The sequence below is a fragment of the Serratia sp. A07 genome (assembly GCF_058725505.1).
In genome coordinates, this window is record NZ_JBZXDO010000001.1 from 1 (window position 1) to 55,393 (window position 55,393).

Sequence of the window (55,393 nt, forward strand, 5' to 3'; positions counted from 1 at the left end):
ATTACCCGCGGGCAGTAAAAAAGAAGCCGCAACGTTATACGTTGCGGCTTCCTCAAAAGCTTAACTGACAAGCATTACGCCAAATGGCGCCCTTTCTTATTTCATGAATACGCGATTAGCGACGCGCTTCGGTCAGATCGCTCGGCATGGTGCCCTGCATGCTCTGCCAAATCGCCCCGCTGTCTTTACCGTAGTTGCGCACGGTATCCATCACCTGGTCGTACAGCTTCTCATGGCACAGCGTGGACAGCTTGCTGTAGAAGGTCAGCGCCAGCTTGCGCGCTTCCGGGTTGGAGAAGTAGTAACGGCCCACGCGGGTGTACAGCCCTTTCAGGCCGTTGAAAATCAGGCCGTAGATCGGGTTGCCGGAAGCGAACGCCAGGCCGCGGAAGATTTCGTAATCGAGCAGATTGAAAGCGTCCGCCTGATCTTCTACCTCGGCGGCCTTCGCCAGCACTTCCTGGGCCTGTTCCGGATGATTGCGCACCGCGGCGCGAATAAAGATCGACGCGATATTGGTGCGCACCGACAGCAGGTTGTCGATCAGCTGCGGGACGCTCTTGTGATCGAGACGGGCCACGGTCTCAAGGATATTGAGGCCGGACGTTTCCCAGAAATTATTCACTTTGGTCGGTTTGCCATGCTGAATGGTCAACCAGCCATCGCGGGCCAGACGTTGCAACACTTCACGTAACGTGGTGCGCGTGACGCCAATCAACTCCGAAAGCTCACGCTCCGCGGGCAAAATAGAGCCAGGGGGGAAGCGATTATTCCAAATACTCTCAATAATGTACTCTTCCGCGAAACCGGCAGGACTCTGCGCCTTTATGACCATGTGTTTGACGTTCCGTTGCGACGATAAAATCAGTAAAAGTAATCAGCTCATCATACCAGATCGTGCTGACATGACATAGCGTGAGCGAAAAACAATAAACGAAAGTGTGCATAAAGTGGCAAAAAACGCGCAAAAACACCGGCCGGCAGAAATTTGCCGCCGTAAAACAAGCTCCGGTTGCGCCCGCCCCCGCCGCATTGTTAGGGTACGTGCTACGACTGATTTAAGGATGCATAAAGGACAATGGAAACAACCCTGCGCAGCGCCCTGCTCAAAAACTTTCTGGGGCAATCTCCCGACTGGTACAAACTGACTATTCTCATTTTCCTGGCGGTCAACCCCTTGGTGTTCTTCTTCGCCAGCCCGTTTGTCGCGGGTTGGCTGCTGGTGGTCGAGTTCATCTTTACCCTGGCAATGGCGTTGAAATGCTACCCGCTGCTGCCGGGCGGCCTGCTGGCGCTGGAGGCGGTGGCCATCGGCATGACCAGCCCGGCGCAGGTCTCGCAGGAAATCGAACATAACCTGGAAGTCTTGCTGCTGCTGGTCTTTATGGTCGCCGGCATCTACTTTATGAAGCAGCTGCTGCTGTTCGTCTTCACCAAGCTGCTGCTCAACATCCAGTCAAAAACGCTGCTGTCGCTGGCGTTCTGCCTGGCCGCCGCCTTCCTTTCCGCCTTCCTCGACGCGCTGACGGTCGTGGCGGTAGTGATTAGCGTGGCCACCGGCTTTTATTCCATCTATCACAACGTGACGTCGAATCGCCCCGATGGCGACATCGGCGATGACAGCGATTTCACCGGTGAAGAGCGCAAGCAAACGCTGGAACAATTCCGCGCCTTTCTGCGCAGCCTGCTGATGCACGCCGGCGTCGGCACCGCGCTCGGCGGGGTCATGACCATGGTAGGCGAGCCGCAAAACCTGATCATCGCCAAAAGCGCGGGCTGGGGCTTTATCGATTTCTTCCTGCGGATGGCGCCGGTCACGCTGCCGGTGTTGGTGTGCGGCCTGCTGGTCTGTTGGCTGGTAGAGCGTTTTCGCCTGTTTGGCTATGGCGCGCAGTTGCCGGCGGCGGTGCGCGACGTACTGAAAGAGTATGATCGCAAAGCCACCGCTGGCCGCAGCAGGCAAGAACGCCTCAAGCTGGTGATGCAGGCGCTGATCGGCGTTTGGCTGGTGCTGGCGCTGGCCTTCCATCTGGCGGAGGTTGGGCTGATCGGCCTGTCGGTGATCATCCTCGCCACTTCCCTATGCGGCGTAAACGACGAACACGCCATCGGCAAAGCGTTCCAGGAAGCGCTGCCGTTCACCGCCCTGCTGACGGTGTTTTTCAGCGTGGTCGCGGTGATCATCGAGCAGCACCTGTTCAGCCCGGTGATCCAGTTTGTGCTGCGCGCCGACCCCGCCTCTCAGCTTTCGCTGTTCTACCTGTTCAACGGCCTGCTGTCGTCGGTTTCCGACAACGTTTTCGTCGGCACGGTTTACATTAACGAGGCGCGCACGGCGCTGGAGACCGGCACCATCGCGCTGAAGCAGTTTGAGCTGCTGGCGGTTGCCATCAATACCGGCACCAACCTGCCTTCGGTCGCCACCCCTAACGGCCAGGCCGCGTTCCTGTTCCTGCTGACGTCGGCATTGGCGCCGCTGGTGCGTCTGTCGTATGGCCGCATGGTGTGGATGGCCCTGCCTTATACGGTGGTGCTGACGGTGGTCGGTCTGCTGTGCGTCCAGTTCACGCTGGAGCCGGCGACCGAGCTGCTGACGCAGTGGCATTGGCTGGCGCTGCCGCCCATCGACGCCGTCGGCCACTAAGGCGGCGCTGGCAGGGTGAACCGACTATTTTTACGCTGAATCCGGCCCAGGTGGCTGGCAGCGAGAAGGAATTGGTTTACACTGCCGGTTCAATTGCTTACTGCATGGAAGAATCTAGATATGTTGCAATTCTTTAACCGCTGTTCACAAGGACGCGGCGCCTGGCTGCTGATGGCCCTGACAGCGTTGGTGTTGGAACTGGTCGCGCTCTATTTCCAGCACGTTATGCTGCTGCAGCCCTGCGTCATGTGCATTTATGAGCGTTGCGCGCTGTTCGGCATCCTCGGCGCCTCGCTGGTGGGCGCCATCGCGCCGAAAACCCCACTGCGCTATGTGGCGATCTTGCTGTGGATTTACAGCGCCTGGGAAGGCGTACAGCTGGCGTGGAAGCACACCATGATCCAGTTGCACCCTTCGCCGTTCAATACCTGCGATTTCTTCGTCAGCTTCCCTTCGTGGCTGCCGCTGGACAAATGGCTGCCGGCGGTGTTCCACGCTTCCGGCGACTGCTCCGTGCGCCAATGGCAGTTCCTGACGCTGGAAATGCCACAGTGGCTGGTCGGCATCTTCGGCGCCTATCTGCTGGTGGCGCTGATTGTGCTGATCGCACAATTTGTTCGCCCCCGTCGCCGCGACCTGTTCGGCCGCTGATCGGCAGACAAACAAAAAACGGCGCCGAAAGGCGCCGTTTTTTTAGGGTATTGCGGTCAAATTCAGAGATAACCCCATTTCAGGTATGTGTGAGGAAATAAACGAGCACAATCAGCACTCCAGCCACGGCAAACAGACGGATCATTTTCATTGTTATACTCTCGAACATGCGGGAGAGCGGCCAAATTACCCAACTTATCGTTTAAAAAGAAGCATTCCGGCTCGGTTAAGCGCGTAATTTACATAACATTAAACTTCTGCGATGTTGGCGGGCAACAACGGGCGGCACCCGCGCTTTCCTTTCCGCCTTAGAGCAGCAATAAATTACCGTTACTTATGAACCACTGCGTCTTTGTCACATTCAGAGCACAATATTTTGGTGAAGTTTGCCCATAAAATCCTTATAGTATCGGCAAAGTGAGTATTACCGATTTCCCTGGTGTTGTTGTGTGTCTTGCCCCTCATCTTTGCAGGGGCTTTTTTCCTTCCTTCCCCTTTATCCCAAGCCCCGCTCACCGTTCGCGCACTAATGATTAAAATCATTCGCGATGCTTTCCTTATGCTAAATGACGTTGTGATTTTCACCCTTTCTTTCGGTGAGCCAGGCCCTGTCTCTGGCTGACTGCATAACGTCAATGACATCAAGGACACGATTCTATGCCGGATACCGCATTGCCCCCTGCATCTCAGCGCCCCCTCCTGCGCCGCCTGCTGCTTAAAGCCGGGAAAAGATTCCTGCGCTGGAACGGCGAGTTTCAGACCCGTCATTCGCTAATCTCGACAACGCCGCAGATCGGTAACCATGAATTTAACTGGGTGGCCACGCTGGAAGCCCATTGGCCGGCAATTCGGGAGGAGTTGGATCGGCTGCTGGAGCATCCGGAAGATATTCCCGCGTTCCACCAAATATCGCCGGATCAGAAACGCATCTCTAAAGGGGATAACTGGAAAACCTTCGGGCTGTTTGTCTACGGGCAGCGGGTTGATGAGAACTGCGCCATTTGCCCGCGCACCGCACAGGCGGTCAGCGAGATCCCCGGCATGCGCACCGCGATGTTTTCGATCCTTAAACCGCACTATCACATCGTGCCCCACAAGGGCCCGACCCGTGCCGTGGTGCGTGCGCACCTGGGGTTGATCGTGCCAAAGGATCGGGAAAAGCTGTGGATCCGCGTTGACGATCAGATCCTGCACTGGGATGAGGGCAAGGTGATTCTGTTTGATGATTCCTACGAGCACGAGGTTCGCAACGACACCGACGAGCTGCGTGCGGTGCTGTTTCTCGATATCGACCGGCCGATGGACAAGGTGGGTACGGCGGTGAATAAACTGCTGTTCAGCCTGATCAAAGCCAGCCCGTATGTGAAGCAGCCGCTGAAAAATCTGGCTAACTGGCATCGCCGCGATAAAAAAGCGTGAAGTGGCGGTTATGCCATAACCCCACGCCCGTTGGTAGCGCGCCAGATAGCGCAGAGAGCGGAATGTCTGAATACGCCACCCTCTTGCTGCCCAAGGGGTGACGTTACCTGGCCCAGTCCGGCTTGTTGAGGATATGATCCTGCCAGTCCACGACTTCGCTCTCGCGCACCGCGATATGCCGCACCGTGATGCGCTCGCCGTGCATCGCCGCCTTGGAGCCACTCAGCAGCGGGTGCCAAGGGAATAGCGGTTTGCCTTCACCGATCAGGCGATAGGCGCAGGTCGGCGGCAACCAATCGAAGGTCGTGAGGTTCTCGCGCGTCAGTTTGATGCAGTCCTCTTCCAGCTCGAAGCGCCGCTCATAGTTACGGCATTGGCAGGATTTGATGTTGAGCTGGTTGCAGGCTACGTTGGTAAAATAAATCTCGTCGGTATCTTCGTCGATCAGCTTATTCAAACAGCATTGCCCGCACCCGTCGCACAGCGATTCCCACTCTTGTTCTGACATTTCCGCCAGCGTTTTCTGTTGCCAAAAAGCGAGTTGTGACATGTTAGCGTCCGGTTTCGGTAAATGGATAAGTCACCTGCGCACAGGTTCGAGGGGGGACTATATAGACATTTTAGCCACAAGATGCAAGCTTTGCCGCCGACGGCGCCGGCGGCAAGAGAGATCAGATCACGCGGGTGCTGAGCGTTTTGCCGTTCAGGCTGATTTTCAGCATGTCGCCGGAGGCCATCGGGCCCACGCCCTGCGGCGTGCCGGTCAGAATGATGTCGCCGGCGCGCAGCGTGAAGAAACGGCTCATGTAGCTGATAAGCGGCAGGATCGGCGTGATCATGTCACGCGTATTACCCTGCTGGCGCAGTTGATCGTTAACGGTCAGCGACAGCTCGGCATTTTGCGGATCGCCGAATTCCGCCACCGGGATAAACCCCGACATCGGGCAGGAACCGTCGAAGGCCTTGGCCTTTTCCCAAGGCTGACCGGCTTTTTTAAAGCCCGCCTGCAGATCGCGCAGCGTCAGATCGAGCGCCACACCGTAGCCAGCGATCGCCCGCGCAACGCGGTCTTCGTTGGCCTGTTTCAACGGCGTGCCGATCAGTACCGCCAGCTCCACCTCATGATGCACCGCACCGAACTCTTTGGGGATGGCCACCGGCTGGCGAATATCGCACAGCGCCGTTTCCGGTTTGATGAACACCACCGGCTCGACGGAAACCGCGCTGCCCAATTCCTTGATGTGATCGGCGTAGTTACTGCCGACGCAGACCACCTTGTTCACCGGGAAATCGAGCAGCGAACCCTGCCAGTCTCTATGTTGATACATACCGCTTCTCCCAAACTGTAGAGGCTTGGCGCGCCAAGCCGATTATTGGTGTGCCGGATCAATGCCCGATCGCGTCCGCCATCATACCCACGGCGAGGGCGAAATAGTAAGAGCGATTCCAGTGCATGAGGGTGCGAAAATTATCATAGACCAGGAACGTCCGCCCCTGCAGATCATCCGGCGCGATGATCCAACCGCGCTGAACAGCGTGCGGCAAGGCACTGCCATCCGCACGACGCACCCCGCGTTGTTGCCAGGCGTTGACGCTGCGCGCCTGCGCGTCTTTCAACCCCAGCTCGGCCCGATTGAAACCGGCGGGCAATTTGACCTCGCGCCCCCAGCCGATGCCGGCCTGCCAGCCTTCTTTGGACAAATAACTGGCCGTAGACGCGAAGACATCATCAATGTTGTTCCAAATATCGATGCGCCCGTCACCGTCGCCGTCCGCCGCGTAGCGCAAGAAAGAGCTCGGCATAAACTGGCATTGCCCCATTGCGCCGGCCCAGGAGCCTTTCAGGGGCGTATCGCCGACGTGCCCCTGCTCGACTATCTGCAACGCCGCCATCAGCTCCTTGCTGAAAAAGGCCTCGCGGCGCCCTTCAAACGCCAGCGTCGCCAGCGCGGACACCACGTCTTCCCGCCCCTGAATCTTACCGTAGGCGCTTTCCATGCCCCACAGCGCGATGATATAGCGCCCCGGCACCCGATAGCGCTCGCTGGCGCGCGTCCATTGCGCCTGGCGCTGCCGGTACAGTTCGCGCCCCTGGCGCACCTTGGCGGGCGACATTACACGCCGCAGGTAGTCATCCAGGGTAATCTTCTGCTCCGGCTGATTGCGATCGGCCTTGATCACCCGATCGACGAAATGTATTTGCGCAAAAGCACGGTCAAGGGTGCTCTGGCTGATACCCTGCTCCCGCGCCTGGCGCTTGAGTTGCTCGACATACGCCGGAAACTGCGCCGGATCCCGGCCGCTCGCCGCCAGCGTCGCCTCCTGTGCCGCCTGCGGTGCGCCCGGTATCAGCACACCGCCCAGCGCCAGCCAGGCGGCCAATACGGTTCTTCTCGCCGAACGTGTCATCGCGCCTCCCCTGGCCGTGGCCGCCGTCTCAGGCCTTGTCGCCCGCCAGATGCTGATTGAGCAGGTTTTCTACCGGCGGCGGGAACTGCAGGTAATAGCCTTCGTCTTTCAACGCCTGCTTCACCTTTTCGATATCCGCCGAGGCCAATTTCTTGCGCTCATCGAGCGAAAGCATCATGGCGAATTGCGGCACGCCGAAACTTTTCATCAGCTCTTCCGGCACACGAGAGAAATCGTCTTTTTTTTCGACATAAAGATAAGTTTGATCGCGTTTCGGGCTTCTATAGATCACACAAAGCATTTTTTTAACTCTATTTAATTGAGGGAGCGTCTTGCCTGGATATAACTCTGACTATAACATGCTTATAGTACATCGGAATATCGCACCCCGAGTGGTATTCCGGGGATTTAAAGTTGCTGAGACTGAGTCAGGATAGATGTCACAATCGCCAATTGAGCTAAAAGGCAGCAGTTTTACCCTATCGGTTGTTCATTTGCATAATTCGCAGCCTGAGGTAATACGTCAGGCGTTACAGGAAAAAGTTGAGCAAGCGCCCGCTTTTCTGAAAAACGCCCCTGTTGTTATCAACGTCGCAACGCTGGATGGCGATGCGAACTGGAAAGAACTTCAACAGGCTGTCGCGGCAGCAGGTCTGCGCGTTGTGGGTATCAGCGGTTGCAGAGATGAGCGTCAAAAGCGCGCGATAGCCCGTGCCGGGCTGCCGCTGCTGAGCGAAGGCAAAGGCCAGAAGATGGCGGCGCCGGAGCCTGCGCCTGCGCCCGTGGCGGCGGATAACGCCCCCGCTAAAACGCGTATCATCAGCACGCCTGTCCGTTCCGGCCAACAGATTTACGCCCGCAACTGCGATCTTATCGTGACCAACAGCGTCAGCGCCGGCGCCGAATTGATTGCCGACGGCAACATTCATGTCTACGGCATGATGCGCGGTCGCGCACTGGCAGGCGCGTCAGGCGACACGCAATGTCAGATTTTTTGCACCCACCTGGCGGCTGAGCTAGTCTCTATCGCAGGGCAGTACTGGTTGAGCGACCAAATCCCGTCCGATTACGTCGGGCAGGCCGTACGACTCAGCCTGTTGGATAACGCTTTAACCATACAACCTTTAAACTAAGCCCTTTTGACAAGGAATCCATTTCATGGCACGCATTATTGTTGTTACATCGGGTAAAGGGGGCGTTGGCAAGACCACTTCGAGCGCGGCCATCGCTACCGGCCTGGCCCAGAAAGGCAAGAAAACCGTCGTGATCGATTTCGATATCGGCCTGCGTAATCTTGACCTGATCATGGGCTGCGAACGTCGGGTAGTGTATGATTTCGTGAACGTGATTCAGGGCGATGCCACGCTGAATCAGGCGTTGATCAAAGACAAACGCACTGAAAACCTCTATATCCTGCCTGCTTCGCAGACGCGCGACAAAGACGCGTTGACCCGCGAAGGCGTTGAAAAAATTCTCAACGATCTCGGCGAGATGGATTTTGACTTCGTGGTGTGCGATTCACCGGCCGGTATCGAAACCGGTGCGCTGATGGCGCTGTACTTCGCCGACGAAGCTATCATCACCACCAACCCGGAAGTGTCTTCGGTACGCGACTCCGACCGTATCCTGGGCATCCTCTCTTCCAAGTCACGCCGCGCCGAGAAAGGCGAATCGCCAATCAAGGAACACCTGCTGCTGACCCGTTACAACCCGGGCCGCGTCAGCCGTGGCGACATGCTGAGCATGGAAGACGTGCTGGAAATCCTGCGCATTCCACTGGTGGGTGTGATTCCGGAAGACCAGTCCGTGCTGCGCGCTTCCAACCAGGGTGAGCCTGTCATTCTGGATGCCGAGTCAGACGCCGGTAAGGCGTACGACGATACTGTTTGCCGCTTGTTGGGGGAAGAACGCCCATTCCGCTTCATTGAAGAAGAGAAGAAGGGTTTCCTGAAACGCCTTTTTGGGGGATAAACCATGGCCTTATTAGACTTCTTTCTGTCCCGCAAAAAACAGACAGCCAATATAGCCAAGGAACGGCTGCAGATTATCGTCGCAGAGCGTCGTCGCGGGGACAGTGAGCCCCCGTATCTGCCTGATCTGAAACGCGATATTCTGGCGGTTATTTGCAAATACATTCAGATCGATCCTGAAATGCTGCACGTGCAATTCGAGCAGAAAGGGGACGATATTTCGGTACTTGAACTTAACGTGACATTACCGGAATCGGAAGAAGCAGCTAAATGATTGCGACGCATTAATTACCCCCTGTATATTTTATGCAGGGGGTAACTGTATGTGCATCCAGTTATTAAGCTTTATCGGCAGCAAAAAAGTGATTTTTCCCTTTGGGACAATTCCCAATTAACTTTGCCGCCGCCTCGTTTAAAGTAAATTCTGGCCAGATTTACCTTCAACGCATTATTTCCTGCCTATATTCACCCGAGCAGAGTTTCCCTACCCTGCCCTGGTGATAATCAGCGATTAATAATCTTTCAGGATGTCCTGCAGCGGTGCCATTAATAGATCGCCGCGCCAGCCGCTGATTAATTCAGGGCGACTTTCGACGTCCTTCAGTTTCCAATGCCAGTTCAGCAATTGGTTAATTTGGCGACGGGATGCCAGCAGTTCGCTGCTCAACCCGCTTTGCTCGCTGACGGCAGCGATCGCCGCCTTGATGTCTTTGAACACCTTCTTGTAGCCCGGCTGATCGATAAGGTTAGCCAACGGCGCCGGCAACTCGGATTCTTCCAGTGCTTCGGCTTCCGCCACCAGCGCCAGCAGCGTTTTACCGTGATAACGGATCTCCGGCCCGCTCAGGCCCAGCGAATCCAGTTCTCCCAGCGAAGACGGCATATAGCGCGCCACCTGCCACAGGTTTTCCTCACGCACCACGAAGTTCACCGCCAGATCGCGCTCGCGCGCCTGGCGCAGCCGCCATTCCGCCAGCTTCTGCAGACAACCGAGCTGACGCGGGCGCAGCTGCCAGGCGTTGCTGATTTCGCGGTAGGCCAATGCTGGTGCCAGCGTCTCGCTACGGCGCTGGCACAGCAGCAGACACTCGTTATTGGCCGCCGCGGTCCAACCGGCCTCTTCCGTCTCCTGCACCAGCTGTTTGGCCATCGGCAGCAGATAGAACACGTCGGCAGCCGCGTACACACACTGCCTTTCAGTCAGCGGACGCGCCAGCCAGTCGGTGCGCGACTCGCTCTTGTCCAGTTCAACCTTCATGTACTCCGCCACCAGCGTCGCGAAGCCACAGGATAGCGGCCGGCCGGTAAAGGCCGCCAGGATCTGGGTATCGACCATCGGCGTCGGCAGCGTTTTAAAGGCGTTGAGAAACACTTCGAGATCTTCACTGCCGGCATGCAGGAATTTCACCACGGCGGTGTCGGCCAGCAGCTCGACAAACGGCTGCCATTGCTTGATCGGCAGAGGATCGATGAGGGAGAGTTGTTCACCGTCGTAGAGCTGGATCAGGCCCAGCTGCGGATAGTAGGTGCGCGTTCTGACAAACTCGGTGTCCAGCGCAATCTGGGCATGCTTTCTCGCCTGCTCGCAGACCTGCTGCAATCCGGCATCGGTAGTGATCAACTGATAATTCAAAACATCATTCTCTTGTAGGATTCAAACACAACAACGCCGGCATTCACCGGCGTTGTTGATAGTCAGGCGCGAGAGCGACACCTAGGCGGCATCGGCCGGCTTCGGTGTTTTTTGCTCATCACGCAGTTCTCGCCGCAAAATCTTGCCGACGTTCGACTTCGGCAGTTCATCGCGGAACTCAACAATTTTAGGCACTTTATACCCGGTCAGGTGGCGACGGCAATGGGTCAACAGCTCTTCCTTGGTCAGCGAAGCGTCTTTCTTCACCACGCAGATCTTCACCGTTTCGCCGGAGACTTCGCTGGGCACGCCGATCGCCGCACATTCCAGCACCTTCGGATGCTGGCTGACCACGTCCTCGATTTCGTTCGGGTAAACGTTGAAACCGGAGACCAGGATCATATCTTTCTTACGATCGACGATGCGCACAAATCCTTGTTCGTCTACGGTCACCACATCACCGGTCGCCAGCCAGCCGTCTTTCAGCACTTCATCGGTGGCTTCCGGGCGCTGCCAATAGCCTAACATAACTTGCGGCCCTTTGACCCACAGTTCGCCGGGTTCACCCGGCGGCACATCGTGACCGTTGTCGTCCACCAGCCGAATGTCCGTCGACGGCACCGGCAAACCGATACTGCCGCTGTAGTGTTTCAGATCGTAAGGGTTACCGGCCACCAGCGGTGCGCACTCCGTCAGGCCATAGCCTTCCAGCAGGTGTTTGCCGGTGGTTTTCTCCCACTTCTCGGCCACCGCTTTTTGCACCGACATGCCGCCGCCGACCGAGAAACGCAGCGTAGAGAAATCGAGCTTGTGGAAATCTTCGTTGTTCAGCAACGCGTTGAACAAGGTATTGACCCCGCTCATGGCGGTGAACGGATATTTGCCGAGTTCTTTCACCAGCCCCGGAATATCGCGCGGGTTGGTGATCAGCAAATTGCGCCCGCCCAGGTCGATAAACAGCAGGCAGTTCACCGTCAGCGCGAAAATATGGTAGAGCGGCAACGCCGTCACCACCAGTTCCTGCCCTTCACGGAACAGCGGCGAATAGGCGGCTTTGGCCTGCTCGAGGTTGGCCTGCATGTTGCGGTGCGTCAGCATCGCGCCCTTTGCCACCCCGGTGGTGCCGCCGGTGTATTGCAGGAAGGCCAGATCGGCATTAATGATGTCCGGTTTCACATATTGCAGACGCCGGCCGCGCTGCAGCGCGCTGCGGAATGAAATGGCGTCCGGCAGGTTGTATTTCGGTACCAGGCGCTTAACGTACTTGACCACGAAGTTGACCAGCGTGCCTTTGGCGGCCGAGAGTTGATCGCCCATGCGCGTCAGGATCACGTGTTTGACCTGGGTGTTGAACACCACTTTTTCCAGCGTATGGGCAAAGTTGGAGACGATGACGATGGCGCTGGCACCGCTGTCCTTCAACTGGTGCTCCAGCTCGCGCGGGGTATACAGCGGGTTGACGTTGACCACCACCATGCCGGCGCGCAGAATGCCGAACAGCGCGATGGGGTATTGCAACAGGTTTGGCATCATCAGCGCGACGCGGTCGCCCTTCTTCAGGCCCAGTTCATTTTGCAGGTAAGCCGCGAAAGCCCGGCTGCGTTCTTCCAGTTTGCGGAAGGTCATCACCTCGCCCATGTTGATAAAGGCGGGCTGATCGGCATAGCGCTGCACGGCATGCTCAAACATTTCGATCAACGACGAATAGCGATCGGCATCAATCTCTGCGGGCACATCTGCCGGATACCGTTTTAACCAGACCTTATCCAAGGTATTACTCCTGAAATCATTACTAATTATCATCGCAGCCCTCAAACTCGCAGCCTAACCATAACAATATTTTAACTCAGCAGACCAGTTCGGGTTTTAAACATTATTCAGGTTGCGATGTACGTCACTAATTGTCGGATATTCCTTATCCCAAAAAACAAAAAGGCGGCCTGAGCCGCCCTGTCAAATTTGTTCACATCAAGCGTATGCTACTCGGTTACGATGGTTTGCACCTGTGCCGGGCCAGGGTTATACCAGCCATAGCCTGCCCCCCAACCGGGTCCCCACGGGCCACCACGCCAGCCCCAGGGGCCCATCGGCGCCGGCGGCATCACCACCTGCTGCACCAGATGCCAGCGTTTGAAACCGGTCACGTTCATCGTCACGAAGCGATACGGCGTCATGCCGATCCGCCCCTCTTTCAGCCCGGTAATAGGGCCGACGACGGTCACCAACTGGCCTTTGAAATCAACCGGTTCGAGGAAGCCGTTTACCGTGGCCAGCAAGCGGCCGCGCGACGGTTCGCCCAGTATCGGCCGTGCACCGCTGTCGAGCGGCACCGCCGCAATCTCCAGCACCGTGCGCCCTTGCTCGTTGGCGACGTTGACCACGGTGCCGCCGAAGCGGGCTTCCGCGCCGGTAAACAGGTTCGGTGCATTTTGTACCGAGGAAAGCTGAGTCACCGGCGAAGGGCTGGAGCCTTTGATCGCATCCGGTACGGTGACGCACCCGGTCAGAACCAGCGCGCCGCAGGCGACGGCCAGCAGCGACAGCTTTTTACTTGCAGTGCGGATTAACATGGTCGCAATCTCCTGAAATGCCTGTAACTTTGACCGCGTTTCATCGTTCAAGTTGCAGGCTTTCGTCGCCCGGCATCAACAACAGCACAATACGCCGCGATTACTCGCGGCCCGGCAGTTTTTTCCAGGTCACTTCATTGCGCAGATAGGTGGGCTCGGCGTTTTCCACCGCCACCGCCAACCCCTGTTGCCAGGCGTATAGCGCCAGCGGCAGCATGTCTTGCGCCTGCGGCAACAGCATTTGGCCGTCGCGTACGCTCAGGGTTGAACCGTTGGCCAGGTCGGGATAGGTTTGCCAGCCGGTGCCGACGTGGGCCCATTCGCCCTGCAGGCGCTGCGCACGCTCCAGCGCCTGCGCCGGCGACAGCACGGCCTCGCCTTCGCTTTCCAACCAGCTGCCGTCCACCTGGCGTTCGAACTGCCCCCAGTAGACTTCCCCCATACGCGCATCGATCGCCGCCAACACGCGCTCCGCGCCGCTGACGCGCCAGGCGCCCTGCGCCATGGTTTGCAGCGTAGAAACGCCAATCATCGGCAGATCGGCACCCAGCGCCAGGCCCTGAGCGATGCCGATGCCGATGCGCACCCCGGTAAAGCTGCCGGGGCCGCGACCGAAGGCCAGCGCATCGAGCTGGTTGAGCGCCAGGCCGGATTCCGCCAGCACCTGCTGCACCATAGGTAAAATTCGTTGCGTATGCTCGCGTGGGCACAGCTCAAACAGGGCGTGGATTTCGCCTTGATTCCAGACGGCGACGGAACAGGCTTCCGTCGCGGTATCGATCGCTAAAATTCGCGTGGACATGCCAACCTCTGGCGGGAATAAAACTGGGTTTTTCATACAGGGCGCGCATTGTAGCACAGCCCCGTAAGCCCTTCATCTTTCACGTGGCCGACGCATCGGCGGCCTGCAGGAAGGCGATGGCCTGCTTCAGATCGCGGGTGCGCGGCGTGGGCGGCAGGCTGTTGAGAAACACCTCGCCATAAGGCCGCATCACCAGACGGTTATCGCAAATCACCAGCACGCCGCGATCGTCGGTGTCGCGGATCAAGCGGCCGACGCCCTGTTTCAGGGTGATGACCGCATCCGGCAACTGCACGTCATTGAACGGGTCACCGCCGCGCAGGCGGCAATCTTCAATGCGCGCCTTCAGCAGCGGATCGTCCGGTGAAGTAAACGGCAGTTTATCGATGATGACGCAGGACAGCGCATCGCCGCGCACGTCCACCCCTTCCCAGAAGCTGCTGGTCGCCACCAACAGCGCGTTACCGGCGGCGACGAACTGCGCCAGCAGCTGCCCTTTGCTGGTTTCCCCTTGCAACAGCACCGGCAGCGTCATGGTGGCGCGGAACTCTTCCGCCAACTCGCGCATCATCTGGTGCGAGGTGCATAAGAAGAAGCAGCGGCCGTTGTTGGCTTCGATTAATGGCCGCAGCATGCGCGCCAGCTGGCGGGCCCCGCCGGGCTGATTCGGCGAAGGCAAAAAGCGCGGCACGCACAGCAACGCCTGTTTGGCATAGTCGAACGGGCTCGGCAACAGCAGCGTTTTGGCCTTGGTCAGCCCCAGCCGTTCGGTGAAATGACCCAGTTGGTCATTGACCGACAGCGTGGCCGAGGTAAAGATCCAGCTGCCCGGCTTGTCGTCCAGCATTTCGCGGAACCGATCGGCCACCGTCAGCGGCGTCAGCGCCAGCACGAAGTGGCGCGAGTTGCATTCATACCAATAGCTGTAGCCCGGCTCCGTCACCGCCTTCAGCCGCTTGAGCCGCGCGCGGTACAGCGTGGCGCGTTCAAAGGCGGCGTCCAGCAGCGCCGAACGCCCCAGCGACAGCTTCATCACGTCATAACACAGCTCCAACGCATCATCGAGCAGCAACAGAGCGCGCTGCACGTTGGGTTCGCCGAGCACGTCGCGCAGATTGCCGCGAAAACCCGGCTCGCCCAGATTCAGGCGAAAATCTTGCGTGCTCAGGCTGAGACGGTCGGCGCTTTTTTGCAGTTGAGCGGCGTCGCGCACCTCGGTGCGGTAGGCGATGGTGATGTCCTTCGCCAGATCCAACAGTTGGCGGCTGGTGAGCTGCTGGCCGAAATACTGGCTGGCGATGTCGGGGATTTGGTGCGCCTCGTCGAAAATCATCACCTCGGCTTCCGGGATCAGCTCGGCGAAACCGCCCTCTTTCACCACCATATCCGCCAGGAACAGGTGATGGTTCACCACCACCACATCCGCATCCATCGCGCGGCGACGCGCCTTGACCACGAAGCAATCCTGATACAGCGGGCAGTCGCTGCCCAGGCAGTTGTCATTGGTGCTGGTCACCAATGGCCAGACGAAGCTGTCTTCCGCCACTTCGCTGCAGGTGCTGATGTCGCCCTCCTTGGTCTGCGACGACCACTTACGCAGCTGCACCAGATCGATCAGCGTCTGCCCCGCCAGTTCGCCGCCGGCCATCGACTGCTGCTCCAGCCGTTCCAGACACAGGTAGTTGGAGCGCCCCTTCAGCAGCGCCAGCTTGCCTTTGTACTTCAACGCCTTGGCGACGGTTGGCAGATCGCGCGCATACAGCTGATCCTGCAACGCTTTCGAACCGGTCGAGATGATCACTTTACGATCGGCGCGCAGCGCCGGCGCCAAATAAGCGAAGGTCTTGCCGGTACCGGTGCCGGCTTCGACCACCAGCTCCTGCTTGAAATTGATCGCCTCGGTAACGGCTTGCGCCATCTGCCGCTGCGGCTCACGCGGTTTGAATCCCTTGATAGCCTGCGCCAAGGCGCCGTCTGTTGCAAAATCGTCTGTCACGCTGTCTCTCTGCCGGTGTCATTCAGCGGTGATTATGCCAAGCCTGCCGCCCGGCTACCACCCACTTTATCGCCGCGCATTTTCATGACCGGCTGTGCTACCCTTAGCACGACTATGATATGGAGATAAGCAAATGAATATCGAAAGAATTGATCCCGATCAGCGCTGGTCCGAGGCCGTGGTGCACAACGAGACCGTTTACTACACCAGCGTGCCGGAAAACCTGGACGACGACGCGACCGCGCAGACCGCCAACGCCCTCGCCGCCATCGATGTGCTGCTGGCGCGCGTCGGTTCGGACAAAAGCCGCATTCTGGATGCCACCATTTTCCTGGCCAACACCGCCGACTTCGCTGCGATGAACGCCGCCTGGGACGCCTGGGTGGTCGCCGGCAGCGCGCCGGTGCGCTGCACGGTGCAGGCGCAGCTGATGAATCCGAAGTACAAGGTGGAAATCAAAATTATCGCCGCGCTGTAAGCCTGAGCGCAGACGAAAAAAAAACCGCAGACGGCTACGCCTGCGGTTTTTTTATTGCCGGCTATCAGGACAGTTTGAGGATCACCATCCCCGTCAGCAACAGCGCCAAGCCAATCCAGCCTTTGGCGTTCAACCGCTGGCCGAACATGATCCAGCCTGCGGCGATGGTGGCGGCGATACCGAAACCGCCCCACAGCGCATAAGCGATCGACAGATCGATGCCCTTCACCGCCTGCGCCAGGGCGCTGAACGCGCCGAGTACCGACAGCAGCGACAACAGCCCCAGCCAAATTTTACGGAAGCCGTCCGACATCTTCAGGAAGATGTTGGCGATGATTTCCAGCACGATCGCCAGTCCCAGGAACCCAATGTGGTACAACTCAAACTGTTGCATGGTTGTCACCTCGCGGGCTGACCTGTTTTCGCTCTTTGCGGGTGCCGGATTTCACCAGCATGATGCCGGCGATCAGCGTAGCCAGGCCCAGCACCTTCAGCGCCGAGATCGGCTCGTCGAACCACAGCACGCTGAACAGGGTAATGAACAGAATGCCGATGCCTTCCCACAGCGCATAGGCCACGCCCAGCGCCACGCGTTTTACCGCCACCGACAGCAACACATAAGACGCGGTGATCATCACGTACATCACGATGTGCCCGATCATGCCGCCATTGACGCTGGCGTATTTCATCGACAAGGTGCCGATGATTTCGGTCATGATGGCCAAACCTAAAAAGATCCAATAAATCATAATTTTTCTCCCAAACGGCGAATAACGCGCGCCAAGGCATATTTATCCCGATTTATCTCGTCGAACGGCCGTATTGCGGCGCGCAAGACGCAGAGATCCCTGGGGATAAACTGACCCAAACGCAAAAAGAATGTTTGCCCGGCTGAACGGTAGCGTGAAGGCCTAAGCCCGCCACCCGCACCGGTTAAGGGAGAAAGACGCTATAGCTCGCTGCACCAGTGATGCTCACTGGCAAGGATCGCAGACAGGAAGAGTTGGCAAGTAGAGGTTCTGAGGGTAGTTCCGTTAATAGTCATCATAATAGTTCTCTATTATCAGCCGCACACCGTGCGATTTGCCCAATATCCTCATAAAAGTAAAATTTTCGACTGAGATATTTTTACCACAGCCAAAATGAGAAAGCAAACTGCCGTTTTCATAAAAAAGCAGAAAAAAACGGGTTAAAAATAAGAAAGTTAATCACGATAAAAATTAAAAAAGGCTCAACGAAGCGTCGAGCCTTGCGATATTCGCGGGTGCGCAAATATGCGCTAATCCCAGGCGCGGTGCGGGTTACAACGCAGCCCCGCTGACGGCGCTGCGCGCCAGTTCAGTGATGCGCGCATAGTCGCCGTTTTCGAGCGCATCCGCCGGCACCAGCCAGGAACCGCCGATGCAAAGCACGCTCTTCAACGCCAAATAATCGCGGTAGTTGTTTGGCGTAATGCCACCGGTCGGGCAAAAACGCACCTGCGGGAACGGGCCGCCGATCGCCTGCAGCGCCTTCACGCCGCCGTTGGCTTCCGCCGGGAAGAATTTGAATTCGCGCAGGCCGTGATCCATACCCTGCATCAGCTCGGAAACGGTGCTGATGCCCGGGATCAGCGGGATAGGCCCCGCCGTCGCCGCCTGCAGCAAGGCTTCGGTCAGCCCCGGGCTGATGGCGAACTGCGCCCCCGCCTCGGTCACCTCCCGCAGCTGCTGCGGATTGATCACCGTACCGGCGCCGATGATGGCCTCCGGCACCTCGTTGGCAATAGCGCGGATAGCCTCCAGCCCGCAGGCGGTGCGCAGCGTCACCTCCAGCACCCGCACGCCGCCGGCAACCAGCGCTTTCGCCAGCGGCACCGCCTGCTCCAGCTTGTTGATCACGATAACAGGCACCACCGGCCCCGCCGTCAGGATCTGCTCGGCGCTGGTTTTCCAGTTTTTCATCGTTATTTCTCCATTACTCGCGGTTAACAATGGCACGCCCCTGCCACAGGGCTCCGCGCAAATGCGCGGACGTCCGGCCGTACCGTAAGTGATGTGGCCCACGCGCAGATCGCAGGCAAAAAAAAGCCGGCAGACAGGCTGCCGGCATTGCGCATTACTCGAACTCGTTCCAGGAACGGCCGTCGCGGGTGATCATCGCCACCGAGGCCACCGGCCCCCAGGTGCCCGCCTGATAAGGCTTAGGCGCCTCGTTGTCGGCTTTCCATGCGTCCATGATGGAGTCGACCCACTTCCAGGCTTCTTCCACTTCATCGCGGCGCACGAACAGCGCCTGAATGCCGCGCATGGTCTCCAGCAGCAGGCGCTCGTAGGCGTCCGCCACGTGCTCCTGGTTGAAGGTTTCCGAGAAGCTCAGGTCCAGCTTGGTGGTCTGCAGACGGTGCTTGTGATCCAGCCCCGGCACCTTGTTCAACACCTGAATTTCGATGCCTTCGTCCGGCTGCAGGCGGATGGTCAGCTTGTTCTGCGGCAGCTGCTGGTAAGAATCGCTGAACAGGTTAAGCGGCGGGTTTTTGAAGTACACCACCACTTCCGAGCATTTGGTCGGCAGACGTTTACCGGTACGCAGGTAGAACGGCACCCCGGCCCACTGCCAGTTGTCGATATCCACGCGGATGGAGACGAAGGTTTCGGTGCTGCTGCTCTTGTTCGCCCCTTCCTCTTCCAGATAACCCGGCACTTTCTTGCCCTGGACAAAACCGGCGGTGTACTGACCGCGCACGGTGGTTTCCCGTACATTGGTCTGATCGATACGGCGCAGCGAGCGCAGTACCTTCACCTTCTCGTCGCGGATACGGTCGGTGGTCAGATCCGCCGGCGGCGACATGGCGATCATGGTCAGGATCTGCAGCAGGTGGTTCTGGATCATGTCGCGCATCTGGCCGGCCTGGTCGAAGTAACCCCAACGCCCTTCGATACCCACCTCTTCCGCCACGGTGATCTGCACCGAATCGATGGTGCGGTTATCCCAGTTGGATGCGAACAGCGAGTTGGCGAAACGCAGCGCCAACAGGTTCAGCACCGTCTCTTTGCCGAGATAGTGGTCGATGCGGTAAACCTGGGATTCGTTGAAGTACTCCGCCACCTGATCGTTGATCACGCGGGAGGACGCCAGATCGGTGCCCAACGGTTTTTCCATCACCACGCGCGCCGGCTCATGGTTCAGCTTGGCTTCGCCCAACCCTTTGCAGATGGCGCCGAAGGTGCTTGGCGGCATGGCGAAGTAGTTGATGGTGGTGCGGTGTTTCTGATCCAGCATTTTACCCAGTTTGGTAAAGTTCTTGCTGTCGTTGACGTCCAGATTACAGAAGTCCAGGCGTGCGCTCAGCGTGGCCCAGAGTTCGTCATCCAGTTTTTCTTTCATGAAGGTGCCAAGCGCTTCCTTGACCACTTCGGTATAGGCTTTTTTATCCCACTCCGCGCGGCCGACGCCGATGATCCGCGTATCCGGGTGGATGTGTCCGGCTTTCTCTAACTGGTACAGGGAAGGCAGCAGCTTACGGCGCGCCAAATCACCTTTCGCGCCGAAAATAACCAGGTCACACGCCTGGGCTGTAGAGGTTACCGCCATGTTCATCTCCTCGTTGCAGGATATTTGTAATTTTCTTACATTACTAATGTACTCTGTTTGACTACGGCCAGCAAACCCGGTGCAGAAGCAGGAAAAAAGACCTCAAGATTCCAGCGGTAGCGCCAATGCGCGCCAGAGCCCGCACAGGCGGGCAAAACTGTAATTTTTCGTCTTTTTTGACGCTCTGTTACCATTATGAAAGTTAGACACAGGTCATATTCTGGTGAAAAAAGCCTGCATACGCCCTGTCGAGACTGCCAACGGTTACCAGCACGTAGTATATTTTCACTAAACCGGCATTGATTTCTCCTTTGTTTGAAATCGACATACCCTATCGATTCCAGGTTACAGCCGCTCGTTTGGCGTCTGCATGCGCGGCGAACACGGGCGAAATTCGGCGCTGTTGCTTGAAAGCCACAGGGATAAAACCATGAGTGACTCTCGTTATATGAATACGCTGGACAAAATCCAGAGCCATCTGGAACTCCTGAGCAAATCTGAAAGGAAAGTCGCCGAGGTGATCCTGGCCTCCCCACAGACCGCCATTCACTCCAGCATTGCCACGCTGGCGCGCATGGCCGACGTCAGCGAACCTACCGTCAACCGTTTTTGCCGCCGCCTTGATACCAAAGGCTTTCCCGATTTCAAACTGCACCTCGCTCAAAGCCTGGCTAACGGCACGCCCTACGTAAACCGTAACGTTGAGGAAGACGACAGCGTCGATTCCTATACCAGCAAGATCTTCGAATCGGTCATGGCCAGCCTGGATACAGTAAAGGCAAATTTGGATATTGCCGCAATCAATCGTGCGGTTGACCTGCTCACCCAGGCAAAAAAGATCTCTTTCTTCGGCCTGGGCGCCTCCGCGGCGGTGGCGCACGACGCGATGAACAAATTTTTCCGCTTCAATATCCCGGTGGTCTACTTCGATGACATCGTCATGCAACGCATGAGCTGCATGAACTCCGGCGAAGGGGACGTGGTGGTGTTGATCTCACACACCGGCCGCACCAAGAATCTGGTGGAGATGGCCCACCTGGCGCGAGAAAACGACGCCACGGTATTGGCTATCACCTCGCGCGACACCCCGCTCGCTCAGGCGGCGACCCTCCCTTTGCTGCTCGATGTGCCCGAAGACACCGACGTTTACATGCCGATGGTGTCGCGGATCGCGCAATTAACGCTCATTGACGTGCTCGCCACCGGATTTACCTTGCGCAGAGGGGCTAAATTCAGAGATAACTTGAAGCGAGTCAAAGAAGCGCTCAAAGAATCGCGCTTTGATAAAGGGGTGGTCATTCCCAACAGTTTTGACTCGTGACCTGACGAAGAAACAATCGCCGTTCAACAGACATTTGAATGACGGCATCAGAGGCTGTACCCTGTTAATATGCTCATGCGGGTAACCCGGGTGAAATATCAGTGTTGTAAAATTACATTTCACGCCTGGTTTCGTTATCCGACGTTTATCGCAACACCAATATTTGCTTCACCAGTCAACGGAGTAATACATGTCCAGACGGCTCAGAAGAACCAAAATCGTTACCACCCTGGGTCCGGCTACAGACCGCGACAATAATCTGGAAAAGATCATTGCCGCCGGCGCCAACGTAGTTCGGCTTAACTTCTCCCACGGCAGCCCGGAAGACCACCAGGCTCGCGCTGACAAAGTGCGTGAAATCGCCGCCAAACTGGGACGTCACGTCGCTATCCTCGGCGATCTGCAAGGGCCGAAAATCCGCGTATCCACCTTCAAGGAAGGCAAAATCTTCCTCAACGTGGGCGATAAATTCCTGCTGGACGCCAACCTGTCAAAAGGCGAAGGCGATAAAGAAAAAGTCGGTATCGACTATAAAGGCCTGCCTGCCGACGTGGTGCCGGGCGATGTCCTGCTGCTCGACGACGGCCGCGTTCAGCTGAAAGTGCTCGAAGTTCAGGGCATGAAAGTGTTTACCGAAGTCACCGTCGGCGGCCCGCTGTCCAACAACAAGGGCATCAACAAACTCGGCGGTGGCCTGTCGGCCGAAGCGCTGACCGAGAAAGACAAGGCAGACATCGTGACCGCCGCCAAGATTGGCGTCGATTACCTGGCGGTCTCCTTCCCGCGTACCGGTGAAGACCTGAACTATGCTCGTCGCCTGGCGCGCGACGCCGGCTGCAACGCCAAGATCGTGTCCAAGGTTGAGCGCGCCGAAGCGGTCTGCAGCGACGAAGCGATGGACGACATTATTCTGGCCTCCGACGTGGTCATGGTTGCCCGTGGCGACCTCGGCGTTGAAATCGGCGATCCGGAACTGGTCGGCATTCAGAAGAAACTGATCCGCCGCGCCCGTACCCTGAACCGCGCGGTGATCACCGCGACCCAGATGATGGAGTCGATGATCACCAACCCGATGCCGACCCGCGCCGAAGTCATGGACGTGGCCAACGCCGTACTGGACGGCACCGACGCCGTTATGCTGTCGGCGGAAACCGCCGCCGGCCAATACCCGGCGGAAACCGTGGCGGCGATGGCGCGCGTTTGTCTGGGCGCCGAGAAGATCCCAAGCATCAACGTCTCCAAACACCGCCTGGACGTGCAGTTCGACAATATCGAAGAAGCGATTGCCATGTCTTCGATGTATGCCGCCAACCACCTGAAAGGCGTTACTGCGCTGATCGCCATGACAGAGTCCGGCCGCACCGCGCTGATGATGTCGCGCATCAGCTCCGGTCTGCCGATTTTCGCCATGTCGCGTCATGAGCACACGCTGAACCTGACCGCGCTGTATCGCGGCGTGACGCCGGTGTATTTCGACAGCCACAAAGACGGCGTGATCGCCGCCAATGAAGCCGTCAATCGCCTGCGCGACAAAGGCTTCCTGGTCTCCGGCGATCTGGTGATCGTCACCCAGGGCGACGTGATGGAAACCGTCGGCACCACCAATACCAGCCGTATCCTGCGCGTCGAGTAATCCACGCCGCAGACGAAATGCCGGCCTGCTCACGTTGGCCGGCATTTTTTTTGCCCTGACACCGCCATAAAAGACGGAGAACGCCATGCTCCACCAACACACTCCCGCAGCGAGCGGTGATGAGCTCGATCTCGACGGCCACGGCCTGACGCAGCTCGACGAGTCGCCGTTAGCCGGCCACGCGCTGCGCAAGATTAGCCTGTACGACAATCAGCTGACGGCCTTCCCCGCCTCGATCTTCCGGCACCGAAATCTGCGGGTGCTGAATATCTCCTGTAATCAGCTCGACCGCCTGCCGCCGGAGATTGGCCAGCTGCAACAGCTCGAGATGTTCGATTTTGGCCACAATCGCGCAAGCGAACTCCCCGAAGAACTGGGGCAGCTGCATCGGTTGAAATACCTCTATCTGAGCGATAACGGCTTTAGCGAGCTGCCGCGCTCGCTGGCGCAGCTGCAGCAGCTGGTTTACCTCAACGCGACCGACAACCATTTACCCGCTTTACCACAGGCAATACCAAGGCTTGCGGCATTGCAGGAGCTGCGTTTATACAACAACCGCATCGGCAGCCTGCCCGCCGAAATCGGGCAACTGCGCGCGCTGCGCGAACTGCATATCATGAAAAATGCCCTGACTTCGCTGCCGGCGGAAATAGCTCAGCTCGGTGAGTTGGAGATACTCGACGCGGCTAACAACGCCATCGCCGAGCTGCCGCTGGCCTTCTGCCGGCTGCCGCGGTTGAGCGAACTGAACCTGCGTTTCAATCAGCTGACGCGTCTGCCGGAAAATATCGGCGAGCTGACGGCGCTGAGAAGTCTGGACCTGCGCGCCAACCGCCTGAGCGACCTGCCGGAAAGCCTCGGCGAACTGAGCCGCCTGCGCAAGCTGGACCTGCGCTGGAATGATTTCACCCGCACGCCTAAAGTCGTCGACATCCTGCGGGCTCGCGGCTGTATGGTGCACATCTGAAGAGACGCCGGCCGGGTTGTGGCCCGGCCGGCGTTAGCGGGAGACAGGATTAACGATACAGATCGTCGCGCGAGTAAGGTTCAATCTCCCCTTCCTTGCGCGTCTTCAGCAGTTTGAGGATCCAGGTGTACTGCTCCGGGTTCGGGCCCACCAGATTTTCCACCTCTTCGTTCATGCGGCGGGCAATGCGCGGATCGTCGGCTTCGGCCAGGTCATCCATCGGCTCGCGGATATAAATGTCCAGCATGCTGGTTTTGCCGTCGTACACCGGGAATAAAGGCACGATCGCCGCACGACACACTTTCATCAACCGGCCTACCGCCGGCAGCGTCGCCTTATAGGTCGCGAAGAAATCGACGAACTCGCTGTGCTCCGCGCCATGATCCTGATCGGGCAAGTAGTAGCCCCAATAACCCTGCCGCACCGAACTGATAAACGGTTTGATGCCGTCGTTGCGCGCGTGCATGCGGCCGCCGAATTTACGCCGCACGGCATTCCACAGGTAGTCGATAAGCTGATTACGCTGATTGTGGAACATCGCGGCCATCGGTTGGCCGCGCGCGGCCATCAGCATCGCCGGCACATCCACCGCCCAGCCGTGAGGCACCAGGAAAATGACGTTACGCCCTTCCGCCCGGATCTTGTCCAGCACCTCTTCACCGTGCCAACGCACGCGCTTGAGCACTTTCTCCGGCTTGGTGCAGGCCAGTTCCGCCATCAGCACCATCGACTGCGGCGCGCAGGCGAACATCTGGTCGATGATGTGCTCACGTTCGCTTTCCGGCAGCTCCGGCAAGCAATAAAGCAAATTGATGCGGGCACGACGGCGTGCGCCCTTCGCCAGCTTGCCGGCCAGTTTGCCGACCGCCCCCAGCACCGGATCGCGCAGGCGCGCAGGCACCAGCGAAATGCCGGCCATCAGGCCGGTTCCCAACCACACGCCCCAGTAGCGCGGATATAAAAAGGCTTTCTGAAACTGCGGGATGAACTCTACGTTCGATTTCTTCTCGTTTTGCATGCACATGCTCTTTGCTTAGCGATTCGGCTAATCATAATTGCCATCACCGATTTTGCAATTAACAACCGCGAACCGCCCAGATAAAACAGCATCGGCCCGCAATCAGGCCGATGAAATTGACGGCGCCGAAGCGCCGGAAAAAGGGGATATTAATCCAGCTGCAGCTGAGGAACCACTTCCTTCACCTGCGCCAGATAATCGCTGCGGTCTTTGCCGCTCAGCCCTTCGGAACGCGGCAACTTGGCCGTCAGCGGGTTCACCGCCTGTTGGCCGGTCCACAGTTCAAAGTGCAGGTGCGGCCCGGTGGAGCGCCCGGTGTTGCCGGAAAGCGCAATGCGATCGCCGCGTTTCACCTTCTGGCCCGGTTTCACCAGCAGTTTTTTCAGGTGCATATAGCGCGTGGTGTACTGGCGACCGTGACGGATCGCCACATAGTTGCCCGCCGCGCCGCTGCGTTTGGCGATCACCACCTCACCGTCGCCGACCGCCAGCACCGGCGTGCCGACCGGCATGGCGAAATCGACGCCCTTGTGCGGCGCCACGCGGCCGGTCACCGGGTTCACGCGACGCGGGTTGAAGTTGGAGGAGATGCGGAACTGTTTCATGGTCGGGAAACGCATGAAGCCGCGCGCCAGGCCAGAGCCCTGGCGATCGTAGAATTTGCCGTCTTCGGCGCGGATCGCATAGTAATCTTTGCCGCCGGTGCGCAGACGCACGCCCAACAGCTGGCTTTGCGATTTCTTACCGTCGAAATGCTCGCGCGACATCAGCACGGAGAACTGGTCGCCTTTGCGCAACTTGCGGAAATCGAGCTGCCACTGCAGCGCCTTGATCACCGCATTTATTTCGTTACGGCTCAGCCCGGCGTCGCCGGCGCTGCTGACGAAGCTGCCGTTGACCCGGCCGCTGATCACGTTGTTGCGCCATTCACCCTGCTGCGCCTCTTTCGACTCTTTGAAGCTATTGCCGACGCGGTCATAGGTGCGGGTTTCGCGGCGGGAAACTTCCCAGGTCAACTGCTGCAGATCGCCCGCATCATTGACGGTCCACGACAGCTGTTGGCCGATCTTCAGATTACGCAGATCGCGGTTTTGCGAAGCCAGCAAGGTGACATCCGACATATCGATGCCGTACTGCGTCAGAATGCTGCCGAGGGTGTCGCCGGTGGAAACCACATATTCATGCACGCCATCGTCGCCGGCATCTTTTTGATCCAGCTCATCCTGCGGGATTTCGTCATCGGGGGTGGGTTGGTCGGCATCAATCGGTTCACTGGCTTCAGGGAGCAATGACCGCATCTGGCTGGATTCTAACTCGACGCTCTTGGCAATGGGGTTGTGTTCTGGGTGGTAAACAAAAGGCCGCCAAACAGCGACGGCCAATGTGACGACTGTCAGCGACCCCAGCATGACGCGGTGGGGCCGTGGCAGGTTGTTATACGCCAGAGCGATAGTTCGGACTATCTGCTGCACTCGATATTATCCTCATAAGCTTTACTTCAGGCAGCTCACGTACTGGTTTGACAGCTGAGTCAGGAATTTCCCGTAGCTGTCCTTCCCCAGCGCGATGCCGATGCCCAGCGGGTCCAGCGTTCCGGAACGCACTTTGGTACCCTTGGCGACGGCATTGATTACGGCCGGCCTGAATTGTGGCTCAGCAAAAACGCATACCGCTTTCTGCTCAACCAACTGTGTTCGAATTTGGTGTAGGCGCTGTGCTCCAGGCTGAATTTCGGGATTGACGGTGAAATGGCCCAGCGGACTCAAACCGTAGTGTTTCTCAAAGTAGCCGTAAGCATCATGAAAAACAAAATAACCCTTACCTTGCACAGGCGTAAGCATGTTACCAACATTTTTGTCAGTTTGCGTCAGCAGATTCTCGAACTGGCGCAGGTTTGCGTCTAATTTGTCCTTATTTTGCGGCATAAGTTCCAACAATCTGTCGTGAATCGCGATCGCGGTCACTTTTGCTATCTCCGGCGACAGCCAAACGTGCATATTGTACTCGCCGTGATGATGCCCATGATCGTCATCGGCATGGTTATGCGCTTCGCCTGCATGATCATGATCGTCGTCATCTTCGCCTTTCATCAGCAACGGCTTCACCGCCGGCAGTTCGCTGATGGCCAGCTTGCGGGTTGCCGAGATAGGCACCAGCGCCTTGTTCAGGAACGCCTCCATGTCCGGCCCAACCCACAGCACCAGGTCCGCAGAGCGCAAACGCTGGATATCGGAAGGGCGCAGCGCAAAATCGTGCGGTGAAGCGCCGTCCGGCAGCAACACCTCGGTCGGCGTCACGCCGTCGGCGATCGCCGATGCGATAAAGCCTAACGGACGAATCGAGGTCACCACCGCAGCGGAAGCGCTGCTCAGAGGGCCGGCCATCAACAGTGCGCTGGCCAGCAGCGTGCGCTGCAGCCATTTATTTTTCTTTGCCATCATCAGTAATCCCATCGTTTTCATCAACAAGGCGTGATATTATAACATTCGCTTCGTTCTGCAACCTGTAATCTCGAGATGTCTACACTGATAACGCTAAAAAATATCTCCGTCGCCTTCGGCAGCCGCAAAGTGCTGTCGAACATTTCCCTCAGCCTGCAACCCGGCCGTATTCTCACGCTGCTGGGCCCGAACGGCGCGGGCAAATCTACGCTGGTGCGCGTGGTGCTGGGATTGGTCAAACCGACCGCCGGCACGCTGGAGCGTGAACCCGATCTGCGCATTGGCTACGTGCCGCAAAAGCTGCACCTCGACGCCACCCTGCCGCTGACCGTCAGCCGCTTTATGCGTCTCAAGCCCGGCGTAAAGAAAGCCGACATTTTGCCGGCGCTCAAGCGCGTGCACGCCGCCCACCTGCTCGACCAGCCGATGCAAAAGCTCTCCGGGGGCGAAAACCAACGTGTGCTGCTGGCGCGAGCGCTGCTGAACAAACCGCAGCTGCTGGTGCTGGACGAACCTACGCAAGGGGTGGACGTCAACGGCCAGCTGGCGCTGTACGATCTCATCGATCAGCTGCGTAAAGAGCTGGGCTGCGCCGTGCTGATGGTCTCGCACGATCTGCATCTGGTGATGGCGAAAACCGACGAGGTCTTGTGCCTCAATCAGCACATCTGCTGCTCCGGGGCACCGGAGGTGGTGTCGATGCATCCCGAATTCATCGCCATGTTCGGCAACCGCGGCGCAGAGCAACTGGCGGTGTATCGCCACCATCACAACCACCGTCACGACCTGCAGGGAAGAATTGTCTTGAAGAAAACCGGGAGCCGCGAAGCATGATTGAACTGTTACTTCCCGGCTGGCTGGCTGGCGTGTTGTTGGCTGGCGCCGCCGGGCCGCTGGGTTCCTTCGTGGTCTGGCGTCGTATGTCCTACTTCGGCGATACCCTGGCGCACGCCTCGCTGCTCGGCGTCGCCTTTGGTCTGCTGCTGGACATCAATCCCTTCTATGCGGTGATCGCCATTACGCTGCTGCTGGCTCTGGCCCTGGTGTGGCTGGAACGCCGCCCGCAGCTTTCAGTGGATACCCTGCTCGGCATTCTGGCCCACAGCGCCCTGTCGCTCGGGCTGGTGGTGGTGGCGTTGATGTCTAACGTGCGGGTCGATCTGATGGCCTACCTGTTCGGCGATCTGCTGTCGGTCACGCTGAGCGATATCCTGATGATCGCCGGCGGCGTCGCCGTGGTGCTGCTGGTGCTGTGGTGGCAGTGGCGCGATCTGCTGTCGATGACCATCAGCCCGGAGCTGGCGCACGTCGACGGCGTTAACCTGGTGCGCGCACGCACCGTGTTGATGCTGGTCACCGCCTTGACTATCGGTCTGGCGATGAAATTCGTCGGCGCGCTGATCATCACCTCACTGCTGATCATTCCGGCCGCCACCGCTCGCCGCTTCGCGCGCACGCCGGAACAGATGGCCGGCGTCGCGGTGCTGCTCGGCATGGTGGCCGTCACCGGCGGCCTGACCTTCTCGGCGTTTTACGATACGCCGGCCGGCCCTTCGGTGGTGCTCTGCGCCGCCGTGCTGTTCACGCTGAGCCTGTTCAAAAAACAGCAGGCCTGATTAAAACCGGGATATGACAAGGGCCGCTGATGCGGCCCTTTCTACTGCTGACAGAGGAGGAAAAAACGCGGTTTTTCCTCCTCTGTGGTGAGCAGCCGAAAATCAATGAATTGATTTTCCTTTTTTATGTGCGCCTTCTATAGACCCGGTAACGTCATCAAGTTCAACATTAACGTCAAGGGCCGCAGATGCGGCCCTTTTTTATGATGGGTGGAAAACTTATGCTTCGCGCTCGAGCCCGAAGTGCCGGTAGGCATGCTGCGTCGCCAGGCGGCCGCGCGGCGTGCGCTGGATAAAGCCCTGCTGGATCAGGAACGGCTCGATCACGTCCTCAATGGTTTCGCGCTCTTCGCCGATCGCCGCCGCCAGGTTGTCCAGCCCGACCGGACCACCGGTGAACTTGTCGATAATCGCCAGCAGCAGTTTGCGATCCATATAGTCGAAGCCTTCGGCATCGACGTTGAGCATATCGAGCGCCTGCGCCGCCACCGAACCGCTGATCACCCCGTTGGCGCGCACTTCGGCGAAGTCGCGCACCCGGCGCAACAGGCGGTTGGCGATACGTGGCGTCCCCCGCGCACGGCGGGCCACTTCATGGGCCCCCTCGTCGGACAGTTCCAGCCCCAGGCACCCGGCGCTGCGCGAGACGATGTGCTGCAAATCCGCCACCTGATAAAACTCCAGCCGCTGGACAATGCCGAAGCGATCGCGCAGCGGCGAGGTCAGCGAGCCGGCGCGGGTGGTGGCACCCACCAGCGTGAACGGCGGCAAATCGAGCTTAATCGAACGCGCCGCCGGCCCTTCGCCGATCATGATATCCAGCTGGTAGTCTTCCATCGCCGGATACAGCACTTCTTCCACCACCGGTGACAAGCGGTGAATTTCGTCGATGAACAAGACGTCGTGCGGTTCGAGGTTGGTCAGCATCGCCGCCAAATCGCCCGCCTTCTCCAGCACCGGGCCGGAAGTGGTACGCAAATTCACGCCCATTTCGTTGGCCACGATGTTGGCCAAGGTGGTTTTCCCCAACCCTGGCGGGCCAAAGATCAGCAGATGGTCGAGCGCGTCGCCGCGCTGCTTGGCCGCCTGAATGAAGATCTCCATCTGCTCGCGCACGTGCGGCTGGCCGACGTATTCGGTCAGCAGCTTGGGACGAATGGCGCGATCGAGGATCTCTTCTTCGTTGATCGGCTCGGCGGAAATCAGGCGATCGGCTTCAATCATTATCTACCCCTTTTCGGCCTTACAGGGCGGCGCGCAGCGCGTCGCGGATCAGGGTTTCGCAGTCGGCGCCCGGCTTGGCAATCTTGCTGACCATGCGGCTGGCTTCCTGCGGCTTATAGCCCAGCGCCACCAGCGCCGAAACGGCCTCGGCTTCCGCGTCCACATCCGGCACTTTGTCGGTGGCAGACGGCAGGCTAATCTCGCTGCTGCTGTTGAACAGGTCGCCGTTAAGCCCTTTGAAACGGTCTTTCATCTCTACCACCAGGCGCTCGGCGGTTTTTTTGCCCACGCCCGGCAGCTTGACCAGCGCAGTGATCTCTTCGCGCTCCACCGCGCTGACGAACTGCTGCGCGGACATGCCCGACAGGATCGCCAGCGCCAGCTTCGGCCCGACGCCGTTGACCTTGATCAGCTCGCGGAACAGCGCGCGCTCCTGCTTGTCGTTGAAACCGTACAGCAGCTGCGCGTCTTCACGCACCACGAAGTGGGTAAACACGATGGCCTCTTGCCCCAGTTCCGGCAGCTCGTAAAAGCAGGTCATCGGCATGTGTACCTCATAGCCCACGCCGTTCGCCTCCAGTAACACCAGCGGCGGCTGCTTTTCCAGAATATTTCCCCTGAGACGACCTATCATTTACCCTCCTGCAGAATGACCGGGCATGGCGCCCTGCCATGCCGTTGCTGGTAAAGCTTATAACATAAAAAAGGCTGGATGAATATCCAGCCTGAGCAATCATCGCTTTGCGTCAGCGCAAACGCCCGCGCGCCAGGTTCAACCGCCCTTCGCTCATCCGCAGCACGTTCTGGCTGAGGTGGCAGTGGGTGATGGCGATGGCCAGGGCATCGGCGGCGTCCGCCTGCGGGTTGGCCGAGAGTTTGAGCAGCGAGCGCACCATGTGCTGTACCTGCGCCTTTTCGGCCGCGCCGGTGCCGACCACGGTCTGTTTGACCTGCCGCGCCGCATACTCGAACACTTCCAGATTCTGATTCACCGCCGCCACGATCGCGACGCCGCGCGCCTGGCCGAGCTTGAGCGCCGAATCCGGGTTCTTGGCCATAAACACCTGTTCGATGGCGAAGAAATCGGGCTGAAACTGGGTGATGATCTCACTGACGCCGGCGTAAATCAGCTTCAGCCGCGTCGGCATGTCGTCCACCACCGTGCGGATGCAGCCGCTGGCGATATAGCTCAACTGACGCCCCTGCTGGCGGATAAGGCCATAGCCGGTGACGCGTGAGCCGGGATCGATACCGAGTATGATCGCCATATCTACATCCACCTTGCATGCACGGCGCCGCCGAACGGCGGCGCCCGTTTTACCGGATTACAGCGTCGCCGCCACTTCGTCGGAGATTTCACCGTTATGGTAAACTTCCTGCACGTCGTCGCAGTCTTCCAGCATATCGATCAGGCGCAACAGCTTAGGCGCGGTTTCCGCGTCCATGTCGGCCTTGGTCGATGGGATCATCGACACTTCCGCCGCTTCGGCTTCGAAGCCCGCCGCGGTCAGCGCGTCTTTCACCGCGCCCAAGCTTTCCCAAGCGGTGAACACGTCGATGGCGCCATCGTCATAGGTCACGATGTCTTCCGCACCGGCTTCCAGCGCCGCTTCCATCACGGTGTCTTCATCCAGGCCCGGTGCGTAGGTGATCACGCCCTTCTTGGTGAACAGGTAAGCCACGGAACCGTCGGTGCCGAGGTTGCCGCCACATTTGGTGAAGGCGTGGCGCACTTCCGCCACGGTGCGGTTGCGGTTGTCGCTCAGGCATTCGATCATGACGGCGGTGCCGCCAGGGCCGTAACCTTCATAGATGATGGTTTCCATGTTGGTATCATCATCGCCGCCCACCCCGCGCGCGATGGCACGGTTCATGGTGTCGCGCGTCATGTTGTTCGACAGCGCCTTGTCCATCGCCGCGCGCAGACGCGGGTTGGAGTCCGGATCGCCGCCGCCCAGCTTGGCGGCCGTGACCAGCTCACGAATAATCTTGGTGAAAATTTTACCGCGCTTGGCGTCCTGCGCCGCTTTACGGTGCTTTGTGTTGGCCCACTTACTATGACCTGCCATAAAAAAATCTCCGAAAAAAACTACTGGACTGAATTGATCACGAACTCTTCAATCGCCTGCTGATTGCTCCATGACTTGGTTAACTTCACGGCCTCGGCCGCCTCAAGCCATTGGTAAGCGTGATGCTCGGTAATCACCGGATCGCGCTCCTCGGGCAACGCCAGACAGAACCAGTGCTCTTTATTGCGCGTGGTTCCCGGCGCATAGCGATGTCGCAAATGGACAAAGAGTTCAAACTCCACGCAGCGCTGGCAATCGAACAACGGCAGGTGCTCTGCTTCGATATCGATGCCGACTTCTTCCATGACTTCACGCTGCGCGGCATGCGGCGGCGACTCATCCTGTTCCAGGCTGCCGGTGACCGACTGCCAGAACTCGGTATCGTCGCGCCGCTGTAACATCAGCACCCGACCACTGGATTTCGCGTAAATCACTACCAGGATAGATTCAGGGCGCTTGTAACTCATCACTCGCTCTCTTGTTCCACACCGGCTTTCTTTACCACGCTGATCGCCAGCTCCTGCAGCGACGCCGGGTTGGCGAAGCTCGGTGCGTCGGTCATCAGACAGGCCGCCGCGGTGGTTTTCGGGAAGGCGATGACGTCGCGGATGTTGTCGGTGCCGGTCAACAGCATCACCAGACGATCCAGGCCGAAAGCCAGGCCAGCGTGCGGCGGCGTACCGTACTTCAACGCGTCCAGCAGGAAGCCGAACTTCTCGCGCTGTTCGTGTTCGTTAATGCCCAGAATGCTGAACACCGTCTGCTGCATTTCGCTGCGGTGGATACGCACCGAACCGCCGCCCACTTCGTAACCGTTGATCACCATGTCATAAGCGTTGGCGATGGCGTTGACCGGCGCTGCCGCCAGCTCTTCCGGGCTCATGTCGCGCGGCGAGGTGAACGGGTGGTGCATGGCCGCCAGGCCGCCCTCTTCGTCTTCTTCGAACATCGGGAAGTCAACCACCCACAGCGGCGCCCAGCTGTCGAGTTGGGTCAGCGCCAGATCGCGACCCAGCTTCAGACGCAGCGCGCCCATCGCATCGGTGACAATCTTGAAGCTGTCGGCGCCGAAGAACAGGATATCGCCGGTCTGCGCATCGGTGCGCGCCAGGACCGCTTCCAGCACGTCCGCGCTGAGGAATTTGGCGATCGGGCTCTGCACGCCTTCCATGCCGGCGGCGCGGTCGTTGACTTTCAGCCACGCCAGGCCTTTGGCGCCGTAGATGTTGACGAAAGCGCCGTACTCGTCGATCTGCTTGCGGGTCAGCTGTGCGCCGCCCGGTACGCGGATCGCCGCCACGCGGCCTTTGGCGTCGTTGGCCGGGCCGGAGAAGACTTTAAACTCGACGTCTTTGACCAGGTCAGCCACGTCCACCAGCTCCAGCGGGTTACGCAGGTCCGGCTTGTCGGAGCCAAAGCGACGCATCGCTTCGGCGAAGGTCATGACCGGGAAATCGCCCAGATCCACGCCCTTCACGTCCAGCCACAGCTCGCGCGCCAGTTTCTCCATCACTTCACGTACCTGATCGGCGGTCATGAAGGAGGTTTCGACGTCGATCTGGGTGAATTCAGGCTGACGGTCCGCACGCAGGTCTTCGTCACGGAAGCATTTGACGATCTGGTAGTAACGATCGAAGCCGGACATCATCAGCAGCTGTTTGAACAGCTGTGGGGACTGCGGCAGCGCGTAGAATTTGCCCTTGTGCACGCGGCTCGGCACCAGGTAATCGCGGGCACCTTCCGGCGTCGCCTTGGTCAGCATCGGCGTTTCGATATCGAGGAAGCCGTGGCTGTCCATGAAGCGGCGAACGAAGCTGGTGATTTTGGCGCGGGTCTTCAGACGCTCGGCCATTTCCGGGCGACGCAGATCCAGGTAGCGGTATTTCAGGCGCGCTTCTTCACTGTTGACCTGGTTGGAGTCCAGCGGCAGCGGCTCGGAGCGGTTGATGATTTCCAGCGCGTGGGCGAACACTTCCACTTCGCCGGTGGCCATATCTTTATTGATCTGGCTGTCCGGACGCGCACGCACGGTGCCGACGATCTGGATGCAGAACTCATTGCGCAGGTCGTAGGCCTTGTCGAACGCCACTTTCTGGTCCGGATCGAAGAACACCTGCACGATGCCTTCGCGGTCGCGCATATCAATAAAGATCAGGCCGCCGAGATCGCGACGACGATTGACCCAACCACACAGAGTGACTTCCTGGCCCACGTGGGACAGATTCAACTGCCCGCAATATTCAGTACGCATACGCTATCCTTTTACACAGCCGATGCCGCGCCGGGCTACTGCGCCCCTGTCGCGCGGCTGTTATCTGATAAATTCTACTTGTTACCCGGTTTAAAATCCGTCGCATACCAGCCGGTACCCTTAAGCTGGAAACCGGAGGACGAGATCAACTTGGTCAACGCGGGCTGCCCACACGCCGGGCAGTCTGCCAGCGGCGCATCGGAAAATTTTTGCAATTTCTCTAACCGATGGTTGCAAGCACCACATGCATATTCATAAATCGGCATAGGTCGTTGGATTAAAGAGTGTTGAAAAAAGGGAGTCATTATAAAGGAAATTCATCCGCCCGATAAGTGCGAACACAGCATTGTTACTGCACTAAATGGCGCGTTTTCGTTCGAATCAACACATCGATTAACAAATTTCCCATTAACCTGCGACAGTTTTTTCACGTAGCCTGATTCTCCCCCGGTTTGCGCCGTACGCTGCTCGCCTGGCGCGCCGAACAGTTTTTATCCACTTCGCAACGAGATGAAATCCATGCTGAAACTTGACGCCCAAACCACCGCTCTGGTGCTGATCGATTTGCAAAACGGCATTCTGCCCTACGCCGGCGGCCCGCACAGCGCCGACCAGGTAGTGGCGAACGCCGCCCTGCTGGCCGCGCGTTTTCGTCTGCTGGGCGCGCCGGTGCTGCTGGTGCGCGTCGGCTGGTCCGACACCTTCGCCGAAGCGCTGAAACAGCCGGTGGACAAACCGGCTCCCGCGCCCGCCGGCGGCTTGCCGGTCAGTTGGTGGGAGTTCCCCGCACCGCTGGCGGTCAATGACAGCGATATTCTGGTCACCAAACGCCAATGGGGCGCCTTCTACGGCACCGATCTGGATTTACAGCTGCGCCGCCGCGGCATCAAATCCGTGGTGCTGGGCGGCATCTCCACCAATATTGGCGTAGAGTCCACCGCGCGCGCCGCCTGGGAACACGGCTATGAACTGGTGATCGCCGAAGACGTCTGCAGCGCGCAGAACGCGGAAATGCACCGCTTCGCGTTCGAACACATCTTCCCACGTCTGGCGCGGGTGCGCGACACCGGCGAAATTCTTGCCGCGCTCGAGCGGTAACGTTAAGTTGTAGCCTGATGATCTCAGTAAAGGAAGACGACGCCGTGATCTACATCGGATTGCCGCAGTGGCAACATGCGGCCTGGAACCGCATCGGGCTGCGTGACTTGGCGGATTACAGCCGCTACTTCAACTGCGTGGAAGGTAACACCACCTTCTACGCGCTGCCGAAGCTGGAAATCGTGCAGCGCTGGCGCGACATGACCGGCGACGATTTTCGCTTCTGCTTCAAATTCCCGTCGGACATCAGCCACAAGGCTGCCCTGCGTAACTGCGCCGCCGAGCTGCAGGCGTTTTACCACTGCCTGAGCCCAGTGCATCAGCGCATCGGCCAACTGTGGCTGCAGTTGCCCGCCGCCTTCGGCCCTGACGAGCTGCCGCGCATGTGGCAATTCTTCGAAAGCCTGCCGAAGGAATTCACCTACGGTGTTGAAGTGCGTCATCCGGCGTTTTTCGCCAAGGGCGAGGCAGAGCGTGCGCTGAATCAGGGGTTGCACCAGCGCGGCATCAATCGGGTGATCCTCGACAGCCGCCCGGTGCATCACGCCGCCCCCCATACCGCCGCCGTGCGCGATGCGCAGCAGAAAAAACCGAAGCTGCCGGTGCATGCCCTGGTCACCGCCGACCAGCCGCTGGTGCGCTTTATCGGCGGCGATCAGCTGGCCGACAACCTGCGCTGGTTCGAAGCCTGGCAGCAAAAACTGCCGCTGTGGCAGCAACAGCATCAGCCTTATCTGTTTATTCATACGCCGGACAACGGCGATTCGCCCCAGCAGGCGCAAAAAATTTGGCAGCAGCTACGCCTGGCGATCCCCGATTTGCCTGCGCCGCCGGACTGGCCGGAACAGGATGCACTGTTTTGACCTATTAATCTGACCAATAACATCAAATATTTCCCCGCGACAGTGAATACAATGACGGCTATGATGCTGGCTGCCAGTTTTGGTTAGGGAACGGAGTTAAAAATGGTAAGCGCGCTTTATGTGGTGCTCGGCGCATTGTTGTTGATCAAACTCTCTTATGACGTAGTCAGATTAAGGATGCAGTACCGCGTAGCCTACGGCGACGGCGGTTTCTACGAATTGCAGACCGCCATCCGCGTGCATGGCAACGCCGTTGAATACATTCCGATCGCTGCCGTATTGCTGGTGATCATGGAGATGAACGGCGCGGAAATTTGGATGATTCACCTCTGCGGCCTGATGCTGATGGCCGGGCGGCTGGTGCATTACTACGGTTTGCGCAACCGCGAGGTTCGCTGGCGCCGTTCAGGCATGGCCGCGACCTATATCTCTTTGCTGTTGATGGTTCTGGCAAATATTTTCTATCTGCCCTGGGATCTGATTTTTAGCCTGCATTGATCCCGTTTTATCATCAGGCGGCCGCGCCGCCTGCTTCCGCTCCGCTTTTTTACGCTTTTCTGTTAGACTACGCAGCTTCGAATTCTGAACTGATTTGCCGCTATGCCAAACCGCGATACCCTTTTCTCCGCCCCCATCGCCAAATTGGGCGACTGGACCTTCGACGAACGCGTTGCCGAAGTGTTCCCCGACATGATCCAACGCTCCGTTCCCGGCTATTCCAACATCATCTCGATGATCGGCATGCTGGCCGAACGCTTTGTGCAACCCGACAGCCGGGTGTATGACCTGGGCTGCTCGCTGGGCGCGGCGACGCTGTCGATGCGGCGGAATATCAAGGTGCCCGGCTGCAATATCGTCGCCGTCGACAATTCGCCGGCGATGGTGGAACGTTGTCGCCGCCATATTGACGCCTTCCGCGCCGACACGCCGGTTGACGTCATCGAAGCCGACATTCGCGACATCGACATCGAGAACGCCTCGATGGTGGTGCTGAACTTTACGCTGCAGTTCCTCGAACCGGCCGATCGCCTGCGCCTGCTGGAGAAAATTTATCGCGGCCTGCGCCCGGGCGGCGCACTGGTGCTGTCGGAGAAGTTCAGCTTTGAAGACGCCGAAGTCGGCGAGCTGCTGTTCAACATGCATCACGATTTCAAACGCGCCAATGGGTACAGTGAGCTGGAGATCAGCCAAAAACGCAGCATGCTGGAAAACGTGATGCTGACCGACTCGGTAGAGGCACATAAGGCGCGCCTGCATCAAGCCGGGTTCGAGCATGCCGAAGTGTGGTTCCAATGCTTCAACTTCGGTTCGCTGATCGCCCTGAAAGCGGGGGATGCGCAATGATCGAGTTCGGTGATTTCTATCAGCGCATCGCCAAAAGCCCCCTCAGCCATTGGCTGGATACCCTGCCTGCGCAGCTGAGCGCCTGGCAACGCGAATCGCTGCACGGCAAATTCAAACAGTGGTTTAACTCGGTAGAACATTTGCCGACGCTGGCCCCAACCCGCCTCGATCTGCTGCACGGCGTGCGCGCCGAGATGGAGCCCGGCCTGTCGCCGGGCCAGCTCGAGGGCATCGAGAAAATGCTGCGCACCCTGATGCCATGGCGTAAAGGGCCGTTCTCGCTGTATGGCATCGATATCGATACCGAATGGCATTCCGACTGGAAGTGGGATCGCGTGCTGCCGCACATTTCTCCGCTGGCCGGCCGCACCATTCTCGACGTCGGCTGCGGCAGCGGCTATCACCTGTGGCGCATGATCGGCGCCGGCGCACACTTTGCCGTCGGCATCGATCCGATGCAGCTGTTCCTGTGCCAGTTCGAAGCGGTGCGCAAGCTGTTGGGTGGCGATCAGCGCGCCCACCTGCTGCCGCTCGGCATCGAGCAGTTGCCGGATCTGGCGGCGTTCGACACCGTGTTCTCAATGGGGGTGCTATATCACCGCCGCTCGCCGCTCGATCATCTCTATCAGCTGAAAAATCAGCTGGTGGCTGAAGGGGAGCTGGTGCTGGAAACGCTGGTGGTGGAAGGCGATCGCCACCAGGTGCTGGTGCCGGGCGATCGTTATGCACAGATGCGCAACGTGTATTTCATTCCTTCCGCCGAAGCGCTGAAATGCTGGCTGGAGAAGTGCGGTTTCGTCGACGTGAAGATCGCCGATATGTGCGTCACCAGCCTCGAAGAGCAGCGCCGCACCGACTGGATGACCAGCGAGTCACTGGCCGAATTCCTCGATCCGAACGATCGCAGCAAAACGATCGAAGGCTATCCGGCGCCCCTGCGCGCCGTGCTGACCGCCAAAAAACCCTAGCGTTCGCTAATCGGGCCGGCCTGCGCCGGCCCGAATTTACCCGTTGTCGACATCGACAATCCGCAGCTCATACACCATGGTCGCGTTCGGCGGGATCTGCGGCGCATAGCCCGTTTCTCCGTACGCCAACACCGGCGGCACCACCATTGTCAGCGAACCATGATTTTTCAGATGGCCGATCGCCTCGCGGAACAACGGCGGATAGGCAGAGAGCGGCTGTGACATCACCTTCCCACTGCGATCCATATCCTGAATCACGCTACCGTCGGTTAAGCTCTCTTTCACCACGATGTCCACCCGCGCGTTTTCCTTAATGGCTTCATCACCCACATAATCGATGCGATACCAGAAACCGGCAGGCGACTTCTGCGTGCCTTTCTTCTTTTTAAACTCGGTGACGAACGCCTCGCCCTTGCTGGTCTGCACCTTCGCCGCCTGGTTTCTGGCGTCGCTCACCGCTTTTTCCGACTCCGACAGCGCGCGGGTCAACTGTGCATCGCTTAGTTGGTAATGGCCGTTGAAGGTATCGATCACGCCCGCCAGCAGCAGGGTTTTATCGGGATTGATGCCCCAATTTTTACGCTCCGCCAACATCGTTTGAATATCGCGTCCCAAAGCGACACCGGCAGCATAGCTCTGCTGTTCCGGCTTTTTCTTGAGCGCCTGCGCATCCGGCAGCCATTTGGCCCGCGATCTCAGCCCGCTCAGCTCGTCTTGCAAAGCTTGCTGCGCCTGATGGGCGGCCGCCAGCTCCGTTGCCGTTTTATCCGCCTGCAGTGTCGCTTTATCCCGCTGCTGCGCAGCCTGCGCGCTTTCCGCCGTTACCACCGCCAAACGTTGTTCCAACGCTTTAGCTTGTTCGGTTTGCGTCTTGTTTTTTTCCTGCAGCTGCGCCAGCTGCTGCTGCAGTTCACCCGTCGCCTTGACGGCTTCGGCCTTTTGCTGCGCCAGCGCCGTCTTCAGGCTTTTCTCTTGCTGCTCGGCCTGTTGGCGTTGATCATCACGCTCTTTCTGCAGCTGCGCCAGCTGCTGCTGCAGTTCACCCGCCGCCTTGGCGGCTTCGGCCTTTTGCTGCGCCAGCGCCGTCTTCAGGCTTTTCTCTTGCTGCTCGGCCTGTTGGCGTTGATCATCACGCTCTTTCTGCAGCTGCGCAAGCTGCAGCTGAAGTTCACCCGCCGCCTTGGCGGCTTCGGCCTTTTGCTGCGCCAGCGCCGTCTTCAGGCTTTTCTCTTGCTGCCCACCCTGCTGCCGTTGGCCCTCCTGCTCTTTTTGCAGCTGCGTCAGCTGCTGCTGCAGTTCGCCCATCAGCCTGGCAGCCTCGGCCTTCTGCTGTTCCAGCTCAGCGGCGGCCGCTTTTTTATCCTGCTCATAACGCTGGCGCGCTTTATCGTTGGTGGTCTGGGCCGCCGCCAGTTTCTCCTGCCAAGCCTTATCCGCCTGTTCAGGCAACGCCGCCAGCCGTTGTTCCAGCAAGGCAATGCGCCGGTCGCGCTCCTCGGTTTGCTGCTTTTGCCGCGCTAACGCCGCCTGCGCTTCGGCGATCTGCGCCTGAGCCTTGCGCTCCTGCGGCGTCAGGTTCAGCGCCTGTCGTACGCCGCTGGCGAAGTCGCTCAATGCGCTCAAATCAGGCGCCGGTGTCGGTTTATCGGCAGCGGTCAGGGACGACGCAACCCGCAACGCGGTCAACTCCTGCTGCAGGGATTGAAGAGCGGCTTGCTGTTGCTCCAGGCGAGTCTCTTTCTCGCGCAGCGTCTTTTGCAACTGCGCCAGTTGCTTTCTCTGTGAGCTCGTTTCACGAGCTTGAACCGGCCGGGACGCCGGCTTTTGGCTTTCCTGGGATGGGGTAACCACAGTCTCGGCTGCCGGCGCGTCCTGCCGCTGGTAACGCTCGGCAAACTGCAATAATGCCGGCACATCGTCATCCGCCCCGGCCACCGCCGGCGCAAACGCCAGCGGTATCATCAGGCTCAGCAAAGCCTTTCTTGCTCGAGGGGTCATTGGGCGCGTTCTCCACGCTCAGCCAGGCCGGTCATCATGGCAGAACTGATGTCCGCGCAAAGACGGCTGGTGCGATAACGATACAGGGCGTCGACGGTTTCCTGCGTGCCCGTGTTGACCCGCTGGCGTACCCCGGCATACTGCGCGGCGCCGCCCATCAAGGTATCGAATTCGCGTTTGAATTTTTGGTATTTTTCGTTATCCATGCCGCGCATGGCATCCAACTCGCGCTGGCACTGCTGCATGCGCTCGGCCTCACGCTGCCGTTTGTCTTGTTCCGCAATTTCTTCTGCGCTGGGCGGCTGGCTTAATGTAGAAACAGGTCGCTTGGCGGTCTGGCAGCCGGTCAGGGCCAACGTCAGTAAAAGCGCCGCGCTCAAACAGTGTGCCGTTCGGGTCATTATCGTTATCTCCTTGTTTAGTCCGCCGTTAACGCGCCCTGCGGCTGCGCCGACGGCTCTCCTCAATTGATGCTGTGATGTTCCGGCCATAAGGCAGGCGATGAACAGGTAAAAATACCGGCGCGGTGACGAGCGGCAGAACGCAAACCATTCACCACGGCAATACATACCAAAAAAATCATTTAATATTATGATATTTAAATGATTTTAACTCACAAACTTATCAGCAGGGCATGGCGATCGCAAGAAGAGATGGGGGCAGTTCGACCGAGAAACCGCCTTGAAACGGACACCGCGTCTTTGCAAGACATAAAAAAAGCCCCGGCAAAACGCCGGGGCCTGGTACTTGCGCGATCGCCGAGGGCTCAGTGACACGCAAAGGGGTCTTACGGCCCGGAAACCGGTTTTCAAACGCGGTTAGCTGCGTGTTTATGCGCTTTGCGCCAGGGGATCAACCAAGGCCAGCGCGTTTTTCATCGCCTCCACCATTTCGCCATCCACGCAATAATGGCTAAATTCGTCAAACTCGTTATCGGAGCACATGGTGACGCCCGCCTTGCGGTAACGCATGGTCGACGGTACCAGATGGCCGGAAGAGCTGTGCAGTTCATGCAGACCGATGTCGACAAACTTGTGCAGATTGCTGAGGCGCACGCCGGCACCCGCCATGATCACCGGGCCGTGACTGGCCTGGCGCAAATCTCGCAGCAGCGGCAGGCCCAGTTCGGCGCTCTGCTGTTGGCCGGAGGTTAGAATGCGCGCTACGCCCAGCTCGGTCAGTTGTTCCAACGCCACCATCGGGTTTTGGCACATGTCGAACGCGCGATGGAACGTCACCGCCATGCCCTCGCACAGCTTCATCACTTCGCGCATGCGCGGCAGATCGATGTGCCCTTCTTCGTCCAGCATGCCGACCACTACGCCGGGGAACCCCATCTCGCGGATCTGGCGGAGATCCTGTTTGATCACCTCGAAATCCACCGCGCCGTAGCAGAAATCGCCACCGCGAGGACGAACGATCGGATGCACCGGGATCGCCACCCGCTCGCGCGCCAGACGCAGCGTGCCATAGCTCGGCGTCAATCCCCCCTCGCTCTGGCTGGCGCACAACTCGATACGATCGGCGCCTGCCCGTTCGGCCGTCAGCGCGCAGTCGACGCTAAAGCAACAAACTTCCAGTTTTATCATTGTCACCCCCAGATAACGGCCAACATACGGCGGCAATTGTTCATTTCTTCATTTCTCACGTAGGCTCATGCTTAGGCATAAACCGGCTCAGGGTTGTAACTATGGCATTCAATTTTGATCAATGGGTAGACCGCAGTCACAGTGACAGCGTTAAGTGGGATAAATATCGCGACCGCGACATTATTCCGCTTTGGGTCGCCGACAGCGATTTCACCTCACCGCCGGCGGTGATCGAAGCCTTGCAGCGTCGCGTGGCGCACGGCGTATTCGGCTACACTCACCCATCCCCTGATCTTATTGAGGTTTTTACCCGCCGCATGGTAGAGCGCTACGGCTGGCACATCAAGCCTGAATGGATCATTTTCCTGCCTGGGCTGGTGTGCGGCCTGAACCTGTGCGTGCGAGCCTGCACCGAAGAACACCAGAGCACGCTGGCCCCCTTTCCCATTTATCCGCCGTTCCGCAAAGCGGCCAAATTCGCCGGGCGTAAGCACCTCTCGGTGCCGCTAACGGCGGTAGGCCAACGCTGGGTGTTGGACTTCCCCGCGATGCGTGATCGGCTTAGCGGCAACGAGAAGCTTCTGTTGCTGTGCAACCCGCAGAATCCCGGTGGCACCGCTTATCGCCGGGATGAGCTGTTGCAGCACCATCAGTTCGCTCGCGAGCACGATTTAATCGTCTGTTCCGATGAAATCCACTGCGAGCTGCTGCTTGAACCCGGCGTGCGGCATACCCCTTTCGCTACCCTGAATGACGATGCGGCCCAACGCAGCGTGACGCTGATGTCGCCGTCAAAAACGTTTAATCTTGCCGGGCTGGGCGCTTCACTGGCGATCGTTCCCAACGAAGCGCTGCGACAAAGGCTGAAACGCGCGCGCAGCGGCATCGTGCCGGAGGTCAATCTGCTGGCGCTGGTGGCAGCGCAGGCGGCTTATCAATACGGACAGCCCTGGCTGGACGAGCAGCTGATTTATCTACGTGCCAATCGCGATCGGCTGACCGAGCGCATCAACGCCATGCCGGGGTTGACGGTTTTGCCAATCGAAGCCACCTACCTGGCGTGGATCGATTGCAGCGCTTTACCGGTGGACAACCCGCATCAGTTCTTCGAACGCGCGGGCGTAGGATTAAGCGCCGGTTTGGATTTCGGCGATCGGCGCTTTGTGCGGCTTAACTTTGGCTGCCGGTGGGCCCTGCTCGATGAAGCGCTCGATCGCATGGCGCGAGCCTGTGCGGCACTGCCCGGCTAACCTTGTTCGCTGGCGACGATATCTCGAATGGAATAAGGATGAAACTTTATCGTCACCGTTCCGTCGGTGATGGCCAGCGTCGGGTTCGGTAGCCGCTCGCCCTCGCCTTTTGGCGAGCTTTGCTTCAGTTTGATCCCCGGGGCCAGCAGCGCTTCATCGGCAAGGTAGCTCAACGCCCGGGCGTGCAGCGTCTGCGGATCGCCACTGAGCACTAATTCGACGTGTTCCCAACCTTCGTGCGGATAGCGTTTCTCCCCGGGATACGGCAGCTCGACGCAGTCTATCTGCCACGGCCCCACGGCCAGCGGCTGCGACAAATCGAACAGACAGATAGGTCGCCCGTTGATCATCGACTCGGACAGCAGTGTCCCGCACTGCATCAGCCCCTGGCGCCAGCGTTCGGCAGTGGCGTTCTGATGACAGCGCAGAGAGATGTGATCGGCGGTAAACGCGGCCAGATCAAGCCGCAATTTGGCGGCAAATTGATGCAATGCCTGCTCGAAACGCGGCAGGTCGAGCACCAGGTCGTCCAGCTCGGCAATGGCCTGCAAGGGGGTGGTCATAGAAACCTCAAAACAACGGAACGTATGTGAAACGCCGTAATTTACACGGTGGCGACAGCGCTCGCCAGCATTGCGAGGTTTTTCAGCAGCCGTTCAGAATGATTTTCGACTGTGTGCATGGGGAATAGAAACCTGAGAACTTATTAATATGACAGCTTATAAAATCAACAAAAAATAAAAAATAAGATTTTTCGCAGTTCATTAAACCCTTTTATCATGACGCTAGGATTTAAGTTATTTTACACAAAATCGTACATGGCATACAGGTCAAACTGATTGAATAGGTTGGCTTACTCAAGTCTTTCCCACTCATCAAAGCCGCACAAAACACGATGCGCAACTCATTGTAAAAAAAGACAATAAAATCCAAAAACTGATAAAAATCTAAGGATTATCTTAATTTAACCCCGAGCAATTGATTCATCGAGGCAACTCAGCTACTTTGGAGGAAATTTAAATTCGAGATGATTATTATGTTATTGCTGACGATTTCCTTGGTGTTGATAATTATCGCCGTATACGCCATCTACCGTCATTTTAAATCCCGCAGCACCAACACGCTGGATGCCAGACGCCACAATAAAAAACGTTAGTCTCCTAATCCTCTCCGCCACACGTTTTCTTTCATTCATCCTGCCTTTCCGCTTCCGGCCATCAACGCGCCGCACCCGACAACAGTTTCATCGCTGCGGCCGCGCCAACTGCTGACGGGCTCCGTCAGATCGGTTACAATTGCAGGCTGTTTTGTGGAGGCCGCCCATCGCGCCCGCCACCGTTGAATCCCACAGGGGTTGGCTTCAGCCCCTCGTTCGTCATTAAGGTAACCCGGTGAATATTCAGGTTCTTCTTTCAGATAAAGTCAGCCAGGCGCTGATCGCCGCTGGCGCGCCAGCCGATTGCGAAGCGCAGGTCCGCCCATCCGCCAAGGCGCAGTTTGGTGATTACCAGGCCAATGGCGTGATGTCCGTCGCCAAAAAGCTGGGCATGCCACCCCGTCAACTGGCGGAAAAAGTGGTGCAACTGCTGGATCTCGGCGACGTCGCCGCTAAAGTGGAAATCGCCGGCCCCGGCTTTATCAACATTTTCCTGAACAGCGACTGGGTCGCGCGCCAGGCCGATCGGGTGCTGAACGCACCGAAACTGGGCATCGCGCCGGTTGAGCCGCAAACTATCGTTATCGACTACTCCGCGCCGAACGTGGCGAAAGAGATGCACGTCGGCCACCTGCGCTCCACCATCATCGGCGACGCAGCGGCACGTACCCAGGAGTTTCTGGGCCATAAAGTGATCCGCGCCAACCACGTCGGCGACTGGGGCACCCAGTTCGGCATGCTGATTGCCTATCTGGAAAAAATGCAGAATGAAAACGCCAGCGACATGGGCCTGTCCGATCTGGAACAGTTCTACCGCGAAGCCAAGAAGCATTACGACGAAGATGCCGAGTTCGCCGAACGCGCGCGCGCTTACGTCGTGAAGCTGCAGGGCGGCGATCAGTACTGTCTGAAAATGTGGCGCAAGCTGGTCGACATCACCATGGCGCAAAACCAGCTGACCTATAACCGCCTGAACGTCACGCTGACCGAAGACGACGTGATGGGCGAAAGCCTGTATAACGCGATGCTGCCGGGCATCGTCGCCGACCTGAAAGCCAAAGGGCTGGCGGTGGAAAGCGAAGGCGCTACCGTGGTGTTCCTCGATGAATACCAGAACAAGGACGGCGATCCGATGGGCGTCATCATCCAGAAAAAGGATGGCGGCTACCTCTACACCACCACCGACATCGCCTGCGCCAAGTATCGCTACGAAACCCTGGGTGCCAATCGCGTCCTGTATTACATCGACTCCCGTCAGCATCAGCACCTGATGCAGGCCTGGACCATCGTGCGCAAGGCCGGTTACGTGCCGGAGTCCGTCTCGCTGGAACACCACATGTTCGGCATGATGCTGGGCAAAGACGGCAAGCCGTTCAAAACCCGCTCGGGCGGTACGGTGAAGCTCTCCGACCTGCTGGATGAGGCCATCGAACGCGCCGAACAGCTGATCGCCGGCAAAAACCCGGATATGCCGGAAGACGAAATGAAAACCGTGGCCCGCGTGGTCGGCATCGGCGCGGTGAAATACGCCGATCTGTCGAAAAGCCGCACCACCGACTATGTCTTCGACTGGGATAACATGCTGGCCTTCGAAGGCAATACCGCGCCTTATATGCAATACGCCTATACCCGTGTGGCATCGGTATTCAAACGCGCCGGCATCGACGAAACCAGCCTGACGCTGCCGCTGACGCTGACCGAAGAGCGCGAAATTGCGCTGGCCACCCGCCTGCTGCAGTTCGAAGAAGTGCTCACCACCGTCGCGCGTGAAGGCACGCCTCACGTCATGTGCAGCTACCTGTACGATCTGGCCGGCCTGTTCTCCGGTTTCTACGAGCACTGCCAGATCCTGAACGCCGACAGCGAAGAAGTGCGTCAGAGCCGCCTGAAGCTGGCGCTGCTGACCTCAAAAACGCTGAAAACCGGTCTGGATACGCTGGGCATCGAAACCGTCGAACGCATGTAAACTGCGCCGCCCAGAAAGCAAAAAGGTCGCCCAGGCGACCTTTTTTTACGCTTGCCTTTGGCTCAGGCGACCCGGCGAGCAAAATCGCGCGGGCGGAAGCCCAACCCGGCCAGCACGCCAAAGTACGCCACCACACCGGCCACCACCACCGCAGCCAAGCGCAGCAAACGCTCCAGCATGTTGCCCTGATCCCAGGCAGGCATCAGCCACATCGCGCCAATCAACACGGCCGACATCACCAGCACGGCGATCACCAGCTTGGTGAGGAACAGCGCCCACCCCGGCTGCGGCTGGAAAATCTTCTGCTTGCGCAGTTGCCAATACAGCAGCGAGGCGTTCAGACATGCCGCCAAACCGATCGACAGCGCCAGGCCGGCATGCTTCAGCGGGCCAATAAACGCCAGGTTCATCACCTGCGTCATAATCAGCGTAATGATGGCGATCTTGACCGGCGTTTTGATGTCCTGCCGCGAATAGAAGCCCGGCGCCAGCACTTTAACCACGATCAGCCCCATCAGCCCTACCGAATAAGCCACCAGCGCACGCTGCGTCATCGCCGCGTCAAAGGCGCTGAATTTGCCATACTGGAACAGCGAAACGGTCAGCGGCTTGGCCAAAATGCCGAGCGCAATGGCGCTCGGCAACGCCAGCAGGAAGCACAGGCGCAGCCCCCAATCCATCAGGCGCGAATACTCGTCGTGGTTGCCGCTCGAGAAGCTTTTGGCCAGCGACGGCAGCAGGATGGTGCCCAAGGCCACGCCCAGCACGCCGGAAGGAAACTCCATCAGGCGGTCGGCGTAGTACATCCAGGACACCGAGCCGGACACCAGGAACGAAGCGAAAATGGTGTTGATGATCAGCGAGATTTGGCTGACCGACACCCCGAGGATCGCCGGCCCCATCTGGCGCATCACGCGCCAGACCCCGGCATCGCCCAGCTTGAGGCGCGGCAATACCAGCATGCCGATCTTGCGCAGATGCGGCAGCTGATACCCCAGCTGCAGCACGCCGCCCACCACCACCGCCCAGGCCAGCGCCAGCACCGGCGGATTGAAATACGGGGCCGCGAACAGCGCGAAGCCGATCATGCTGACGTTAAGCAGCGTTGGCGCAAAGGCCGGGATCGAGAAGCGGTTCCAGGTATTGAGGATCGCCCCCACCAGCGACGCCAGTGAGATCAACAGAATATAGGGGAATGTGATGCGCAGCAGCGCCGACGTCAGGGCAAACTTGTCGGGCGTATCGGTAAAGCCCGGCGCAGTGATATAGATCACCCAGGGCGCGGCCAGCATCCCCAGCACCGTCACCACCGCCAGCACCAGCGTCAACAGCCCGGAGACATAGGCGATAAAAGTGCGCGTCGCTTCTTCACCCTGCTGGCTCTTGTATTCGGCCAGGATCGGCACGAAGGCCTGCGAAAATGCCCCTTCGGCAAAGATACGGCGTAACAGATTAGGGAGTTTGAACGCCACGAAGAAGGCGTCCGTTGCCATGCCGGCCCCGAACACGCGCGCGACGATTGCATCGCGGGCAAAGCCCAACACCCGCGAAAACATCGTCATCGAGCTGACGGCAGCCAAGGATTTGAGTAGGTTCATGTGGTTGTCTGATAGGTACCGTAAATATCAACGCCTGCAACAGCAGGCGTCAGTGAAACAATCGGCTCAGTTTACGCATCCGGAAAAGAATAGCTACCGCCATATGTTACATAGAGTTATCCCGCAGCAAACGCTCGACCACCCGCTGGGCGACCAGCGCCTGTTCGCCGCCGGTTTCCGGCGCGCTCTGGTTGGCGACGGCGCTGAGGAAATGCCGCACCGCCCCGTCGAAGCCGCGTTGCACCAGCGTGCTTTGCCAGCCCGGCACCGGCTGTTCCAACTCGCCCTGCGCATCTTCACGCCGCCAGTGGCGCATGTCGGTCAACTGATACAGCGCACCGTCGGTCACCGCCTGCACGCTTTCACGCTGGCTGCCGCCCCGGCGATGCATGCTGGTCGTCACCTGCGTGTCGCCGCAGGCGAAGTGGTGTTCGGCATACAGCATTTCACCGGCGGCGTTGGCCTGCAAACGGCCGCTCAGCAGTTGCTCGTGCCCGCCCGCCAGCCACAGCGCGGTGTCCACCACGTGCAGATAGTCATCCAACAGGGTAAAACGCAGATCGTGCGGGCCGACGCTGTCCGTCCGATGCTTGTCCATACGAATGGAAGCCGGCTGGTTCATTTGCTGTTTGAGCTGCCGGTAAAGCGGCGCGAAACGGCGGTTGAACCCCACCATCAGCGTTTTGCCTCGCCGCTCGGCCAACTCGAGCAACTGCTCGCCCTGCTCCAGCGTTTCCGCCAGCGGCTTATCGACGTAAACGTGCACGCCGCGGTTCAGCAGCTCGCCTATCACGGAAAAATGGCTGGCGGTGCTGCTGTGGACAAAAACCGCGTCGCACTGTTCGGCCAGGCTGTCCAGACGGGAGAAACAGGCCATGCGGTAGCTGTTGCACAGCGGCTGCGCTTTTTGCTGATTGGGCGAAAAACCGCCCACCAGCGTCCAATCCGCCGCCTGGCCGAGGATTGGCAGGTAAGCCTTCTGCGCAATACTGCCCAATCCCACCACGCCCACACGCAATTTAGTCATTCGCTTCCCTCGCCAACAGATGTTGCACCAGCCGTTTCAATTCCGATACTTCGTTTTCCAATGCGCTGACCCTGGCGCTCAGGTCGCCGTCGACCTCAGACTCAAGCGCCGCCGGCGCTTCATCAATCTGGCCGCTGAACAGATGCATGAACCGGCTTTCGCGTTTGCCCGGCTCACGCGCCAGGCGCACCACGAATGGGCCATCTTCGCGCGTAGCCAGCTGCTGCAGCACCTGTTCGACCTCGCTGACATCGTTGAACTCGTGCATCCGGTTGGTGCGGGTGCGCAGCTCGCCCGGCGTTTGCGCGCCGCGCAGCAATAAGGTGGCGATCACCGCCAGTTCGGCGGGCGAGAGTTTCAGTTGGCCGAACTCGGAGTTGCAAAACCGCTGTTCATACTTGACTACCCGGTTGCCGAACCCGCTGAGGGTGCGCAGGAAATGTTTGCGCAGCAACAGATCGAGCAGTTGCTGCACTTCACTTTCGCTCAGATCCATTACCGGCTCGCGGTTGGTTTTTTGGTTGCACGCCAGGGTAATGGCGTTAAGCGAAAGCGGGTATTGGTCCGGGGTCGTGACCTGTTTTTCCAACAGGCAGCCGATGACCCGCGCCTCTTTGGCGTTCAATTCATATTTCATCGTTTGGCCTCAACGTGGGGGTAACCACTCTTTATTGGTGTATGCCGTCAAAACGTGGTCTTGCCACTTGCCGTCGATCAGCAGGTAATCCTTGGCGTAACCTTCACGTTCGAATCCCAGACGCGTCAGCAGTGCGCCGCTGCGCTGGTTGTGAGGCATATAGTTGGCCATGATGCGGTGCATGCGCTGTTGGCGCAGCATATAGCGGATAGCGGACTGCAAGGCTTCGAACATCAGCCCTTGCCCCTGCCATTTCTCCCCCAGCGAATAACCGAGGAAACAGGCATGAAACGAACCGCGCAGCACGTTGCTGAAGTTCGCCACGCCGCGCACTTCCTGCTCTTCCGGATCGAGCAGGATAAAATAGTAGGCGCTGCCCTGCTTTTGCATTTCGGTGATCATGCCCAGGCGCGCCTGCCAGCCGGAAGGATAACAGTGGCTTTCGTCGCGCACCGGCTCCCAGGGTTTGAGAAAGGTCCGGTTCTCAGCATAATAATCCGCCAGGCGATAGGCATCCCGTTCATGCACTAAACGGACCACCATCCGGTCGGTTGTAAGACGTACTTTTGGCGATGCAGAGCGATAGCCGAACATCATTTCCCCCGCAGTCAAAACGGTTCGATAAGAAGTATTTATTAGGAAGCCGAGCGGATCATTATCCTGTGCCGATCTTTCGCCATGGTTTTATTTTGCCAATAGCGCCGCAGAACTGCACTTCCCTGCATTTAATATAACCGTAGCCCGCCCCTGAGGTAAAATCCCGGCCGCTCAGTAAATCGCCGAATAGGCGTTTTACGGCGTATTTCCGCCAATTTTGCAGCTCAGGTAACACCTTGACGATAAAAAAATATTATCTATGCCGCCCCTGTTGCCGTGTGGAAATTGGGTAGAGAATGGCAGGGGTGTCTCCCTCTCTTTCTTAATTGCTCATGGTGAAGCATGTCTCTGGTTTCGCAAGCGCGCAGCTTGGGTAAATATTTTCTGTTGCTCGACAACCTGCTGGTGGTGTTAGGCTTCTTTGTCGTTTTTCCGCTTATTTCTATCCGCTTCGTCGATCAGTTGGGATGGGCTGCGCTGATCGTCGGCATCGCACTTGGCCTGCGCCAGTTGTTGCAACAAGGGCTAGGCATCTTTGGCGGCGCCATCGCCGATCGCTTCGGCGCCAAGCCGATGATCGTCACCGGCATGCTGCTGCGCGCCGCCGGTTTCGCCACCATGGCAATGGCCGACGAGCCCTGGATCTTGTGGTTCTCCTGCGCACTTTCCGCCCTCGGCGGCACCTTATTCGATCCGCCGCGCACCGCTTTGGTGATCAAACTGACCCGTCCGCACGAGCGCGGCCGTTTTTTCTCACTGCTGATGATGCAGGACAGCGCCGGCGCCGTGGTCGGCGCGCTGATCGGCAGTTGGCTGCTACAGTACGATTTCCACTTTGTCTGTTGGGTCGGGGCGACTATCTTCGTGCTGGCCGCCGGCTGGAACGCCTGGTTACTGCCGGCTTATCGCATCTCCACCGTGCGCGTGCCGATGAAAGAAGGCATGTTGCGGGTCCTGCGCGATCGCCGCTTCCTCACCTATGTCCTGACGCTGACCGGTTACTACATGCTGGCGGTACAGGTGATGCTGATGATGCCCATCGTGGTCAACGAAATCGCCGGTTCACCGGCGGCGGTGAAATGGATGTACGCGATCGAAGCGGCGCTGTCGTTATCGCTGCTCTATCCCTTGGCGCGTTGGGGTGAAAAACACTTCCGGCTTGAGCAGCGCCTGATGGCGGGCCTATTGCTGATGACGCTCAGCCTGCTGCCAATCGGCCTCGCCACCAGCCTGCAGGGAGTATTCACGCTGATCTGCTGCTTCTATCTGGGGTCAATCATCGCCGAGCCGGCGCGCGAAACGCTGAGCGCCTCGCTGGCCGATCCGCGTGCACGCGGCAGCTACATGGGCTTCAGTCGTCTCGGTCTGGCGCTGGGCGGCGCGTTGGGCTATACCGGCGGCGGCTGGATGTACGATACCGGACGGGCGATAGATATGCCTGAGCTGCCCTGGTTGCTGCTCGGGGCCGTCGGTTTTGCCACGCTGCTGGCCCTGTACTGGCAGTTCAACCCGCGGCGCAGCGCCTCGATGATGCTGCGCCGCGGTTAACGCCATAGAAATCCGGCCGAATCGGCAGCAGCTGCTATCCTGTTAGTAAAAACCCCACAGGAGCCCGTCGGCATGATTGAAGAAGCGAAGTTACCGCAACTGCTCGAACATATGATACTGAACCTGCGCATGATTTATGCGCGCTCTACCCTGGTGGAAAAAGCGCTGGCCCATATCATCGCCGGCGACAGCGCGCTGAAAAGCGACATCATCAAACAGCTGCAGGTCGTCTCCGCCGCCAACGAGCGCGATCAGGTCGATCTGGAACAGGCCCGCATTCACCTGATCGATGTGCTCAACTCGGTTCCGGCCAAGAAATAACGCCCCTCGCCCGCGCCTGTTGCGCGGGCAATGTCGCAATAACGCACCATCCAACACACGCGCTTCAAGACAGCCTCGATAAGCTGTGGTAACTATTGCTGTTAAAACCTGACAACCCGGAGCAAGCATGAAACTGTTCATTTACGATCATTGCCCATTCTGCGTTAAAGCCCGCATGATTTTCGGCCTGAAGCACCTGCCGATTCGCCTGGTCACATTGCTCAACGACGATGAAACGACCCCGTTCAACCTGATCGGCAAAAAAATGGCACCAATCCTGATCAAAGACAACGGCGAAGCGATGCCGGAAAGCCTGGATATCGTGCGCTATGTCGATAGCCTGGACGGCAAGCCGGTGCTGACCGGCAGCACCAACCCGGCCATTGCCGAGTGGCTGCAGCGGGTCGGCAGTTACAGCGCCAAATTGCTGCTGCCGCGTATTGCGCATGCCGATTTCGAAGAGTTCGCCACCGACAGCGCCCGCCGTTACTTTATCGATAAAAAACAGGCGGCTATCGGTGATTTTGCCGAACATCTCGCCAACAGCGCCGATCTAATCGCCGAACTGGAAGCCGACCTGCAAACGCTGTCGCCGCTGATCGTCTCCGCCGACGCGGTAAACGGCGAGCTGTCCGAGGACGACATTCACCTGTTCCCGCTGTTGCGCTCGTTATCGATCGTCGCCGGGGTTGCGCTGCCGGACAACGTGGAAGCCTACCGCAACCGCATGGCGCAGCGCAGCGAGGTGCCGTTGCTGCTGGATATGGAACAATAACGTTCGAGAATGACAAATAAGGACATGGCGTACTGATGTTGAAAATGGTGCTCGCCACCGCTCGCGACCGGGCGCGGCTGAAGGAAATAACCTCCGTTCTGATTCGTTATGGTCTGCAAGACGTTCTGCGCCTGCTGGGCCTGGGAGCCTTGTTGCGCGGCGCCCGCGGTGAATCTGCCCCGCAGGATGCACAAACCCTGCCTGAGCGGCTGCGCGAAGCGCTCGAGGCGTTGGGCCCCACCTTCGTCAAATTCGGTCAGATCCTGGCCACGCGCTCTGACCTGCTGGATCCGGCCTGGACCGACGAACTGGATCGCCTGCACAGCCAGGCGGCGGTGTTGCCATGGGAAACGCTGGCGCCGCAAATCATCGCCGATCTGGGGGGCGAGCCGGAACAGCGGTTTGCCGAATTCGATCGCACGCCGCTGGCCGCGGCGTCGATGGCGCAAATCTACCGCGCACGCTTGCACAGCGGCGAGCAAGTGGTGGTAAAAGTGCTGCGGCCCGGTCTGGCGAAAACCATCCACGCCGATCTGCGGCTGCTGGCCTCGCTGGCGGAGACCGTGGAGCAGCAGAGCCCGGCGCTGGCGCGCTATCGGCCGCGGCAGATGGTCCGAGCGTTGGCAACGGCGCTCAATCACGAGCTGGACTTGACCCACGAAGGGCATAACTGCGACCGCGTTGCCGGGATGTTCGCGCGTCAACCCGACGTGGTGGTGCCAAAAATCTATTGGCAATACTCTTCTCCCCGCCTGTTAGTTCAGGAATACTTGCCCGGCACCGCGCCGGAAAGCCCTGAACAGCTAGCGGCGGCAGGCTTTGACGGCCCGCTGCTGGCGCAACGCGGCGCCCGCGCCTTTATGAGCATGGTGCTGGAGCATCGGCTGTATCACGCCGATCCGCACCCCGGCAACGTCATGGCACTGAGCGGTGACCGCGTCGGTTTTATCGACTTCGGCATGGTGGGCCAGCTGTCCGAGCGGCGGCGCAACCAGTTGCTCCTGCTGCTGCAGGCCATCGCCGATCGCCAGTCCGAAGGCATCGTCAACACGCTGATCGCCTGGTCGGACAGCGAACCGTTGGACCTGATGGATCTGGAGTTGGCGGCACAAAACTTTCTCGACAAACAGGCCGCCACCACCCTGACGCTGGGTAAAGCCTTGACCGACCTGCTGGTGATGGCGCGCGAACACCAGTTGGCGCTGCCGCCCGATCTGGTGCTACTGTTCAAGGCATTAATCACCGCCGACGGCGTGCTGCATCGTCTGGATCCAAACTTCGACATCGTGGCCACGCTCAAGCCGATGCTGCAACAAACGGTGCTGCAGCGCTACGCCCCCGACGCCGTGCGCCAGCGGCTGTTGGCCTTGGGCGGGGAAACGCTCGATGCCGGAGAAGAGCTGCCGCAAACGCTGCGGCTATTGGTTCGCCGCCTAAAACGCGGGCGGCTCAATGCCGATATCAACGTCAGTAACCTCGGCCAGCTGAGCAAAGCGCTGGAACGCGCCGCCGTCACCCTGGCCATCGCCATCGTCACCGCCGCTTTTGCCCTGGGGCTGGCGCCTTATCTGATGCATTCGTCGCTGCGACTGTGGGGCATTCCGCTGTTCCCGCTGTTGGGGGGCGCAGCCTGCCTGGCCGGCGTGATTCTCTTGGCGCTGCGGCTGCGGCGCTGACGCTTTCGGCGTTATCCGATAGGTCTTGCCCGCTTTTGCGCGCACTATCCTCTGCACATCGCCACCTGCCGTTTTCACGCGCAGGCGGAACGTTTATAATGATTAATCAATTATCTGCAGCACTTTTCGCCAGCAGTCGCAATGAGGCATTAATGAAGAAGATCCTGATGGGCGCAGCCGCCCTGCTGTTCGCCGGCGTATTGGCCGGTTGCAATCAACTGACCCAATACACCCTGAGCGAGCAGGAAGTGAATGATTACCTGCAGAAACACAATGATTATCAGAAGCAGATCGGCG

58 protein-coding genes (1 of these 58 cut by a window edge) are annotated in these 55,393 nt (G+C 58.7%); 24 read left to right on the plus strand and 34 right to left on the minus strand.

The genetic code is table 11. The annotated features are described in order from the left end of the window. Positions 1-115: 115 nt before the first annotated feature. Positions 116-835, minus strand: coding sequence for a fatty acid metabolism transcriptional regulator FadR (fadR, locus tag AC4PR2_RS00005; RefSeq protein WP_025303107.1), 720 nt, complete (start codon positions 833-835; stop codon positions 116-118). Between the two features lie 243 nt (positions 836-1,078). On the opposite strand from fadR, the gene nhaB reads away from it, so the two are divergent. Both nhaB and dsbB read left to right on the plus strand, forming a co-directional pair. Next, positions 1,079-2,644, plus strand: coding sequence for a sodium/proton antiporter NhaB (gene nhaB, locus AC4PR2_RS00010; RefSeq protein WP_330112827.1), 1,566 nt, complete (start codon positions 1,079-1,081; stop codon positions 2,642-2,644). A gap of 120 nt (positions 2,645-2,764) precedes the next feature. Then, positions 2,765-3,295, plus strand: a complete 531-nt coding sequence (gene dsbB / locus AC4PR2_RS00015) for a disulfide bond formation protein DsbB (RefSeq protein WP_033643335.1) — start codon at positions 2,765-2,767, stop codon at positions 3,293-3,295. Positions 3,296-3,625: 330 nt separating this feature from the next. Here dsbB and AC4PR2_RS00020 read toward each other — a convergent pair whose 3' ends face one another. Next, the gene (locus AC4PR2_RS00020; RefSeq protein WP_060439787.1) at positions 3,626-3,838 is read right to left on the minus strand and encodes a hypothetical protein; all 213 of its coding nucleotides are present in this window, start codon (positions 3,836-3,838) and stop codon (positions 3,626-3,628) included. A gap of 114 nt (positions 3,839-3,952) precedes the next feature. On the opposite strand from AC4PR2_RS00020, the gene AC4PR2_RS00025 reads away from it, so the two are divergent. Next, on the plus strand, positions 3,953-4,714 hold the full coding sequence (locus tag AC4PR2_RS00025; protein WP_084827698.1) for an aspartyl/asparaginyl beta-hydroxylase domain-containing protein: 762 nt from the start codon (positions 3,953-3,955) through the stop codon (positions 4,712-4,714). 103 nt (positions 4,715-4,817) lie between these two features. On the opposite strand, the gene ycgN is transcribed toward AC4PR2_RS00025, so the two are convergent. From ycgN to AC4PR2_RS00045, 4 genes are all read right to left on the minus strand, one after another. Next, the gene (gene ycgN, locus AC4PR2_RS00030) at positions 4,818-5,264 is read right to left on the minus strand and encodes a cysteine cluster protein YcgN (protein WP_025159803.1); all 447 of its coding nucleotides are present in this window, start codon (positions 5,262-5,264) and stop codon (positions 4,818-4,820) included. 121 nt (positions 5,265-5,385) lie between these two features. Continuing rightward, the gene (locus AC4PR2_RS00035) at positions 5,386-6,042 is read right to left on the minus strand and encodes a fumarylacetoacetate hydrolase family protein (RefSeq protein WP_492174781.1); all 657 of its coding nucleotides are present in this window, start codon (positions 6,040-6,042) and stop codon (positions 5,386-5,388) included. 58 nt (positions 6,043-6,100) lie between these two features. Then, positions 6,101-7,123 (minus strand): lytic murein transglycosylase, encoded by a 1,023-nt coding sequence (locus AC4PR2_RS00040; RefSeq protein ID WP_330112828.1) that lies wholly within the window; start codon positions 7,121-7,123, stop codon positions 6,101-6,103. Positions 7,124-7,151: 28 nt separating this feature from the next. After that, positions 7,152-7,424, minus strand: coding sequence for a YcgL domain-containing protein (locus AC4PR2_RS00045; RefSeq protein ID WP_004932294.1), 273 nt, complete (start codon positions 7,422-7,424; stop codon positions 7,152-7,154). Between the two features lie 136 nt (positions 7,425-7,560). On the opposite strand from AC4PR2_RS00045, the gene minC reads away from it, so the two are divergent. The 3 genes from minC to minE are packed head-to-tail and all read left to right on the plus strand — an operon-like array spanning position 7,561 to position 9,367. Further along, on the plus strand, positions 7,561-8,256 hold the full coding sequence (minC, locus tag AC4PR2_RS00050; protein WP_060423893.1) for a septum site-determining protein MinC: 696 nt from the start codon (positions 7,561-7,563) through the stop codon (positions 8,254-8,256). Between the two features lie 25 nt (positions 8,257-8,281). Continuing rightward, entirely contained in the window at positions 8,282-9,094 is an 813-nt protein-coding gene (minD, locus tag AC4PR2_RS00055; protein WP_016927452.1) for a septum site-determining protein MinD, read from the plus strand. A 3-nt stretch (positions 9,095-9,097) separates the two neighbouring features. Beyond that, positions 9,098-9,367 carry a cell division topological specificity factor MinE gene (gene minE / locus AC4PR2_RS00060; RefSeq protein WP_004932303.1) on the plus strand — a complete coding sequence of 90 codons (270 nt, stop codon included), beginning with the start codon at positions 9,098-9,100 and terminating at the stop codon, positions 9,365-9,367. 237 nt (positions 9,368-9,604) lie between these two features. Here minE and rnd read toward each other — a convergent pair whose 3' ends face one another. The 5 genes from rnd to yoaA all read right to left on the minus strand — a co-directional run bounded on the left by rnd (position 9,605) and on the right by yoaA (position 16,094). Then, positions 9,605-10,726, minus strand: coding sequence for a ribonuclease D (gene rnd / locus AC4PR2_RS00065; RefSeq protein WP_187322488.1), 1,122 nt, complete (start codon positions 10,724-10,726; stop codon positions 9,605-9,607). An 81-nt stretch (positions 10,727-10,807) separates the two neighbouring features. Next, positions 10,808-12,496, minus strand: coding sequence for a long-chain-fatty-acid--CoA ligase FadD (gene fadD, locus AC4PR2_RS00070; protein ID WP_330112829.1), 1,689 nt, complete (start codon positions 12,494-12,496; stop codon positions 10,808-10,810). A 209-nt stretch (positions 12,497-12,705) separates the two neighbouring features. Further along, positions 12,706-13,296 (minus strand): Slp family lipoprotein, encoded by a 591-nt coding sequence (locus AC4PR2_RS00075; protein ID WP_049271641.1) that lies wholly within the window; start codon positions 13,294-13,296, stop codon positions 12,706-12,708. Between the two features lie 100 nt (positions 13,297-13,396). Next, positions 13,397-14,098 (minus strand): tRNA (adenosine(37)-N6)-threonylcarbamoyltransferase complex dimerization subunit type 1 TsaB, encoded by a 702-nt coding sequence (tsaB, locus tag AC4PR2_RS00080; RefSeq protein WP_197657920.1) that lies wholly within the window; start codon positions 14,096-14,098, stop codon positions 13,397-13,399. Positions 14,099-14,177: 79 nt separating this feature from the next. Then, positions 14,178-16,094: a DNA repair helicase YoaA gene (gene yoaA / locus AC4PR2_RS00085; RefSeq protein ID WP_038877150.1), complete on the minus strand. Its 1,917-nt coding sequence runs from the start codon at positions 16,092-16,094 to the stop codon at positions 14,178-14,180. Positions 16,095-16,227: 133 nt separating this feature from the next. Between yoaA and AC4PR2_RS00090 the strand changes: the two genes are divergently transcribed. Next, entirely contained in the window at positions 16,228-16,572 is a 345-nt protein-coding gene (locus AC4PR2_RS00090) for a RidA family protein (protein ID WP_015378124.1), read from the plus strand. A 64-nt stretch (positions 16,573-16,636) separates the two neighbouring features. On the opposite strand, the gene mdtI is transcribed toward AC4PR2_RS00090, so the two are convergent. The 4 genes from mdtI to zwf form a co-directional block, all read right to left on the minus strand. Further along, complete coding sequence (mdtI, locus tag AC4PR2_RS00095) at positions 16,637-16,966, minus strand: multidrug/spermidine efflux SMR transporter subunit MdtI (RefSeq protein WP_016927446.1); 330 nt, start codon at positions 16,964-16,966, stop codon at positions 16,637-16,639. Further along, positions 16,953-17,321: a multidrug/spermidine efflux SMR transporter subunit MdtJ gene (mdtJ, locus tag AC4PR2_RS00100; protein WP_004932327.1), complete on the minus strand. Its 369-nt coding sequence runs from the start codon at positions 17,319-17,321 to the stop codon at positions 16,953-16,955. Before mdtJ ends, mdtI begins: the two co-directional genes overlap by 14 nt. A gap of 552 nt (positions 17,322-17,873) precedes the next feature. Continuing rightward, positions 17,874-18,515 carry a bifunctional 4-hydroxy-2-oxoglutarate aldolase/2-dehydro-3-deoxy-phosphogluconate aldolase gene (locus AC4PR2_RS00105; protein WP_060439782.1) on the minus strand — a complete coding sequence of 214 codons (642 nt, stop codon included), beginning with the start codon at positions 18,513-18,515 and terminating at the stop codon, positions 17,874-17,876. Positions 18,516-18,669: 154 nt separating this feature from the next. Continuing rightward, positions 18,670-20,145 (minus strand): glucose-6-phosphate dehydrogenase, encoded by a 1,476-nt coding sequence (zwf, locus tag AC4PR2_RS00110; RefSeq protein WP_019452799.1) that lies wholly within the window; start codon positions 20,143-20,145, stop codon positions 18,670-18,672. A 448-nt stretch (positions 20,146-20,593) separates the two neighbouring features. On the opposite strand from zwf, the gene AC4PR2_RS00115 reads away from it, so the two are divergent. The 3 genes from AC4PR2_RS00115 (at position 20,594) to AC4PR2_RS00125 (ending at position 24,066) form a co-directional block, all read left to right on the plus strand. Continuing rightward, positions 20,594-21,466, plus strand: a complete 873-nt coding sequence (locus tag AC4PR2_RS00115; RefSeq protein ID WP_038877144.1) for a MurR/RpiR family transcriptional regulator — start codon at positions 20,594-20,596, stop codon at positions 21,464-21,466. Between the two features lie 190 nt (positions 21,467-21,656). Continuing rightward, the gene (pyk, locus tag AC4PR2_RS00120; RefSeq protein WP_019452801.1) at positions 21,657-23,099 is read left to right on the plus strand and encodes a pyruvate kinase; all 1,443 of its coding nucleotides are present in this window, start codon (positions 21,657-21,659) and stop codon (positions 23,097-23,099) included. Between the two features lie 85 nt (positions 23,100-23,184). Next, positions 23,185-24,066: a leucine-rich repeat domain-containing protein gene (locus AC4PR2_RS00125; protein ID WP_492174783.1), complete on the plus strand. Its 882-nt coding sequence runs from the start codon at positions 23,185-23,187 to the stop codon at positions 24,064-24,066. Positions 24,067-24,115: 49 nt separating this feature from the next. Here the strand turns inward: AC4PR2_RS00125 and lpxM are convergent, their stop codons facing one another. The 3 genes from lpxM to znuA all read right to left on the minus strand — a co-directional run bounded on the left by lpxM (position 24,116) and on the right by znuA (position 27,522). Next, positions 24,116-25,084 (minus strand): lauroyl-Kdo(2)-lipid IV(A) myristoyltransferase, encoded by a 969-nt coding sequence (lpxM, locus tag AC4PR2_RS00130; protein WP_015378127.1) that lies wholly within the window; start codon positions 25,082-25,084, stop codon positions 24,116-24,118. A 149-nt stretch (positions 25,085-25,233) separates the two neighbouring features. Further along, a complete protein-coding gene (mepM, locus tag AC4PR2_RS00135; protein ID WP_038877136.1) occupies positions 25,234-26,556 on the minus strand; it encodes a murein DD-endopeptidase MepM in 1,323 nt (440 codons plus the stop codon). A gap of 21 nt (positions 26,557-26,577) precedes the next feature. Next, positions 26,578-27,522 carry a zinc ABC transporter substrate-binding protein ZnuA gene (gene znuA / locus AC4PR2_RS00140; RefSeq protein ID WP_060424108.1) on the minus strand — a complete coding sequence of 315 codons (945 nt, stop codon included), beginning with the start codon at positions 27,520-27,522 and terminating at the stop codon, positions 26,578-26,580. Positions 27,523-27,600: 78 nt separating this feature from the next. Between znuA and znuC the strand changes: the two genes are divergently transcribed. After that, positions 27,601-28,359: a zinc ABC transporter ATP-binding protein ZnuC gene (znuC, locus tag AC4PR2_RS00145; protein ID WP_004932357.1), complete on the plus strand. Its 759-nt coding sequence runs from the start codon at positions 27,601-27,603 to the stop codon at positions 28,357-28,359. Further along, complete coding sequence (gene znuB, locus AC4PR2_RS00150) at positions 28,356-29,141, plus strand: zinc ABC transporter permease subunit ZnuB (protein ID WP_038877132.1); 786 nt, start codon at positions 28,356-28,358, stop codon at positions 29,139-29,141. The genes znuC and znuB overlap by 4 nt, the downstream gene beginning before the upstream one ends. Positions 29,142-29,360: 219 nt before the next feature. Here znuB and ruvB read toward each other — a convergent pair whose 3' ends face one another. The 7 genes from ruvB to AC4PR2_RS00185 form a co-directional block, all read right to left on the minus strand. Then, positions 29,361-30,365 carry a Holliday junction branch migration DNA helicase RuvB gene (gene ruvB, locus AC4PR2_RS00155; protein ID WP_038877130.1) on the minus strand — a complete coding sequence of 335 codons (1,005 nt, stop codon included), beginning with the start codon at positions 30,363-30,365 and terminating at the stop codon, positions 29,361-29,363. Positions 30,366-30,384: 19 nt separating this feature from the next. Then, entirely contained in the window at positions 30,385-30,999 is a 615-nt protein-coding gene (gene ruvA / locus AC4PR2_RS00160) for a Holliday junction branch migration protein RuvA (RefSeq protein WP_330112832.1), read from the minus strand. 112 nt (positions 31,000-31,111) lie between these two features. Then, positions 31,112-31,633 carry a crossover junction endodeoxyribonuclease RuvC gene (gene ruvC / locus AC4PR2_RS00165; RefSeq protein WP_004932367.1) on the minus strand — a complete coding sequence of 174 codons (522 nt, stop codon included), beginning with the start codon at positions 31,631-31,633 and terminating at the stop codon, positions 31,112-31,114. A 57-nt stretch (positions 31,634-31,690) separates the two neighbouring features. Further along, positions 31,691-32,434 (minus strand): YebC/PmpR family DNA-binding transcriptional regulator, encoded by a 744-nt coding sequence (locus AC4PR2_RS00170; protein WP_033647638.1) that lies wholly within the window; start codon positions 32,432-32,434, stop codon positions 31,691-31,693. Between the two features lie 20 nt (positions 32,435-32,454). Continuing rightward, positions 32,455-32,901 (minus strand): dihydroneopterin triphosphate diphosphatase, encoded by a 447-nt coding sequence (gene nudB / locus AC4PR2_RS00175; RefSeq protein WP_019452808.1) that lies wholly within the window; start codon positions 32,899-32,901, stop codon positions 32,455-32,457. Beyond that, the gene (gene aspS, locus AC4PR2_RS00180) at positions 32,901-34,685 is read right to left on the minus strand and encodes an aspartate--tRNA ligase (protein WP_159318106.1); all 1,785 of its coding nucleotides are present in this window, start codon (positions 34,683-34,685) and stop codon (positions 32,901-32,903) included. Before aspS ends, nudB begins: the two co-directional genes overlap by 1 nt. A 74-nt stretch (positions 34,686-34,759) precedes the next feature. Beyond that, entirely contained in the window at positions 34,760-34,990 is a 231-nt protein-coding gene (locus AC4PR2_RS00185; RefSeq protein ID WP_320204121.1) for an FmdB family zinc ribbon protein, read from the minus strand. 214 nt (positions 34,991-35,204) lie between these two features. Here AC4PR2_RS00185 and AC4PR2_RS00190 point away from each other — a divergent pair, with 214 nt between their 5' ends. The 5 genes from AC4PR2_RS00190 to cmoB all read left to right on the plus strand — a co-directional run bounded on the left by AC4PR2_RS00190 (position 35,205) and on the right by cmoB (position 38,958). Beyond that, positions 35,205-35,783: a hydrolase gene (locus AC4PR2_RS00190; RefSeq protein ID WP_060424110.1), complete on the plus strand. Its 579-nt coding sequence runs from the start codon at positions 35,205-35,207 to the stop codon at positions 35,781-35,783. Between the two features lie 47 nt (positions 35,784-35,830). Then, on the plus strand, positions 35,831-36,646 hold the full coding sequence (locus AC4PR2_RS00195) for a DUF72 domain-containing protein (protein WP_100395852.1): 816 nt from the start codon (positions 35,831-35,833) through the stop codon (positions 36,644-36,646). Between the two features lie 102 nt (positions 36,647-36,748). Beyond that, positions 36,749-37,144, plus strand: a complete 396-nt coding sequence (locus AC4PR2_RS00200) for an MAPEG family protein (RefSeq protein WP_004932387.1) — start codon at positions 36,749-36,751, stop codon at positions 37,142-37,144. Between the two features lie 102 nt (positions 37,145-37,246). After that, entirely contained in the window at positions 37,247-37,990 is a 744-nt protein-coding gene (gene cmoA / locus AC4PR2_RS00205) for a carboxy-S-adenosyl-L-methionine synthase CmoA (RefSeq protein WP_049202466.1), read from the plus strand. After that, on the plus strand, positions 37,987-38,958 hold the full coding sequence (cmoB, locus tag AC4PR2_RS00210) for a tRNA 5-methoxyuridine(34)/uridine 5-oxyacetic acid(34) synthase CmoB (protein WP_087762687.1): 972 nt from the start codon (positions 37,987-37,989) through the stop codon (positions 38,956-38,958). The genes cmoA and cmoB overlap by 4 nt, the downstream gene beginning before the upstream one ends. Positions 38,959-38,994: 36 nt before the next feature. Here cmoB and AC4PR2_RS00215 read toward each other — a convergent pair whose 3' ends face one another. The 3 genes from AC4PR2_RS00215 to cutC form a co-directional block, all read right to left on the minus strand. Then, entirely contained in the window at positions 38,995-40,956 is a 1,962-nt protein-coding gene (locus AC4PR2_RS00215) for an FKBP-type peptidyl-prolyl cis-trans isomerase N-terminal domain-containing protein (protein WP_492174785.1), read from the minus strand. Continuing rightward, positions 40,953-41,357: a YuaE family lipoprotein gene (locus AC4PR2_RS00220; protein WP_060425843.1), complete on the minus strand. Its 405-nt coding sequence runs from the start codon at positions 41,355-41,357 to the stop codon at positions 40,953-40,955. Before AC4PR2_RS00220 ends, AC4PR2_RS00215 begins: the two co-directional genes overlap by 4 nt. A gap of 429 nt (positions 41,358-41,786) precedes the next feature. Beyond that, positions 41,787-42,545, minus strand: a complete 759-nt coding sequence (gene cutC, locus AC4PR2_RS00225) for a copper homeostasis protein CutC (protein WP_038877351.1) — start codon at positions 42,543-42,545, stop codon at positions 41,787-41,789. Positions 42,546-42,646: 101 nt separating this feature from the next. Here cutC and AC4PR2_RS00230 point away from each other — a divergent pair, with 101 nt between their 5' ends. After that, complete coding sequence (locus AC4PR2_RS00230) at positions 42,647-43,795, plus strand: MalY/PatB family protein (protein WP_492174787.1); 1,149 nt, start codon at positions 42,647-42,649, stop codon at positions 43,793-43,795. Here the strand turns inward: AC4PR2_RS00230 and AC4PR2_RS00235 are convergent. Both AC4PR2_RS00235 and AC4PR2_RS00240 read right to left on the minus strand, forming a co-directional pair. Beyond that, positions 43,792-44,358, minus strand: coding sequence for a VOC family protein (locus AC4PR2_RS00235; protein WP_060423939.1), 567 nt, complete (start codon positions 44,356-44,358; stop codon positions 43,792-43,794). The two genes, AC4PR2_RS00230 and AC4PR2_RS00235, sit on opposite strands and share 4 nt — an antisense overlap. Positions 44,359-44,834: 476 nt before the next feature. Then, a complete protein-coding gene (locus tag AC4PR2_RS00240; RefSeq protein WP_330112835.1) occupies positions 44,835-44,990 on the minus strand; it encodes a hypothetical protein in 156 nt (51 codons plus the stop codon). A gap of 196 nt (positions 44,991-45,186) precedes the next feature. Here AC4PR2_RS00240 and argS point away from each other — a divergent pair, with 196 nt between their 5' ends. Further along, a complete protein-coding gene (gene argS, locus AC4PR2_RS00245; RefSeq protein ID WP_060423941.1) occupies positions 45,187-46,917 on the plus strand; it encodes an arginine--tRNA ligase in 1,731 nt (576 codons plus the stop codon). 62 nt (positions 46,918-46,979) lie between these two features. Here the strand turns inward: argS and murJ are convergent, their stop codons facing one another. The 4 genes from murJ to rimJ all read right to left on the minus strand — a co-directional run bounded on the left by murJ (position 46,980) and on the right by rimJ (position 50,773). After that, positions 46,980-48,515, minus strand: coding sequence for a murein biosynthesis integral membrane protein MurJ (murJ, locus tag AC4PR2_RS00250; RefSeq protein ID WP_033647656.1), 1,536 nt, complete (start codon positions 48,513-48,515; stop codon positions 46,980-46,982). Between the two features lie 106 nt (positions 48,516-48,621). Further along, on the minus strand, positions 48,622-49,542 hold the full coding sequence (locus AC4PR2_RS00255) for a Gfo/Idh/MocA family protein (RefSeq protein ID WP_084827691.1): 921 nt from the start codon (positions 49,540-49,542) through the stop codon (positions 48,622-48,624). Beyond that, positions 49,535-50,179 (minus strand): YceH family protein, encoded by a 645-nt coding sequence (locus AC4PR2_RS00260; protein ID WP_169318497.1) that lies wholly within the window; start codon positions 50,177-50,179, stop codon positions 49,535-49,537. Before AC4PR2_RS00260 ends, AC4PR2_RS00255 begins: the two co-directional genes overlap by 8 nt. A gap of 9 nt (positions 50,180-50,188) precedes the next feature. Next, positions 50,189-50,773: a ribosomal protein S5-alanine N-acetyltransferase gene (gene rimJ, locus AC4PR2_RS00265; RefSeq protein ID WP_025159814.1), complete on the minus strand. Its 585-nt coding sequence runs from the start codon at positions 50,771-50,773 to the stop codon at positions 50,189-50,191. Between the two features lie 345 nt (positions 50,774-51,118). On the opposite strand from rimJ, the gene mdtH reads away from it, so the two are divergent. The 5 genes from mdtH to AC4PR2_RS00290 all read left to right on the plus strand — a co-directional run. After that, on the plus strand, positions 51,119-52,324 hold the full coding sequence (gene mdtH / locus AC4PR2_RS00270) for a multidrug efflux MFS transporter MdtH (protein WP_330112836.1): 1,206 nt from the start codon (positions 51,119-51,121) through the stop codon (positions 52,322-52,324). A gap of 72 nt (positions 52,325-52,396) precedes the next feature. Continuing rightward, positions 52,397-52,645, plus strand: a complete 249-nt coding sequence (locus tag AC4PR2_RS00275; protein ID WP_049202450.1) for a hypothetical protein — start codon at positions 52,397-52,399, stop codon at positions 52,643-52,645. A 127-nt stretch (positions 52,646-52,772) separates the two neighbouring features. Then, the gene (gene grxB, locus AC4PR2_RS00280; protein ID WP_330112837.1) at positions 52,773-53,420 is read left to right on the plus strand and encodes a glutaredoxin 2; all 648 of its coding nucleotides are present in this window, start codon (positions 52,773-52,775) and stop codon (positions 53,418-53,420) included. A gap of 35 nt (positions 53,421-53,455) precedes the next feature. After that, positions 53,456-55,096 carry an ABC1 kinase family protein gene (locus AC4PR2_RS00285; RefSeq protein ID WP_070914702.1) on the plus strand — a complete coding sequence of 547 codons (1,641 nt, stop codon included), beginning with the start codon at positions 53,456-53,458 and terminating at the stop codon, positions 55,094-55,096. Positions 55,097-55,248: 152 nt separating this feature from the next. Beyond that, positions 55,249-55,393 carry the 5' portion of a lipoprotein gene (locus AC4PR2_RS00290; protein WP_004927555.1) on the plus strand. It continues 419 nt past the right edge of the window, so the window shows 145 of its 564 coding nt (coding positions 1-145); its start codon is at positions 55,249-55,251; its stop codon lies beyond the right edge, outside the window.

Excerpts from the sequence above, each read along its gene's own strand:
- ruvC (WP_004932367.1), bottom strand. The coding sequence starts at position 31,633 with ATGGCGATCATACTCGGTATCGATCCCGGCTCACGCGTCACCGGCTAT.
- AC4PR2_RS00125 (WP_492174783.1), top strand. The coding sequence starts at position 23,185 with ATGCTCCACCAACACACTCCCGCAGCGAGCGGTGATGAGCTCGATCTC.
- cutC (WP_038877351.1), bottom strand. The coding sequence starts at position 42,545 with ATGATAAAACTGGAAGTTTGTTGCTTTAGCGTCGACTGCGCGCTGACG.
- znuC (WP_004932357.1), top strand. The coding sequence starts at position 27,601 with ATGTCTACACTGATAACGCTAAAAAATATCTCCGTCGCCTTCGGCAGC.
- znuB (WP_038877132.1), top strand. The coding sequence starts at position 28,356 with ATGATTGAACTGTTACTTCCCGGCTGGCTGGCTGGCGTGTTGTTGGCT.
- rimJ (WP_025159814.1), bottom strand. The coding sequence starts at position 50,773 with ATGTTCGGCTATCGCTCTGCATCGCCAAAAGTACGTCTTACAACCGAC.
- lpxM (WP_015378127.1), bottom strand. The coding sequence starts at position 25,084 with ATGCAAAACGAGAAGAAATCGAACGTAGAGTTCATCCCGCAGTTTCAG.
- AC4PR2_RS00275 (WP_049202450.1), top strand. The coding sequence starts at position 52,397 with ATGATTGAAGAAGCGAAGTTACCGCAACTGCTCGAACATATGATACTG.
- aspS (WP_159318106.1), bottom strand. The coding sequence starts at position 34,685 with ATGCGTACTGAATATTGCGGGCAGTTGAATCTGTCCCACGTGGGCCAG.
- ycgN (WP_025159803.1), bottom strand. The coding sequence starts at position 5,264 with ATGTCACAACTCGCTTTTTGGCAACAGAAAACGCTGGCGGAAATGTCA.
- AC4PR2_RS00025 (WP_084827698.1), top strand. The coding sequence starts at position 3,953 with ATGCCGGATACCGCATTGCCCCCTGCATCTCAGCGCCCCCTCCTGCGC.
- ruvA (WP_330112832.1), bottom strand. The coding sequence starts at position 30,999 with ATGATAGGTCGTCTCAGGGGAAATATTCTGGAAAAGCAGCCGCCGCTG.
- AC4PR2_RS00105 (WP_060439782.1), bottom strand. The coding sequence starts at position 18,515 with ATGAAAAACTGGAAAACCAGCGCCGAGCAGATCCTGACGGCGGGGCCG.
- AC4PR2_RS00075 (WP_049271641.1), bottom strand. The coding sequence starts at position 13,296 with ATGTTAATCCGCACTGCAAGTAAAAAGCTGTCGCTGCTGGCCGTCGCC.
- nudB (WP_019452808.1), bottom strand. The coding sequence starts at position 32,901 with ATGAGTTACAAGCGCCCTGAATCTATCCTGGTAGTGATTTACGCGAAA.
- minD (WP_016927452.1), top strand. The coding sequence starts at position 8,282 with ATGGCACGCATTATTGTTGTTACATCGGGTAAAGGGGGCGTTGGCAAG.
- fadR (WP_025303107.1), bottom strand. The coding sequence starts at position 835 with ATGGTCATAAAGGCGCAGAGTCCTGCCGGTTTCGCGGAAGAGTACATT.
- pyk (WP_019452801.1), top strand. The coding sequence starts at position 21,657 with ATGTCCAGACGGCTCAGAAGAACCAAAATCGTTACCACCCTGGGTCCG.
- AC4PR2_RS00230 (WP_492174787.1), top strand. The coding sequence starts at position 42,647 with ATGGCATTCAATTTTGATCAATGGGTAGACCGCAGTCACAGTGACAGC.
- AC4PR2_RS00235 (WP_060423939.1), bottom strand. The coding sequence starts at position 44,358 with ATGACCACCCCCTTGCAGGCCATTGCCGAGCTGGACGACCTGGTGCTC.
- AC4PR2_RS00255 (WP_084827691.1), bottom strand. The coding sequence starts at position 49,542 with ATGACTAAATTGCGTGTGGGCGTGGTGGGATTGGGCAGTATTGCGCAG.
- grxB (WP_330112837.1), top strand. The coding sequence starts at position 52,773 with ATGAAACTGTTCATTTACGATCATTGCCCATTCTGCGTTAAAGCCCGC.
- AC4PR2_RS00035 (WP_492174781.1), bottom strand. The coding sequence starts at position 6,042 with ATGTATCAACATAGAGACTGGCAGGGTTCGCTGCTCGATTTCCCGGTG.
- AC4PR2_RS00190 (WP_060424110.1), top strand. The coding sequence starts at position 35,205 with ATGCTGAAACTTGACGCCCAAACCACCGCTCTGGTGCTGATCGATTTG.
- zwf (WP_019452799.1), bottom strand. The coding sequence starts at position 20,145 with ATGGCGGTAACCTCTACAGCCCAGGCGTGTGACCTGGTTATTTTCGGC.
- cmoA (WP_049202466.1), top strand. The coding sequence starts at position 37,247 with ATGCCAAACCGCGATACCCTTTTCTCCGCCCCCATCGCCAAATTGGGC.
- AC4PR2_RS00215 (WP_492174785.1), bottom strand. The coding sequence starts at position 40,956 with ATGACCCCTCGAGCAAGAAAGGCTTTGCTGAGCCTGATGATACCGCTG.
- AC4PR2_RS00040 (WP_330112828.1), bottom strand. The coding sequence starts at position 7,123 with ATGACACGTTCGGCGAGAAGAACCGTATTGGCCGCCTGGCTGGCGCTG.
- ruvB (WP_038877130.1), bottom strand. The coding sequence starts at position 30,365 with ATGATTGAAGCCGATCGCCTGATTTCCGCCGAGCCGATCAACGAAGAA.
- AC4PR2_RS00260 (WP_169318497.1), bottom strand. The coding sequence starts at position 50,179 with ATGAAATATGAATTGAACGCCAAAGAGGCGCGGGTCATCGGCTGCCTG.
- dsbB (WP_033643335.1), top strand. The coding sequence starts at position 2,765 with ATGTTGCAATTCTTTAACCGCTGTTCACAAGGACGCGGCGCCTGGCTG.
- znuA (WP_060424108.1), bottom strand. The coding sequence starts at position 27,522 with ATGGCAAAGAAAAATAAATGGCTGCAGCGCACGCTGCTGGCCAGCGCA.
- cmoB (WP_087762687.1), top strand. The coding sequence starts at position 37,987 with ATGATCGAGTTCGGTGATTTCTATCAGCGCATCGCCAAAAGCCCCCTC.
- AC4PR2_RS00200 (WP_004932387.1), top strand. The coding sequence starts at position 36,749 with ATGGTAAGCGCGCTTTATGTGGTGCTCGGCGCATTGTTGTTGATCAAA.
- minC (WP_060423893.1), top strand. The coding sequence starts at position 7,561 with ATGTCACAATCGCCAATTGAGCTAAAAGGCAGCAGTTTTACCCTATCG.
- mdtI (WP_016927446.1), bottom strand. The coding sequence starts at position 16,966 with ATGCAACAGTTTGAGTTGTACCACATTGGGTTCCTGGGACTGGCGATC.
- AC4PR2_RS00240 (WP_330112835.1), bottom strand. The coding sequence starts at position 44,990 with ATGAATGAAAGAAAACGTGTGGCGGAGAGGATTAGGAGACTAACGTTT.
- AC4PR2_RS00115 (WP_038877144.1), top strand. The coding sequence starts at position 20,594 with ATGAATACGCTGGACAAAATCCAGAGCCATCTGGAACTCCTGAGCAAA.
- minE (WP_004932303.1), top strand. The coding sequence starts at position 9,098 with ATGGCCTTATTAGACTTCTTTCTGTCCCGCAAAAAACAGACAGCCAAT.
- AC4PR2_RS00185 (WP_320204121.1), bottom strand. The coding sequence starts at position 34,990 with ATGACTCCCTTTTTTCAACACTCTTTAATCCAACGACCTATGCCGATT.
- AC4PR2_RS00020 (WP_060439787.1), bottom strand. The coding sequence starts at position 3,838 with ATGATTTTAATCATTAGTGCGCGAACGGTGAGCGGGGCTTGGGATAAA.
- AC4PR2_RS00170 (WP_033647638.1), bottom strand. The coding sequence starts at position 32,434 with ATGGCAGGTCATAGTAAGTGGGCCAACACAAAGCACCGTAAAGCGGCG.
- AC4PR2_RS00285 (WP_070914702.1), top strand. The coding sequence starts at position 53,456 with ATGTTGAAAATGGTGCTCGCCACCGCTCGCGACCGGGCGCGGCTGAAG.
- AC4PR2_RS00090 (WP_015378124.1), top strand. The coding sequence starts at position 16,228 with ATGAATATCGAAAGAATTGATCCCGATCAGCGCTGGTCCGAGGCCGTG.
- mdtH (WP_330112836.1), top strand. The coding sequence starts at position 51,119 with ATGTCTCTGGTTTCGCAAGCGCGCAGCTTGGGTAAATATTTTCTGTTG.
- tsaB (WP_197657920.1), bottom strand. The coding sequence starts at position 14,098 with ATGTCCACGCGAATTTTAGCGATCGATACCGCGACGGAAGCCTGTTCC.
- AC4PR2_RS00220 (WP_060425843.1), bottom strand. The coding sequence starts at position 41,357 with ATGACCCGAACGGCACACTGTTTGAGCGCGGCGCTTTTACTGACGTTG.
- murJ (WP_033647656.1), bottom strand. The coding sequence starts at position 48,515 with ATGAACCTACTCAAATCCTTGGCTGCCGTCAGCTCGATGACGATGTTT.
- mdtJ (WP_004932327.1), bottom strand. The coding sequence starts at position 17,321 with ATGATTTATTGGATCTTTTTAGGTTTGGCCATCATGACCGAAATCATC.
- AC4PR2_RS00045 (WP_004932294.1), bottom strand. The coding sequence starts at position 7,424 with ATGCTTTGTGTGATCTATAGAAGCCCGAAACGCGATCAAACTTATCTT.
- nhaB (WP_330112827.1), top strand. The coding sequence starts at position 1,079 with ATGGAAACAACCCTGCGCAGCGCCCTGCTCAAAAACTTTCTGGGGCAA.